43 protein-coding genes, 1 pseudogene and 1 riboswitch (1 of these 45 only partly in view) are annotated in these 55,180 nt (G+C 70.2%); of the genes and pseudogenes, 28 read left to right on the top strand and 16 right to left on the bottom strand.

The genetic code is table 11. From position 1 onward, the window contains the following. Window positions 1–547, bottom strand: partial view of a phosphomethylpyrimidine synthase ThiC gene (gene thiC / locus VMD91_19750; protein HTW86316.1) — the 5' portion only. 1,175 nt of this gene lie to the left of the window's left edge; 547 of the gene's 1,722 nt are visible here — the first part of the coding sequence; it begins with the start codon at window positions 545–547; its stop codon lies beyond the left edge, outside the window. Further along, a riboswitch (TPP riboswitch) is annotated at window positions 541–652 on the bottom strand. It overlaps the preceding gene by 7 nt. Before the next feature lie 58 nt (window positions 653–710). Between thiC and VMD91_19755 the strand changes: the two genes are divergently transcribed. From VMD91_19755 to VMD91_19780, 6 genes and pseudogenes are all read left to right on the top strand, one after another. Continuing rightward, window positions 711–1,940, top strand: a complete 1,230-nt coding sequence (locus VMD91_19755; GenBank protein HTW86317.1) for an AAA family ATPase — start codon at window positions 711–713, stop codon at window positions 1,938–1,940. Between the two features lie 595 nt (window positions 1,941–2,535). Then, window positions 2,536–3,420 carry a DMT family transporter gene (locus VMD91_19760; protein HTW86318.1) on the top strand — a complete coding sequence of 295 codons (885 nt, stop codon included), beginning with the start codon at window positions 2,536–2,538 and terminating at the stop codon, window positions 3,418–3,420. Window positions 3,421–3,517: 97 nt separating this feature from the next. Continuing rightward, window positions 3,518–3,856, top strand: a pseudogene (locus tag VMD91_19765) (DUF296 domain-containing protein). 55 nt (window positions 3,857–3,911) lie between these two features. After that, a complete protein-coding gene (locus VMD91_19770; protein ID HTW86319.1) occupies window positions 3,912–5,426 on the top strand; it encodes an MDR family MFS transporter in 1,515 nt (504 codons plus the stop codon). 92 nt (window positions 5,427–5,518) lie between these two features. Beyond that, window positions 5,519–6,286: an extracellular solute-binding protein gene (locus VMD91_19775; protein HTW86320.1), complete on the top strand. Its 768-nt coding sequence runs from the start codon at window positions 5,519–5,521 to the stop codon at window positions 6,284–6,286. A gap of 57 nt (window positions 6,287–6,343) precedes the next feature. After that, entirely contained in the window at window positions 6,344–7,294 is a 951-nt protein-coding gene (locus VMD91_19780; protein HTW86321.1) for an alpha/beta hydrolase, read from the top strand. Here the strand turns inward: VMD91_19780 and VMD91_19785 are convergent. After that, a complete protein-coding gene (locus VMD91_19785) occupies window positions 7,291–9,234 on the bottom strand; it encodes an amylo-alpha-1,6-glucosidase (protein ID HTW86322.1) in 1,944 nt (647 codons plus the stop codon). The two genes, VMD91_19780 and VMD91_19785, sit on opposite strands and share 4 nt — an antisense overlap. Before the next feature lie 90 nt (window positions 9,235–9,324). Here VMD91_19785 and VMD91_19790 point away from each other — a divergent pair, with 90 nt between their 5' ends. Beyond that, complete coding sequence (locus tag VMD91_19790; protein HTW86323.1) at window positions 9,325–12,000, top strand: hypothetical protein; 2,676 nt, start codon at window positions 9,325–9,327, stop codon at window positions 11,998–12,000. Window positions 12,001–12,025: 25 nt separating this feature from the next. On the opposite strand, the gene VMD91_19795 is transcribed toward VMD91_19790, so the two are convergent. After that, entirely contained in the window at window positions 12,026–13,621 is a 1,596-nt protein-coding gene (locus tag VMD91_19795) for a hypothetical protein (GenBank protein HTW86324.1), read from the bottom strand. A gap of 253 nt (window positions 13,622–13,874) precedes the next feature. Between VMD91_19795 and VMD91_19800 the strand changes: the two genes are divergently transcribed. From VMD91_19800 to VMD91_19820, 5 genes are all read left to right on the top strand, one after another. Continuing rightward, window positions 13,875–15,221, top strand: coding sequence for an FAD-dependent oxidoreductase (locus VMD91_19800; protein ID HTW86325.1), 1,347 nt, complete (start codon window positions 13,875–13,877; stop codon window positions 15,219–15,221). Next, entirely contained in the window at window positions 15,218–17,389 is a 2,172-nt protein-coding gene (gene glgB / locus VMD91_19805; protein ID HTW86326.1) for a 1,4-alpha-glucan branching protein GlgB, read from the top strand. Before VMD91_19800 ends, glgB begins: the two co-directional genes overlap by 4 nt. Further along, on the top strand, window positions 17,386–19,470 hold the full coding sequence (glgX, locus tag VMD91_19810) for a glycogen debranching protein GlgX (GenBank protein ID HTW86327.1): 2,085 nt from the start codon (window positions 17,386–17,388) through the stop codon (window positions 19,468–19,470). Before glgB ends, glgX begins: the two co-directional genes overlap by 4 nt. Further along, complete coding sequence (gene malQ / locus VMD91_19815) at window positions 19,467–21,500, top strand: 4-alpha-glucanotransferase (GenBank protein HTW86328.1); 2,034 nt, start codon at window positions 19,467–19,469, stop codon at window positions 21,498–21,500. Before glgX ends, malQ begins: the two co-directional genes overlap by 4 nt. Window positions 21,501–21,632: 132 nt before the next feature. Next, a complete protein-coding gene (locus tag VMD91_19820; GenBank protein ID HTW86329.1) occupies window positions 21,633–24,143 on the top strand; it encodes a sugar phosphate nucleotidyltransferase in 2,511 nt (836 codons plus the stop codon). Here the strand turns inward: VMD91_19820 and VMD91_19825 are convergent. Next, entirely contained in the window at window positions 24,135–25,475 is a 1,341-nt protein-coding gene (locus VMD91_19825) for a retropepsin-like aspartic protease (protein ID HTW86330.1), read from the bottom strand. The two genes, VMD91_19820 and VMD91_19825, sit on opposite strands and share 9 nt — an antisense overlap. A 27-nt stretch (window positions 25,476–25,502) precedes the next feature. Then, window positions 25,503–26,639, bottom strand: a complete 1,137-nt coding sequence (locus VMD91_19830) for a DEAD/DEAH box helicase (GenBank protein HTW86331.1) — start codon at window positions 26,637–26,639, stop codon at window positions 25,503–25,505. 186 nt (window positions 26,640–26,825) lie between these two features. Between VMD91_19830 and VMD91_19835 the strand changes: the two genes are divergently transcribed. Continuing rightward, window positions 26,826–27,686, top strand: a complete 861-nt coding sequence (locus VMD91_19835; protein HTW86332.1) for a hypothetical protein — start codon at window positions 26,826–26,828, stop codon at window positions 27,684–27,686. A 70-nt stretch (window positions 27,687–27,756) separates the two neighbouring features. Continuing rightward, window positions 27,757–28,617, top strand: a complete 861-nt coding sequence (locus VMD91_19840; GenBank protein HTW86333.1) for a hypothetical protein — start codon at window positions 27,757–27,759, stop codon at window positions 28,615–28,617. An 8-nt stretch (window positions 28,618–28,625) separates the two neighbouring features. Here the strand turns inward: VMD91_19840 and VMD91_19845 are convergent, their stop codons facing one another. Genes VMD91_19845 through acnA form a run of 6 tightly spaced genes read right to left on the bottom strand, consistent with a single transcriptional unit; the run spans window position 28,626 to window position 36,143 of the window. Continuing rightward, complete coding sequence (locus tag VMD91_19845; GenBank protein ID HTW86334.1) at window positions 28,626–29,885, bottom strand: RNA polymerase sigma factor; 1,260 nt, start codon at window positions 29,883–29,885, stop codon at window positions 28,626–28,628. 1 nt (window position 29,886) lies between these two features. Next, on the bottom strand, window positions 29,887–30,399 hold the full coding sequence (locus VMD91_19850) for an OsmC family protein (GenBank protein HTW86335.1): 513 nt from the start codon (window positions 30,397–30,399) through the stop codon (window positions 29,887–29,889). After that, complete coding sequence (locus VMD91_19855; protein HTW86336.1) at window positions 30,399–31,145, bottom strand: SDR family oxidoreductase; 747 nt, start codon at window positions 31,143–31,145, stop codon at window positions 30,399–30,401. Before VMD91_19855 ends, VMD91_19850 begins: the two co-directional genes overlap by 1 nt. Next, the gene (locus VMD91_19860; protein HTW86337.1) at window positions 31,145–32,401 is read right to left on the bottom strand and encodes a glycosyltransferase family 4 protein; all 1,257 of its coding nucleotides are present in this window, start codon (window positions 32,399–32,401) and stop codon (window positions 31,145–31,147) included. The genes VMD91_19855 and VMD91_19860 overlap by 1 nt, the downstream gene beginning before the upstream one ends. A gap of 12 nt (window positions 32,402–32,413) precedes the next feature. Further along, window positions 32,414–33,394, bottom strand: coding sequence for a threonine dehydratase (locus tag VMD91_19865; protein HTW86338.1), 981 nt, complete (start codon window positions 33,392–33,394; stop codon window positions 32,414–32,416). Between the two features lie 4 nt (window positions 33,395–33,398). Then, window positions 33,399–36,143, bottom strand: a complete 2,745-nt coding sequence (gene acnA, locus VMD91_19870) for an aconitate hydratase AcnA (GenBank protein HTW86339.1) — start codon at window positions 36,141–36,143, stop codon at window positions 33,399–33,401. Window positions 36,144–36,235: 92 nt separating this feature from the next. Here acnA and VMD91_19875 point away from each other — a divergent pair, with 92 nt between their 5' ends. The 4 genes from VMD91_19875 (at window position 36,236) to VMD91_19890 (ending at window position 38,874) form a co-directional block, all read left to right on the top strand. Further along, window positions 36,236–36,577 carry a hypothetical protein gene (locus VMD91_19875; protein ID HTW86340.1) on the top strand — a complete coding sequence of 114 codons (342 nt, stop codon included), beginning with the start codon at window positions 36,236–36,238 and terminating at the stop codon, window positions 36,575–36,577. Continuing rightward, window positions 36,577–37,134 carry a hypothetical protein gene (locus tag VMD91_19880; GenBank protein HTW86341.1) on the top strand — a complete coding sequence of 186 codons (558 nt, stop codon included), beginning with the start codon at window positions 36,577–36,579 and terminating at the stop codon, window positions 37,132–37,134. The genes VMD91_19875 and VMD91_19880 overlap by 1 nt, the downstream gene beginning before the upstream one ends. A gap of 39 nt (window positions 37,135–37,173) precedes the next feature. Then, entirely contained in the window at window positions 37,174–38,082 is a 909-nt protein-coding gene (cdd, locus tag VMD91_19885; GenBank protein HTW86342.1) for a cytidine deaminase, read from the top strand. A gap of 72 nt (window positions 38,083–38,154) precedes the next feature. After that, the gene (locus VMD91_19890; protein ID HTW86343.1) at window positions 38,155–38,874 is read left to right on the top strand and encodes a hypothetical protein; all 720 of its coding nucleotides are present in this window, start codon (window positions 38,155–38,157) and stop codon (window positions 38,872–38,874) included. On the opposite strand, the gene VMD91_19895 is transcribed toward VMD91_19890, so the two are convergent. From VMD91_19895 to VMD91_19910, 4 genes are all read right to left on the bottom strand, one after another. Continuing rightward, the gene (locus tag VMD91_19895) at window positions 38,871–41,717 is read right to left on the bottom strand and encodes a BTAD domain-containing putative transcriptional regulator (protein HTW86344.1); all 2,847 of its coding nucleotides are present in this window, start codon (window positions 41,715–41,717) and stop codon (window positions 38,871–38,873) included. The genes VMD91_19890 and VMD91_19895 overlap by 4 nt on opposite strands. A gap of 18 nt (window positions 41,718–41,735) precedes the next feature. Next, window positions 41,736–42,926: an HRDC domain-containing protein gene (locus tag VMD91_19900; protein HTW86345.1), complete on the bottom strand. Its 1,191-nt coding sequence runs from the start codon at window positions 42,924–42,926 to the stop codon at window positions 41,736–41,738. Then, window positions 42,923–43,540 (bottom strand): VTT domain-containing protein, encoded by a 618-nt coding sequence (locus VMD91_19905; GenBank protein ID HTW86346.1) that lies wholly within the window; start codon window positions 43,538–43,540, stop codon window positions 42,923–42,925. Before VMD91_19905 ends, VMD91_19900 begins: the two co-directional genes overlap by 4 nt. 450 nt (window positions 43,541–43,990) lie before the next feature. Continuing rightward, complete coding sequence (locus VMD91_19910) at window positions 43,991–44,416, bottom strand: RpiB/LacA/LacB family sugar-phosphate isomerase (protein HTW86347.1); 426 nt, start codon at window positions 44,414–44,416, stop codon at window positions 43,991–43,993. A 75-nt stretch (window positions 44,417–44,491) separates the two neighbouring features. Here VMD91_19910 and VMD91_19915 point away from each other — a divergent pair, with 75 nt between their 5' ends. The 3 genes from VMD91_19915 to VMD91_19925 are packed head-to-tail and all read left to right on the top strand — an operon-like array spanning window position 44,492 to window position 46,996. Continuing rightward, on the top strand, window positions 44,492–45,220 hold the full coding sequence (locus VMD91_19915; protein ID HTW86348.1) for a hypothetical protein: 729 nt from the start codon (window positions 44,492–44,494) through the stop codon (window positions 45,218–45,220). Further along, window positions 45,214–46,143: an MBL fold metallo-hydrolase gene (locus VMD91_19920; protein HTW86349.1), complete on the top strand. Its 930-nt coding sequence runs from the start codon at window positions 45,214–45,216 to the stop codon at window positions 46,141–46,143. The genes VMD91_19915 and VMD91_19920 overlap by 7 nt, the downstream gene beginning before the upstream one ends. Before the next feature lie 16 nt (window positions 46,144–46,159). Beyond that, the gene (locus tag VMD91_19925) at window positions 46,160–46,996 is read left to right on the top strand and encodes a hypothetical protein (protein ID HTW86350.1); all 837 of its coding nucleotides are present in this window, start codon (window positions 46,160–46,162) and stop codon (window positions 46,994–46,996) included. Here VMD91_19925 and VMD91_19930 read toward each other — a convergent pair. Further along, complete coding sequence (locus VMD91_19930; protein HTW86351.1) at window positions 46,993–48,003, bottom strand: zinc-binding dehydrogenase; 1,011 nt, start codon at window positions 48,001–48,003, stop codon at window positions 46,993–46,995. The genes VMD91_19925 and VMD91_19930 overlap by 4 nt on opposite strands. 87 nt (window positions 48,004–48,090) lie before the next feature. Here VMD91_19930 and VMD91_19935 point away from each other — a divergent pair, with 87 nt between their 5' ends. The 7 genes from VMD91_19935 to VMD91_19965 form a co-directional block, all read left to right on the top strand. After that, on the top strand, window positions 48,091–49,398 hold the full coding sequence (locus VMD91_19935; GenBank protein HTW86352.1) for an NAD(P)-dependent oxidoreductase: 1,308 nt from the start codon (window positions 48,091–48,093) through the stop codon (window positions 49,396–49,398). Beyond that, window positions 49,398–50,648, top strand: coding sequence for an NAD-dependent dihydropyrimidine dehydrogenase subunit PreA (gene preA, locus VMD91_19940; protein HTW86353.1), 1,251 nt, complete (start codon window positions 49,398–49,400; stop codon window positions 50,646–50,648). The genes VMD91_19935 and preA overlap by 1 nt, the downstream gene beginning before the upstream one ends. Further along, the gene (gene hydA / locus VMD91_19945) at window positions 50,558–52,024 is read left to right on the top strand and encodes a dihydropyrimidinase (protein ID HTW86354.1); all 1,467 of its coding nucleotides are present in this window, start codon (window positions 50,558–50,560) and stop codon (window positions 52,022–52,024) included. Before preA ends, hydA begins: the two co-directional genes overlap by 91 nt. Before the next feature lie 19 nt (window positions 52,025–52,043). Further along, window positions 52,044–52,928, top strand: a complete 885-nt coding sequence (locus VMD91_19950; protein ID HTW86355.1) for a nitrilase-related carbon-nitrogen hydrolase — start codon at window positions 52,044–52,046, stop codon at window positions 52,926–52,928. Window positions 52,929–53,005: 77 nt separating this feature from the next. Next, a complete protein-coding gene (locus VMD91_19955) occupies window positions 53,006–53,722 on the top strand; it encodes an ABC transporter ATP-binding protein (GenBank protein HTW86356.1) in 717 nt (238 codons plus the stop codon). A gap of 4 nt (window positions 53,723–53,726) precedes the next feature. Continuing rightward, on the top strand, window positions 53,727–54,578 hold the full coding sequence (locus VMD91_19960; GenBank protein HTW86357.1) for an ABC transporter permease: 852 nt from the start codon (window positions 53,727–53,729) through the stop codon (window positions 54,576–54,578). A 1-nt stretch (window position 54,579) separates the two neighbouring features. Next, the coding region (locus VMD91_19965) for an ABC transporter permease (protein ID HTW86358.1) at window positions 54,580–55,180 on the top strand (601 nt) is incomplete at its 3' end.

The raw sequence follows: 55,180 nt of genomic DNA on the forward strand, positions 1-55,180 counted from the left end.
CCAGGAAGTTGCGGCCGATGATCGTCGGCTCGAGCTCGAGGTGATTGACGTTGGCCGGCAGCACGGCGCGGCCGCGCGCGATCTCGCTGCGCACCAGCTCGGGCTCGACGCCCTCGCGGATGGCGACGAACTCCATCTCCGGCGTGATCTCACCGCGCCGCGCGTAGTGCATCTGCGAGACGTTGCCGCCGTTGCGCGCGCGGCGGATCGGCCGCGGCGAGGGGAAGCGGATCGCGTCCAGCTCGGGCATCGCCTCGCGGCCCAGCCGATAGATCGAGGAAGCCTTGGCGAGCACGTCGGTGTCGTCGCGGCGTGCGATCCACGGCTCGCGGATCGGGGCGATGCCGGCCCGCACGTCGATGCCGACGTCGGGATCGGTGAACGGCCCCGAGGTGTCGTGCACGGTGTGAATCGTGCCGTCGGTCAGCGTGATGGCCCGGAACGGCACCTGGATCGACGGATCGCTCCCCTGCGCGTAGCCTTTGCGCGAGTTCGGGAACGGCTCGCGGGAGAGCACGTCGTTGGACGGGGGCAGCATGGTCGCCATGAGCAGCACTCCTCTTCGCCGGTATGACCCGGATCAGGTGGTAACGGTCGGCGGCCTGGCGCGCGCCCTCTCAGTCCGGCCTTTCGGACTCCCGTAGCGTGCCTCTCAGGTTATGCTTAGCCCATTCGTATGTCAAGAAAGGCAGGGCGGAGCTTGAGATTGGGTGGCCAATATTGTCCCGATGGTTAGCGTCCCGTCGACTAGTGAGCGCTCGGGCCGAAGAGCTGCGGGCCAGGTTCTGCGGCTCACACGAATAGAGCTGGAGAACTGGCGTAATTTTCAACGCGCCGCAGTCGATCTTTCACGCCGCGCTTTTATCGTTGGCCCCAATGCATCGGGGAAATCCAACTTCCTGGACGCCTTCAGATTCCTGAACGAGATCGTGAGCGTCGGCGGAGGCCTTCAGGCTGCGATCAGTCAACGCGGGGGCATTTCGCGGCTCAGAAGTTTATTGGCGCGACAAAACTCCGACATTGTTCTGCGAACAACGCTGGGCACCGATGAGGATCCTCGTCGGTGGCAATACGAGTTGGTGTTTAACTTGTCGAGTCGGGCGGCGCGAGCAGTACCCGTGGTAAAAATGGAGCGCGCGTGGCGAGATGGTGAACTAGTACTAGACCGTCCCGATGATTCAGATAAGATCGACCGAATTCGGCTAAGGCAAACAGCTCTAGAGCAAATTGCCGCGAATGTGGAATTCCGTCCAATTGCGGACCTTTTTCAATCGATCCGATACTTGCACATTGTCCCACAGCTAGTTCGGGACCCCGATCGCTCGGTTGGGAGATTGGACGACCCGTACGGCGGCGACTTTCTTGAGACGATCGCCCGAACCCCCAAGCGTGAACAGGAAACGCGGCTGAAGCGCATCACGGATGCTCTCAAGATCGCCGTGCCTCAGCTTGCTGACCTTAAACTTGAACGCGATAAAGCGAGCGGCAAGCCACACCTTATCGGAAAATATGCGCACTGGCGCCCCCAAGGAGCCTGGCAGCGCGAAGACCAGTTTTCTGATGGGACGTTGAGGCTGATTGGGCTGCTCTGGGCGATTCTTGATGTCCGCGGCCCGCTTCTACTAGAAGAGCCCGAATTATCGTTGAACGAGGCGATCGTTCGCCAAATTCCGAGCTTTATCTATCGGATGCAGCAGCGCAGCGGCAGGCAAGTTCTTCTCTCGACGCACGCTGACGAAATGTTTATAGACTCGGGGATTGGAGCAGATGAAGTCCTCCTCATCAGGCCGACACCCGATGGATCTACAATTGTGTCGGGTGCGACAGTCGACAAGGTTCGCGCCGTTCTCCAAGCCGGCGACACGCTGGCAGAGGCTCTGCGGCCGCTCGTAAAGCCACCGAAACTGGATCAACTGTCACTATTTGCTCCTCTCGAATAAACGCGATGTTATTCGCGGTGGTTGAAGGCCGGGTAGATGCGGCCGTAGCAGAGCGCGTTGCACGACACACAAACGTGTTAATCGACCAGATCCTGATCAAGAACGGTCGCGCGAACATCGCGTCAAAGGTGCGCGGGTATGCCGGGTCCGCGGTCCAGGAGCAGAAATGGTTCGTGCTCGCCGATCTAGATTCGGACCCGTGCCCGAGCGATTTGCTAGGCAGATGGGGAGTGCCGGCACGCTCAGCGCATTTTACCTGTCGGTTCGCGGTGCGCGAAGTTGAGGCGTGGCTCCTCTCGGACGCGGAAACGCTCGCGCAGGAGTTGCATGTCAGTCAATCAGCCCTTCCGCCCCGTCCGGAAGAACTAAGAGACGCCAAATTAGCGCTAGTGAACGCAGCGAGAAGATCGAGAAGGCGCTCTGTGCGAGAAGCACTGACGCCTCCTCCTACGAGTTTGCTACAAACCGGTCCTGACTATACGCCTTGGATAATCGACTATGTGCAGAGAAATTGGCGCCCCGGGCAAGCCGCGCTAATTTCGCCGAGCCTCCGGAAGTGCATGACTTCCCTAACTTCGCTCTTCGATCGACTTGTTTGACAAGGACACAGCGGGCGGTCCTCTTGGTCGCGCTGGCGCAGCTTGCGATCGGTGCGGCCGCGATCTTCGCGCGCTTCGCGCTGGTCACGGGGGGCCCGCTGGCCGTCTCGGCGGCGCGCTTGGCTCTCGCCGCGGTCCCAATCGTCGCGCTGGCGGCCTGGCGCGGCCGGTTGCGGCGGATCGACGACCGCACCGAGTGGCGCTTGGTCCTCGCGGGACTCGTGCTCGCGCTGCACTTCGCGACCTGGATCTCCTCGCTGCGCTTCGCCTCGGTCGCGATCTCGACGCTGCTGGTGTGCTCGGTCCCGGTGTGGACGGAGATCATCGAGGCCGTGCGCCGCCGGCGCATCGATCCGGTCGCGAGCGCGAGCATCGTCGGCGCGCTGCTCGGCGTGGCGATCGTCGTCGGCGCGCCCGATCGCGCCAACACGCCGCTCGGCATCGCGCTCGCACTGGTCGGCGCGCTCGCGTTCGCCGCGTATCTGCTGGTCGTACGCGGCACCGATCCGCGGTACGACACGCTGGCCGTCATCTCGCGCACCTATCCGGTCGCCGCTATCGCGCTCGCGCTCGCGGCGTCGGCGCTGCGCGATCCGCTGCCGGCGGCGGGGGATTGGCGCGGCTGGGCTGGTATTCTCGCGATGGCCCTGCTCTCGCAGCTGTTCGGCCACACCGCGCTGAACGCGGCCGTGCGCGTCCTCTCGGCGACCTTCGTCGCCACCATGACGCTGCTCGAGCCGGTCATCGCCGCCGTGCTGGCAGCCTGGCTGTTCGCCGAGCGGCTCGGCCCGCTGACGGCGCTCGGCGCGATCGTCATCTTGGGCGCGATCGCGCTGGCGATTCGCGACCTGCCCGGGATCGGGGAAACACCGGCACCATGAAGTACAAGCAGATCGCCGACGACGGACTGGCCACCTACGCGCTGATCTTCGACGAGGGCGACGAGGCCGTCGCCGAGCTGCGCCGCGCGAGACGAACGTCGACGGCGCCTCCTTCACCGCCGTCGGCGCCGGTTCGCGCGCGGTCGTCGGCTGGTTCGACTTCGACCGCAACGCCTACGATCCGATCCCGGTGAACGAACAGGTCGAGCTGTGCTCGATGATCGGCGACGTCGCGAGCTTGCCGAGCGGCGAAGGCCAGGTCCATGCGCACGTCGTCCTGGCCCGGCGGGACGGCTCGACTCGGGGCGGCCACCTGTTGGAATTCCACGTGAAGCCGACGCTCGAGCTGATCCTGACGGAGACCCCGACCCATTTGCGCAAGCGAGCCCAGCCCGGCTCGGCGGTGGCGACCATCCGTCTCGACGAGTCGGGTTGACCGATCACGATATATCGCGTACTATCGACCAGATGATTTTCCCCGCGGTGCGCCGGTGACCGAGCGCAAGACGTCGCCATTCCTGATCAGCCTGACCGTCATGCTCGGGATGATCATGGCCATCATCGACGCGACGATCGTCAACGTCGCGCTGGCGACGATCGCGGGGAACCTGGGCGCTTCGATCGACGACGCGGCGTGGGTTGCGACCGGCTACATCCTGGCCAGCGTCATCACCATGCCGCTCAACGGCTGGCTGACGGCGTACTTCGGCCGCAAGAAGTTCTACGCCGGCTGCATCCTGATCTTCACCGTCGCCTCGTTCTTGTGCGGCACGGCGACGAACATCTGGCAGCTGGTCGTCTACCGCGTGATCCAAGGCTTCGGCGGCGGCGCGCTGCAGCCGACGGCGCAGGCGATCATGTTCGAGACGTTCCCGCCCGCGCAGCGCGGCAGCGCGATGGCGATCTTCGGCTTGGGCGCGATGGTCGGCCCGGCGCTCGGCCCGATCCTGGGCGGCTACATCGTCGACAACGCGAGCTGGCAGCTGATCTTCTACATCAACTTGCCGATCGGCTTGATCGCGTTCCTGATGACCAACGCCTTCATCCCCAACCCGCACTACTTGAGCAAACCGAAGGGCGGTCTGGATTGGCTGGGCCTGGGCCTGCTCTCGAGCGGCTTGGCATCACTGCAGTACGTCCTCGAGCGCGGTCAGCACGACGACTGGTGGAGCTCCGGCACCATCACGCTGCTGGCCGTCGTCTCGGCCGTCACGCTGACCTGGTTCGTCGTCAAGACGGTTCGCGACAAGCACCCGTTGGTCGACCTGAAGGTCTTCCGCTATCGCACCTTCACGGTCGGCAACATCTTGATGACGATCGTCGGCTTCGGGTTGTTCGGGACCAGCTTGATCATGCCGCTGTTCTTCCAGACCGTGATGGGGATGACGGCCTTCGACACCGGGATGGCGCTCTTGCCGGGCGCAGTCGCGACCGCGATCTGCATGATCATCGTCGGCCGGCTGATGAACTTCATCGATCCGCGAGTCCTGGGCGGGCTCGGCATGGTGCTGTTCGCGTGGTCGTGTTGGGCGCTGGGCGGTCTCAACGAGCAGGCCGGGGTGGGTGACGTCTTCATGCCGCGGCTCGTGCAAGGCTTTGCGATGGGCTTGCTGTTCGTGCCCCTCACGACCGTCATGCTGGGCGCCATTCCGCGCGAGGAAATGGCCGGCGCGACCGGCGTCTCGCTGCTGCTGCGCCAGCTCGGCGGCAGCCTGGGCATCGCGGCCCTGACGACGCTGCTGGCGCGCGAGACCGCGATCGCCTGGAACGTCCTGGCCGGCGGCGTCACCCGGACACACGGTCAGTCGACGATGGTACTCACGCAGCTCGTCGCGCAATCGTCGTCGGTGATCGCCTACGACTACCTGTTCCGCGTCTCGGCGATCGTCTTCATCGTCGCGTTGCCGCTGGTGTACTTCATGCGCGCCCCGCGCGCGGTTCGCGACGCCCAAGCCGCCGCCAAGAAATCGGGCGGTGCGATGCCGGCGATGGCGATGGCCGAGTAGCTCGCCTTCACCATGCGCACGGTGATCGAAAAACTTTCGTAAACGCCGTCGGCGCGGGCGTCCGTCGTGCGGCTTTGGCCGACCATAGTTGCATGAATCGAATCTGGCTCGCCGGTCTCGGCGCTCTCGCGCTCACTGCTGCCGGCGCCGCCCCGGGACGGGCGGCCGACCAAACGACGATCATCGCGCTGGTGTCCGCGGTCGGCAACGCGGCGATGCGCGAGGTCGCGGCGATGTACGAACGCGTCCACCCGGACGTGCACGTGCAAATCGTCCCCGGCGGTGCCGCGGTGCTGGTGGCACAAGTGGAGGCGGGCTCCGGCGGCGACCTCATCACCGGCGGCCCGGAGGCGCTCGCGCCGCTCGTGACGCACCACAAGATCGGGTCCGGGGTGGGCATCTTCTCGTTCCACGAGGTCGTCCTCGTGCGCCACGGTTCGACCAAGGTGCACTCCCTGCGCGATCTCGCCAATCCCGGCATGCGACTCGCGCTCGGAACGACGAACTCGACGATCGCGGCCTATTCGAACGAGGTGCTGCGGAAAGCCGCCGAGCAATACGGCGCGGATTTCCCGAAGAAGGTGATGGCGAACGTCATCGTGACCGAGTCGACGTCCACCGAAATCGCCGCGGCCGTGCGGAGCGGTCTGGTCGAGGCCGCGATCGGCTTCAGCTCCGACGCCTCCGACGGGGTCGACGCGATCAACGTGCCGGCCGCGGACGACGTCATCACGGTCGATCAGGTGGCGCCCGTGAACGGCTCGCCGCACGCCGACGCGGTGGCGGCGTTCTCCACGTATCTGCGCGGCCCGGAGGCGCAAGCGGCGTTCCGCAAGCACCACCTCGACGCACCGCACTGAGCTAGCAAAAACACGAACCGGCGCAACCTTCCCCGCCGGCTCCCGGTAGCAGCGCCCATGAATCGTACGAGGTTCATCGGGACGACCGTCGGCGCGCTGGCGGCGAGCGCGATTCCGCTCGCCGCCGACGCGAGCGAAACGGACATCGCGCTGCAGACGCCGACCGGATCGATCGCCGGTACGCTCACGCTGCCATCGGACGGTCCCTGTCCGGTCGTGTTGATCGTCGCCGGCTCGGGACCGGTCGACCGCAACGGGAACAGCGGACCGATTCGCGCCGACACGTACGCCCTGCTGGCGGCCGCGCTCGCGGCGCGCGGCATCGCGTCCGTCCGGTACGACAAGCGCGGCGTCGCCGGCAGCGCCGCGGCGGCGACGAGCGAAGCGGCGCTCCGGTTCGAGACGTACATCGACGACGCCGCGGCGTGGTTGCGTTTGCTGGACGCGGACCATCGGTTCACGCGCGTCGTGCTGGCCGGCCACAGCGAGGGCGCCATGGTCGGCCTGGTGGCCGTTCAACACGCGCCGGCCGCCGCGTACGTGAGCCTGGAGGGTCCCGGCCGCCCGATCCCCACCGTTCTGCGCGAGCAGCTCGAGCCGAAACTGCCGCCCGACCTCTACGCGAAGGCCGACGCGATCACCACGGCGCTCCAAGCGGGCAAGACCGTCGACAACGTGCCGCCCGAACTCTGGTCGCTGTTCCGGACGTCCGTGCAGCCCTATCTCATCTCGTGGTTCCGCTACGTTCCCGCCGACGAGATCGCCAAGGTGCGCATCCCGACGACGATCGTGCAGGGGACGGCCGACGTGCAGGTGTCGATGGTCGACGCGAACGCGCTGGCGAAGGCGCAGCCGGCGGCCAAGCTCGACGTGATCGACGGGATGAACCACATGCTCAAGCACGCCCCCGATACGTCCTCGCAAGCGGCGATCCTCGCCGGCTACACCGACGCGAGCTTGCCGATCGTCCCGCAAGCCGTCGACGCCGTCGCGAGCGCCGCCGGCTAGCCGTCGCCCAACAGCCGCAGCGCGTCGATCAGCGCGGCGACGCTCCAGGCTTGCGCGGGGCAACCGCGCGGCGCGTGCGGGGGGTCGCCGTCGGCGATCTCGCACAGCGTGCCGAGCGCGTCGGTTTCGAGCGCGTCGAGCAGCGGCTGCACGAACGTCCGCGTGCGCGCCGCATCGCCGTAGGCGCGCAGGTGCGCGCGGATGAACGGGCCGGCCAGCCACGGCCACACCGTCCCCTGATGGTAGGCGCCGTCGCGCGCGGCTTGGTCCCCGCCGTAGGTGCCGTGGTACCGCGGATCGTCGGGCGCGAGCGTGCGCAGGCCGAGCGAGGTCCACAGGTGCGCCGCGCAGACGTCGACGATGGCGCGGGCGCGCTCGGCGTCGAACGCGCCGGCCGGCAACGCGACCGCGAACAGTTGGTTGGGCCGCAGTGAGAGATCGTCGCCGTCGGGTCCGTCGAGCACGTCGTAGCACCAGCCGCGTTCGGCGTTCCAATAGCGCTGCATCGCGGCGGCGGCCTTGTCGCCGAGCGCGCGGAACGCGTTCGGCGGGCGGCCGAGGCGGCGCGCGAAGGTCTCGCACGCGCGCAGCGCGTTGTACCAGAGGGCGTTGATCTCGATCGGCTTACCGCGTCGCGGCGTGATCACGCGGTCGCCGACCTTCGCGTCCATCCAGGTCAGCTGCACGCCCGGCGCGCCGCCCCGCACGAGACCGTCGGCGTCGAGGCCGATGCCGAAGCGCGTCCCCTCGCGGTAGCCGTCGATCACCGCCCGCACCGCCGGCATGACGTCGAGCAGGAACGGCACGTCGTCGGTCGCGTCGAGGTAGGCGCGGACCGCTTCGATGAACCACAGCGGCGCATCGATGGTGTTGTACTCGGCCGGCCCGCCGGCATCGGGAAAGCGGTTGGGGATCAGCCCGTCGGCGACGTGCGCCGCAAAGGTGCGCAGCACGTCGGCCGCGTCGGCGGCGCGATTGGTCGCCAGCAGCAGGCCCGGCAGCGCGATCATCGTGTCGCGGCCCCAGTCGGTGAACCACGGGTAGCCGGCGATCACCGTCGTCCCGGCCAGCGGCGGCTCGCCGCGCGCGACGACGAACTGGTCGGCGGCGAGCGCGAGCCGGCCGAGCAGCGGCGTCGACTGGCGGTCGGCGATCGCGCGGTTGGCGTGACGGCGGGTGGCGACGACGTCGGCGGCCACCGCCGGCGCCGCCGGATCGAGGCTGCAGACGACGCCGCCGCTCGCGCCGTCCGCCAGCGTCCACGCCAACGTGAGGACGTGGGCGTAGTCGTCGACGTCCGGCAGGCCGCGCTCGGTCTCGCGCGGCAGCAGAAATCCCGCATAGCGTTCGGACGCCGCGCTCGCGCTCGCGCCGGGAGCGCGCACGTATAGCGTGCGCTGCGCGGCCGGCAGGCGGATCTCGGCGCCGCCGGCGACCAGCGTGGTCGCAAACGACTCGAGCGACGGCAGCGGACCGCCGTGATGGTCGCGGTCGGCGACGACCAAACGGCCGCGTATCGCCAGCGCGGTGCGCGCACGCGTGACGTGCAGCGCGACGGCGATCGCATCCGCTCCCTGTGGCATCGCCAGCGTGAGATCGAGCAGCGCGTCGCCGAGCGCGTACGTCCAGGTCGGCAGCCCGTCCGCGAGCGTGAAGGCTTCGACCAGCCGCCAGCCTTCGGGTGCGATCGCGCCGGACTGCCACCGATCGGTCGCGAGCGCGTACGAACGGCCGTCGTAGTCGACGTCGAGCTCGAGGCGCGCGACGCACAGCCGTCGCGCGACGGGCGGCTCGACGGCGGCGATCAGCAAGCCGTGATAGCGGCGCGTGAGCGTGCCGGCGAGCGTGCCCATCGCGTAGCCGCCGCGTCCGTTCGTCAACAGCCACTCGCGCGACTCGGCCGAGGCGAGATCGCCGCAGAGTCCCCGCCCGTACCGCACGCCGGAGATTGCGTCTCCGCCACGGAGGAAACCTGGCGTCCGATCCACCAGCACCTAGCAGTGCCACGAAACAATCCCGAGCAGGCTCGCTTGGAGGCGGCTGCGTTCCGCGACGAGCCCTGGCGGCATTGGGGACCGTACCTGAGCGCTCGCCAGTGGGGGACCGTCCGCGAGGACTACAGCGCGGACGGCAACGCGTGGGACAGCTTTCCGTTCGAGATGGCGCGGCTGCGCGCGTACCGTTGGGGTGAGGACGGGATCCTCGGCATCTCCGACCAGCACCAGCGGCTGTGCTTCGCGCCCGCGTTCTGGAACGAGCACGACGAGATCATCAAGGAGCGCCTGTACGGGCTCAACGGCCATCAGGGCAATCACGGCGAGGACGTCAAGGAATACTGGTGGCACCTGGACGCCACGCCGACAGCCTCGTACTTGAAAGGCCTCTACCGGTACCCGCACCGCGCCTATCCGTATGCGCTGCTGCGCGAGGAGAACGCGCGCCGCGGCCGCGACGCGCGCGAGTACGAGCTGCTCGACACCGGCGTCCTCGCCGACGACGCGTTCTTCGACATCGTCGTCGAGTACGCCAAACGCGACGTCGAGGACATCTGCATCCGCATCACCGTCACCAACCGCGGTCGCGAGGCCGCGCCGCTGCACCTGCTGCCGCACGTCTGGTTTCGCAACGAGTGGACCTGGAAGACCGGGACGCCGCGGCCGCAGATCTACGACGTCGTCCCGGCCGGCAACGTCCTCGCCATCGAGCACGCGACGCTGGGCAAGCGGTGGCTGTTCACCGACGGTGGCGCGCAGGAACACCTGTTCACCGAGAACGAGACCGACTTCGAGCGCGCCTTCGGCGTGCGCAATCCGGCGCCGTTCGTCAAGAGCGGGATCGACCGCGCCGTGCGCGGCGAAGACTCCACCGCGGTCAACCCGGCCCGCACCGGCTCGAAGTGCGCGCTGCACTACCGGTGGATGATCGAGCCCGGCGCCTCGCAGACCGTTCGGCTGCGGCTGACCGACGACCGCGACGGGGACGGGATCGATCGCGACTTCGACGCGATCTTCGACCTCCGCGAGCAGGAGGCGGACGAGTTCTACGCCGCCGCGTCGCCGGAGCTGGACGCCGAGGCGTCGCTCGTCCAACGGCGCGCCTTCGCCGGTCTGATCTGGTCGGAGCAGTTCTACAACTACGTCATCGTCGATTGGCTCGACGGCGACCCGACCCAGCCGACACCGCCGGCGTCGCGCAAGCACGGCCGCAACGCGGATTGGCGTCACCTCTACAACGACGACGTGCTCTCGATGCCCGACACCTGGGAGTATCCCTGGTACGCGGCCTGGGACCTCGCCTTCCACGTCATCCCGATCGGGTTGATCGACCCCGCCTACGCGAAGAAGCAGCTCGTCACGCTCACGCGCGAGTGGTACATGCACCCGAACGGAGAGCTGCCCGCGTACGAGTGGGCGTTCGACGACGTCAACCCGCCGGTCCATGCGTGGGCCGCGCTGCGTCTGTATCGCATCGAGGCGGCGCGCAACGGCGGCGTCGGCGACTATCGTTTCCTCGAACGCGTCTTCCAGAAGCTGCTGATGAACTTCACCTGGTGGGTGAATCGCAAGGACGTGGCCGGCCGCAACGTCTTCCAGGGCGGCTTCCTCGGCCTGGACAACATCGGGCCGTTCGATCGCAGCGCGAAGCTGCCGGACGGCGCGTACCTCGCGCAGAGCGACGGCACCTCGTGGATGGGCGTCTACGCGCTCAACCTGCTGGCGATCTCGATCGAGCTGGCCAAGGTCGAGAATATCTACGAGGACGTCGCCTCGAAGTTCTTCGCCCACTTTCTCATCATCGCCGACGCGATGAACTCGCAGCGCGAGGACGAGATGGGGCTGTGGGATCCCGAGGACGAGTTCTACTACGATCAGCTCTACTTGCCGGACGGTAGCCGCATCCCGCTCAAGGTGCGCAGCATGGTCGGCGTCATCCCGACCTTCGCGGTCGAGCCGCTCGACTATTCGACGCTCGAGATGCTCCCGCGGCTGCGCACGCGGATCGAGTGGTACCTGCGGAACCGCCCGGAGCTGACCGAGAGCGTGGCCCGCATGGACGTCGGCGGGTTGCACGAACGGCGCCTGCTCGCGATCTGCAATCCGGACCGTCTGCGCAGCGTGCTGCGGCGCCTCTTCGACGAAAACGAGTTCCTCTCACCGCACGGGATCCGCTCGCTCTCGCGTTTCCATCTCGACCACCCGTTCGTGCTCCGGCTCAGCGGCCGCGAGTTTCGCTGCGACTACGAGCCGGCCGAATCGACCAGCGGGCTCTTCGGCGGCAACTCGAACTGGCGCGGTCCGGTGTGGATGCCGACCAACTACTTCTTCATCGAGGCGCTGCAGAAGTTCCACTACTATCTGGGCGACGACTACACGGTCGAGTTCCCAACCGGTTCGGGCCGCATGCTCACGCTCTGGGAGTGCTCGCTCGAGCTGGCGCGGCGGCTGCTCGGCCTCTTTCGCTGCGACGAGCACGGTCGGCGCCCGTTCCTGGGCGCCGACACGCTGGCGCAGACCAGCCCGTACTGGAAAGACCAGATCACGTTCCACGAGTACTTCCACGGCGACACCGGCGAAGGACTCGGTGCCTCGCACCAGACCGGCTGGACCGCGCTCATCGCGAAGCTCGTCGACCAGCTGGCGCGCTACGCCGACCCCGGGGCGCACCGGCTGCTGGCCGCCGAGTTCGGCATCGTCCCGCGGATGTAGTCTGCGCGCACGGACGCCGCCGGCGCTACGGCGTCAAGAGCAGGGCTTGGGGACCGTTCAGGCCGGAGATCGTCGCGAACGGCGACCCGGTGTAGGGCGGTGCGTAGACGGTCACGTTCGCGCGGCCCACGTTGCCGACGATCATGTCGTTCGCGCCGTCGAACGCGAGCGCGACCGGCGAGTTGACGCCGTTCGTCGTCGTGGCCACCGGCGCTCCGGTGTACGGCGGCGCGAACTCGACGATGGTGTCGCCTTCGTCGCTGGCGACGTACGCGTTCCCGACGGCGTCGGTCGCCACGGCTTCGTTGCCCGGCAAGCCGGTGCTCATGGTCGTCGGCGGGCCGGTATACGGCGGGGCATATTCGGTCGCGCCCGGGCCGTTGAAGTCGACGACGAACAGGTCGCCCATCGCGTTGAGCGCCAGCCCGCTCGGCTTCGTCACCCCGTTGGTGATCGTCGTCGGCGTCCCGCTGTACGGCGGCGTGTAGACGGTCATCGTGTTGTTCCCGTAGTTGGCGACGAACAGCGTGTCGCTGGCGTTGACCGCGACGTAGAAGTCCTGGTCGACCCCGGTGGTGATCGTCGTCGGCGCTCCGGTGTACGGGGGCGAGAACTCTTCGACCGAGTTCGCCTTGCTGTTCGCCACGAAGAGGTTGCCCAGCGCGTCGATCGCGAGGCCGGCGGGCCCGTCCAGGCCGCTGGACATCGTCGCGACCGGCGCCCCGGTCCACGGCGGGGCGTACTCGGTGACCGTGTTGTTCCCATAGTTGGACACGAACAAGTCCTCGGCCGCGTCCATCGCCAGCGCGTACGGTTCGTCGACGCTGTTCGAGATCGTCGTCGGCGCGCTGGTATAGGACGGCGCGTACGCGAGGACGTCGTTCGCATCGTAGTTGGCGATGAACAGCGTCTGGATATCGTTCTTCACGGTGAAGTTCGTCGTGCAGACGGCGCCGCTGAGCGAGCACGTGTCGTCGCCGTACGCGGCGGTCAGCGTGAACGACTCGGTCTGCTGGTTGGTGCCCGGCGGCGTCAGCACGACCGTGTTCGGCGTGCTGGCCGTCGGATTCGTCACGGTGAAGCCGCTGCCGCTCGCGCTCGCGAGCGTGAAGGTCGGCGAGCCGGCGCCGACGATGACGTTTCCGTCGGCGTCGAGCGCCTCGACCTGCAGTTTCTGCGCGCTCGTCCCGTAGAGCGTGAAGCCGTCGCTCTGCGTGCCGTGCACCGCCGCCGCGGCGCTGCTGACCTGGAGCGCCGCCGGCACACCGCTCAGGGCGAGGGCGACCGCGTTCGTCTGTCCTTGAACGACCGTGAAGTCGACCAGCTGCCCCTGAGAGAGTTCGTTGCCGGTCGCGTTCGCGCCGTCGTAGGTGGAGACCGCGGCGTCATAGGCGCCGGGATCCAGCGCGATCGTGAGCGTGCACTGCGTCGACGCCAGCGTCGAGGTGCACCCCGTGGCCGTCGGCGTGAGCGCGACGGTTTCGTCGACCACGCTCGTGCCGCCGGGATCGGTCGAGATCGCGAGCGTCATGCTGGCCGTCGCCGGCGAGATGTATTTGGGCGCTCGTCGCTGCGCGGCGGCGGTGCCGGCCGCCTTGGGGACCGAGATCGTGAACTTCACGGCACCGCGGCCGTGCCCCAGCGGCGTCGATCCTCCCCCGGCGGTCCCCGGCGGGAGCGCGCCCGCACGGCTTGCACAACTCGACAGAGCGAGCGCAGCGAGGAGCAGTGTGAACCGATGAAACGGCGGAACGCGACGCACGGGCTGACTCTCCTCCGGAAGCGGCTGGCGGATTTCGATCACTGCGCTGCCCGCGTGCGAGCGCCCTCTCGGGAGCGGAGCCGCCTTCGCTCCAGCGAAAGTGCGGCGGGCGATGCGCTACGATCTCGCGGTCATCGGGTCGGGCCAGGGCGGGAAGCCGCTGGCCCGCGATTTCGCCGAGCGGGGCAAGCGCGTCGTGTTGTTCGAACGCGGTGCGTTCGGCGGGACCTGCGTGAACGTGGGCTGCACGCCCTCGAAGGCGTTCCTCGCCGCCGCCCACGCCACCGGCCGCGCGCGGCGAACGGGTCCGCTCGGCGTGCACTGCACGGTCAGCGTCGACCAGAACGCCGTCATGGAGCGCGTGCGCGGCATCATCCACCGCTGGCGTACCGGCTCCGAGACGCGCACGCAGCAGAGCGGCGTCGAAATCGTTCACGGCGAGGCGTCCTTCGACGCGCCGCACGTCCTGCGCGCGAACGGCATCACCTACGAGGCGGACGTCGTGGTGCTCGACACCGGCTGTACGGCCGCGATCCCGCCGATCCCGGGTCTGGCCGGCACGCCCTTTCTCACCAACGAGAACTTCTTCGCGCAGCGAACGCTGCCCGAACGGCTGCTGGTGATCGGTTCGGGCTACATCGGACTCGAGCTGGGCCAAGGCGCCGCGCGGCTGGGCAGCACGGTCACGGTCGTGACGCCGGACGACCGGCTCGTCGCGCGCGAAGAGTCCGACGTCTGCCACGTCTTGACCGACTCGTTCGTGCGTGACGGAATCGACGTGCTGCTGCAGCGCCACGCGACCCGCGTCGTTCACGACGGCGCGCGCTTCGAGCTCACCCTCGACGACGGCACGCGCCTGGCCGGCGACGGATTGCTGGTGGCGGTGGGACGAAAGCCGGCGGTGCCCGACGGCGCCGTCGCGCGAGCCGGCATCGCGCTCGACGAGCGCGGCTTCGTCGCGTGCGACGAGCACCTGCGCACCACCGTCGCCGGGCACTACGCGATGGGCGACGTGGCGGGACAGCCGCAGTTCACGCACGTCTCGTGGGAAGACTTCCGCCGCCTGCGCGCGATCCTCGGCGGCGACCTCTCTCGCACGCGCGACGATCGCGTCCTCGGGTACGCGATGTTCACCGAGCCGCAGGTGGGCCGGGTCGGGATGACGGCGGACGAGGCGGAGCGGCGCGGCCTGCCGCACCGGGTCGTCACCTACGAGCTGGCCGACGACGCGCGAGGCATCGAGTGGAACCTGCCGGACGGCTTCTTTCGCTTGGTGGTCGATCCGGCCACCGACGCCATCCTCGGCGGGACGTTCGTCGGCTACGAAGCGGGGGAATTGATCCACGTGATCCTCGCCCACATGCAAGCCGGCTCGACCTGGCGCGTGATCGAACAGTCCGTCCACATCCACCCGACGTTCGCCGAAGGGATCCCCTCGCTGGCGCGGTTGCTGCTGTGACCTCGCCCGAGCTGGCCGACGCCCTCGCCGCCGGGAACGAGGGCGATCCGTTCGCGGTCTTGGGCCCCCATCGGCTCGGCACCGGGACCGTCGTGCGCGCCTTCCTCCCGCGCGCGCGCTCGGTCGACGTCGTCGACGCCGACGGCGAGCTGTTGGCCGAAGCGATCGCGGTCGGCGGCCACGGCCTGTTCGAAGCGCTGGTGCTCGAGCTGCCCACGGTGTACCGGCTGCGCGTCGAGGACGAACGCGGCGTGCGCACGATCGACGATCCGTATCGCTTCCCGCCGCTGCTCGGCGAGCTCGACGCGTGGCTGATCGCGCAAGGAAACCACCTCGAGCTGTACCGCGTGCTCGGCGCGCACCCCGACACGATCGACGGCGTCGCCGGGACGCGCTTCGCGGTGTGGGCGCCGAACGCGCGGCGCGTGAGCGTCGTCGGCGATTGGAACGCCTGGGACGGTCGCGTGCACGTCATGCGGCTGCGGCGCGAGTGCGGCGTGTGGGAGCTGTTCATACCCGCCGTCGGCGCGGGCGCGCGCTACAAGTACGAGCTGATCGCGCCCGACGGCCGCCTCTTGCCGCTCAAGGCCGATCCGGTCGCGTTCCGCAGCGAGCTGCGGCCGCACAACGCCTCGATCGTGGCCGCGCCCTCGACGTTCGTCTGGGACGACGCGGCGTGGCTCGCCGGCCGGGAAGCGCGCCAGCGCCGCGACGCGCCGATCCAGATCTACGAAGTGCACCTGGGCTCGTGGAAGCGCGTGCCGCACGAGGGGGACCGGTTTCTCACCTATCGCGAGCTGGCCGATCAGCTGATTCCGTACGTCGCCGATCTCGGTTTCACGCACGTCGAGCTGCTGCCGATCACCGAGCACCCCTTCGATCTGAGCTGGGGATACCAGACGACGGGCTGGTTCGCGCCGACCAGCCGCTTCGGCGAGCCGGACGACCTGCGCGCGTTCGTCGACGCGGCGCACCGTGCCGGCTTGGGCGTCATCCTCGATTGGGTGCCCGGTCATTTTCCGACCGACGCGCACGGTCTGGCGCGTTTCGACGGCACCCCGCTCTACGAACATGCCGACGACCGCGAAGGCTTCCACCGCGAGTGGGGGACCTACGTCTTCAACCTGGGCCGCAACGAGGTGTCGAACTTTCTCATCGCCTCGGCGCTGTACTGGCTGCGCGAGTTCCACGTCGACGGCTTGCGCGTCGACGCGGTCGCCTCGCTGCTCTACCGCGACTACAGCCGCAACGAGGGCGAGTGGATCCCCAACCGCTACGGCGGGCGCGAGAACCTCGAGGCGGTCGCGTTCTTGCGGCGCTTCAACACGACCGTCTACGGCGAGGTGCCCGGCATCGCGACGTTCGCCGAGGAGTCGACCGCGTGGCCCGGCGTCACCACGCCGGCCCACCTGGGCGGCCTGGGCTTCGGCTACAAGTGGAACATGGGCTGGATGCACGACACGCTGGAGTTCATGCAGCGCGATCCGCTCTACCGCGGCCACCACTTGAACGAGATCTCGTTCGGCCTGGTCTACGCGTTCACCGAGAACTTCGTCTTGCCGCTCTCGCACGATGAGGTCGTGCACGGGAAGCGCTCCATCCTCGGCCGCATGCCGGGCGAGGAGCGCAACCAGTTCGCCAACGTTCGGCTGCTCTACGGTCTGATGTGGGCGCACCCCGGCAAGAAGCTGCTCTTCGCGGGCGGCGAGTTCGCCCAGTTGGGCGAGTGGCGGGCGCAGGCGTCGCTCGATTGGCACGTCGTGCACGGCCTGCACCAAGGCGTGCAGCTGCTCGTGCGCGACCTCAACCGCACCGTGCGCGCGCACCCGGCGCTCTACCAGCGCGACGCCGAGCCGAGCGGCTTCGAATGGCTGACCTACGAGGACGTCCGCAACGGCGTCGTCGCCTGGATTCGCTGGGACGCGGGCCACGAGAGCCACGTCGTGTGCGTCGTGAACACCAGCGGCGCTCGCCACGACCGCTACGTGCTGGGCGTGCCGCGCCGCGGCCGCTACCGCGAGCTGCTCAATACCGACGCGGCCGTGTACGGCGGGAGCGACGTGGGTAACGGAGGGTTCGTGGATGCGACCGATCGCCCGTCTCACGGACAGTCGAGCTCTGTGACGCTGACCTTGCCGCCGCTCGCGGTGCTCTGGCTGGCTCCGTGACGTCCAGCGGACGCCGCCGCGTCGGCCCGGGACTCCCATTTCCGCTCGGCGCGACCTGGTACGGCACCGGCGTCAACTTCGCGCTCTTCAGCGCCAACGCCGAGAAGGTCGAGCTGTGCTTGTTCGACGAGCGCGGGCGGCGTGAGCTCGAACGGATCGTGCTGCCCGAATACACCGACGAGGTCTGGCACGGCTATCTGCCCGACCTGCGGCCGGGCACGCTCTACGGCTACCGGGTCTACGGCCCGTACGATCCCGCGCGCGGACACCGCTTCAACCACCACAAGCTGCTGCTCGATCCGTACGCGAAGGCGCTGGTCGGCCAGCTGCGCTGGAGCGACGCGCACTACGGCTACCGCATCGGCTCGCAGCGCGGGGACCTCTCGTTCGACCGGCGCGACAACGCCAGCGGGATGCCCAAGTGCGCGGTCGTCGACACCGCCTTCACCTGGGTGGGCGACAAACGGCCGTTCGTGCCGTGGATGCAGACCGTGTTCTACGAGCTGCACACGCGCGGCTTCACGATGCAGCATCCCGAGGTGCCGCCGGCGCTGCGCGGCACCTTCGCCGGCCTCGCCGCGCCGGCGGTCGTCTCGTACTTGCAAGACCTGGGCGTGACGACCGTCGAGCTGCTGCCGGTACACGCCTTCATCGACGACCGGCGCTTGGTCGAACAGAAGCTGCGCAACTACTGGGGCTACAACTCGATCGGCTTCTTCGCGCCCGAGCCGCGCTATCTGCAAGGCGGCGATCCGAACGAGTTCAAGATGCTGGTCAAGCACCTGCACGAGGCCGGCATCGAAGTCGTGCTGGACGTCGTCTACAACCACACCGCCGAGGGCAACGAGCTGGGCCCGACGCTTTCGTTCAAGGGCATCGACAACGCGTCGTATTACCGGCTGGCCGAGGACAAGCGCTACTACGAGGACGTGACGGGCACCGGCAACACGCTCGACCTGCGCCATCCGCGCGTGCTGCAGATGGTGCTCGACTCGCTGCGCTATTGGGTCGAGGAGATGCACGTCGACGGCTTCCGCTTCGACCTCGCGCCGGCGCTGGCGCGCGAGCACGCCGGCTACGCGCGCGACGCCGCGTTCTTCAAGACCATCGCGCAAGACCCGGTCCTCTCGCGGGTCAAGCTCGTCGCCGAACCGTGGGACGTCGGCATGGGCGGCTACCAGCTGGGTAATTTCCCGCCGGGCTGGTCGGAGTGGAACGGCAAGTACCGCGATACCGTGCGGCGATTCTGGAAGGGCGACCTGGGCGTGCTGCCCGAGCTGGCCTCGCGGGTCGCCGGCTCGGCCGACCTCTTCGAGCATCAGGGGCGCCGGCCGCGCGCGGGGATCAACTTCGTCACCGTGCACGACGGCTTCACGCTGACCGACCTGGTGTCGTACGACCACAAGCACAACGAGGCGAACCACGAGGGCAACCGCGACGGCACCGACGACAACCAGAGCTGGAACTGCGGGGTCGAGGGGCCGACCGACGATCCGGCGATCGTCAGCCTGCGCGAGCGCCAGAAGCGCAACCTGCTGACGACGCTGCTGCTCTCGCTGGGCGTTCCGCTGCTGCTGGCGGGCGACGAGTTCGGGCGCACGCAGCGCGGGAACAACAACGCATATTGCCAGGACAACGAGATCTCGTGGATCGACTGGAACGCGCGCGGGCCGCACGATCTGGCGCTGGCCGACTTCGTCAAGACCCTGTTGCGGCTGCGCAGCCAGCACCCCGCCTTCCGGCGCGACGCGTTCTTCCGCGGCGAGGCCGTCGACGCGAGCGGCCGCAAGGACATCGCCTGGATGAAGCCCGACGGCCTCGAGATGACCGCCGATGATTGGACGCCGGAGCGGCGCACGATCGGCTTGTATTTCGGCGCGCGCCCGATGCTCTTCGTCGCCATGAACGCCTCGCCCGACGACCTGCGCTTCGCGCTGCCCGACGCGACCCGCGTGTCGTGGTCGCTGGTGCTCGACACCGCGATCGAGGGCGGCACGCCGCGCGACGTCCCCGGCGACGGCGTCGAGTCCTACGCGATGATCGGCCGCTCGCTGGCGGTGTTCGCCGGCACGGCGCGATGACGCGCGTCGCGCGCCGCTACGTCGACGCGCTCGGTCAGGAGCGCGAAGCGCCGGCCGAGACGGTCGGCCGATTCGACGAGCTCCTGCGCGAGCCGCCGTACGCCTTCACGCCGCCGACGCTGGTGGTGCGCGAGGACGAGCCGCTGGCCGTCGCGGTGACGCTCCCGGCGGCGCGCTGGCACGACGACCTGCGCTGGACGCTCGACACCGCCGACGGTGAACGCGCGTCGGGAACGTTCGGCCTGCGCGGCGCGACGGTCGTGCGCGTCGGCGAAGACGGCGAGCAGCGGTTCGACACGCGCGTGGCCGAGCTGCGCGGTCCGTTGCCGCTGGGCCGCCACGCGCTGACGTTGGAAGTCGCCGGCTACGCGCGCGAGCGGGTGACGGTGGTGGTCGTGCCGCGGCTGGCCTATCCGCCGCGCGGCCGCACGTGGGGCATCGCCCTGCAGCTCTACACGCTGCGCTCGCAGCGCAACCACGGCATCGGCGACTTCGCGGATCTGCGCGCCGTCTGCACGCTGCTCGGCGCGCGCGGCGCGTCGTACGTCGGCATCAACCCGCTGCACGCGCCGTTCCGCTCCGACCCGGAGGCGGCGAGTCCCTACGCGGCCTCCTCGCGCCGCTGGCTCAACTGGCTCGCGATCGCGCTCGACGACGTGCCGGAGGCGCACGCCGCCGGCGTGCGGGCCGTCCTCGACGATCCCGCCTGGCGCGCGCGGGTCGCGGCCGCGCGTGCCTGCGACGACGTCGACTACGCCGCCGTCTCGGCGCTGAAAGAGCCGGTGCTGCGCGCGTGCTATGCGGCGCTCGCGCACGACCGGGCGCGCGCGGACGCGTTCGCGCGCTGGTGTGCCGAGCAGGGCGATCCGCTGCAGCGCTTCGCCGCCTTCGAGGTGCTGATCGAACGGCACGGGCGCGACCTCACGGCGTGGCCCGCCGGGCTGCGCGCACCGGACTTGCCGGACGTCGCGCTCGCGTTGGGCGACGACGCCGCGGCGCTCGGCTACGCGATGTACCTGCAATGGCTGGCCGACCAGCAGTTGGCGGCGGTCGCCGCCGCCGCGGCGCAGCACGGCGTCGCCTTGTACCGCGATCTCGCCGTCGGGGTGGACGCCGGCGCGGCCGACGTGTGGGCCGACCGCGCGGCGTACGTCGGCGGCGTGCGCGTCGGCGCGCCGCCCGACGTGCTCAACACGTTCGGCCAAGACTGGGGATTGCCGCCGCTCGATCCGCGCACGCTGGCCGACGACGGGTACGCCCAGCTGCTCGCGCTGCTGCAAGCCAACTGCCGGTACGCGGGCGCGCTGCGCATCGACCACGCTTTCTCGCTGGCGCGCCTGTACTGGATCCCGGCCGGCGCCGGTGCGAGCGACGGAACCTACGTCAGCTATCCGCTCGACGACCTGCGCGGCATCGTCGCGCTGGCCAGCGTGCGCGAACGGTGCGTCGTGATCGGGGAAGACCTGGGCACGGTGCCGGACGGTTTTCGCGAGCGCATGGAGGCGACCGGTATCCTTGCATACCGCATCCTGTTCTTCGAGCGTCACGCCGACGGCACGTTCGCAGCCCCCGAGGAGTATCCGGCCGCCGCGCTGGCCGCCTCGGGGACGCACGACCTCGCCACGATCCCGGCGTGGCTGCACGGCGACGACCTGCTGCTGCGCGAGCAGCTGGGGTTGGCCCGGACGCCGCTGACCGACGAGCAAGCGTCCCGCGAGCGCGAACGTACCCTGCTGCTCGACACCCTCCAGCGGCACGGCGATTTGGCGGGGAACGAACGGGACGATGAGACCGCGATCGTCGTCGCCGCGAACCGTTACCTCGCCGCTTCGCCCTGTGCCATCGTGATGGGACAGCTCGACGACGTCCTGGGAGAACGCCGCCCGGTCAACGTCCCGGGAACTTCGCTCGAATATCCGAATTGGCGTCGCAAGCTCTCGACCACCGTCGAAGCCCTCGCGGACGACCTCCGCGTCGCGCGCCTCTGCACCGCCTTCAACGAAATCCGCCCCCGTGAGAACGGACGATGATAGCAGACAGCACCATGATGCCGGCGCGCGCCCGCGGGGAATCGCGCCAAGTCGCCATCGCGAGCGCGCGCACGTCCGGGGGCCCCACGCTCTGCGTGGGGGGCGCGGAGCCAAGGGCGGAGCGCCGTTGAAATGAAAGCCGTTCTGATGGCCGGCGGGGAAGGTTCCCGGCTGCGCCCGCTGACTTCCCGACGGCCGAAGCCGTTGGCGCCGGTGGCCGGCAAGCCGGTGATGGAGCACATCGTCGAGCTGCTGCGCACGCACGGGTTCACCGAGATCGTCTCGACGCTGCACTACCTGGCCGACGAGATCGAGTCGTGGTTCGGTGACGGTTCGGCGCACGACGTCAAGATGCACTACGTCGTCGAGGACACGCCGCTGGGAACCGCGGGCGCGGTCAAGATGGCGCACGAGCTGCTCGGCGACGAACGTTTCCTGATCATCAGCGGCGACGCGCTGACCGCGCTGGACCTCGGGGCGATCGTGCGCCACCACGTCGAGCGCGGGAACGACGCCACGATCGTGCTGCAGCGCGTGACCAACCCGCTCGAGTTCGGCGTCGTCGTGACCGACGAACAGCAGCGCATCGTGCGCTTTCTCGAAAAGCCGTCGTGGGGCGAAGTCTTCTCCGACACGATCAACACCGGCATCTACGTGCTCGAGCCCGGGATCTTGGACCGGATGGAGCGCGGCAAGATCTACGACTGGTCGAAGGACCTCTTCCCCGAGATGCTGCGCGAGGGCGCCAAGCTCGGCGGCTACATCACCGACGACTACTGGACCGACATCGGCAACCTCGAGCAGTATCAGCAGGCCAACTACGACGCGCTCGACCGCAAGGTCGCGATCGCCTTTCCGGGGACGGAGGTCACGCCCGGCGTGTGGGCCGGCGAAGGGACGCGGATCGATCCCGACGCGCAGCTCGACGGCCCGATCGTGCTCGGGCGCGACGTGCGCGTCGCGGCCGGCGCGCACATCGTCGGGCCGACGGTCATCGGCGACCGCAGCCTGGTCGAGCGCGGCGCGACGATCTCGCGCAGCGTGCTGTGGGAGGACTGCTACGTCGGCGAAGAGTCGACGCTCAACGACTGCACCGTCGCCGACCGCAACACGATCGAACGGCGCGCCACCGTCCAGGAAGCCAGCGTCATCGGCCGCGGCTGCACGATCGGACAAGGTGCGACGGTCAACGCGCACCTCAAGCTGTGGCCCGACAAGTGGGTCAACGCCGGCGCGATCGTCTCGATGTCGCTCATCTACGGCCAGAAGTGGCCGGGCTCGCTGTTCGGCTCGGTCGGCATTCGCGGCTTGGCCAACCTCGAGATCACGCCGGAGTTCGCGCTCAAGCTCGGACAGGCGTTCGGGACGTACCTCAAGAGCGGCCAATACGTGATGACCAGCCGCGACACGCACCCCGCCTCGCGGGTGATGAACCGCTGCATCATCTCCGGCTTGCTCAGCGTCGGCGTCAACGTGCTCGACCTGCGCTCGTACCCGCTCCCGCTGGCGCGCTACGCGGTGCGGGTCGGCGGCGACGGCGGCGTGCACGTTCGCGTCGCGCCGGACGACGCCAACGCGATCGTCTTCGAGTTCTTCGACCACACCGGGATCGGGATCGACAAGGGCGCCGAACGCAAGGTCGAAAACCTGTTCTTCCGCGAGGACTTCCGCCGCACGCCGATGGACGCGGTCGGCCGCCTCGACTTCCCCTCGCGCGCGCTCGAGCGCTACACGGCCTCGTTCGTCGACGCGCTCCACGCGCGCGCGCTGGCCGAGGCCAACTTCCGCGTCGTGGTCGACTACGCGTTCGGCAACGCCTCGATCGTGCTGCCGCAGATCCTAGGCGGCCTGGGTGTCGACCAGATCGCGCTCAACGCCTATTTCGACGCGCAGAAGGTGCGCACGTTCCGCAACGATCGCGAGCACCACTTGCGGCAGTTGACCTCGGTCGTCACCTCGCTCGAGGCCGACCTGGGCGTGCTGATCGACGCCGACGGCGAGACGGTGACGCTGGTCGACGACAAGGGCAGCATCGTCGGGCGCAACCGGCTGGTCGCGTTGCTCACGCTGCTGATCGCGCGCGCGCAGCCCGGTGCGCGGATCGCGCTGCCGCTGACGATCCCCTCGGTGGTCGAGAGGATCGCGCACGACAACGGCGCCGAGATCGTGCGCGCGCGCAGCGACCGCCGCTCGGTGATGGCGCTGGCCGAGAAGGACGGCGCGAACTTGGCGTTCGCGGCGGGCGCGGAGTACGAGCTGGTCTTCCCCGAGTTCCAGCCGGCGTTCGACGGCATCTACGCGACCGCGAAGATCATGGAGCTGCTGGCCGCCGAGCGGCGCAAGCTTTCCGAGCTGGTCGCGATGCTGCCGGAGTGGCACATCGCGGGCCGCGTCGTGCCGTGTCCGTGGGAGCGCAAGGGCGCGGTGATGCGCTCGCTGCACGACGAGGCGGCGCACGGCGGCAACGGCAAGGTCGAGACGCTCGACGGCGTGCGGCTGGGCCGTCCGCACGGCTGGGTGCTGGTGCTCCCCGACGCGACCGACGCCTCGGTCAACGTCTGGGCCGAAGGCGACACCGACGACGAGGCGTCGCACTACGCCGACGAGATCGCCGCGCGGGTTACCGCGATCGCTTCAGCGTGAGGGGATGAGCCGCAGCAGCCGCCGCGGGTAGTCGAAGATCACGACGAAGCGCTTCCAGACCGGGTCGCCGATCTGCATCGCGACGCTCGGATCCGACTCCTCGCCGCGCGCCAGCGAGGTCGTCAGGTGCACGGCGACGTCGTCGACGCTGACGCCGCCGATGCGCAGCGAGCGCGCGCGGGCCAGGTAACCGGCGACCGGACCGCCGACGCCGACGTACGAGCTGTCGTCGGGCAGCGCGTGATAGCGATGCACCAAGTCGTGCGCGCGCACGAAGTGCGAGTACACCTCGAGCGGTCCGTCGTTCCCGGTGTCGACGCCGGCGGCGCCGGCGATCCCGTCGAGCGCGCCCTCGACCTGCGGCTGGCGTTCGTCGTAGACGAACGGCACGCGCGCACCGCCGCCGCCGAACGCGCCGGCCGAGCGCGCCAGCGCGAGCTGATGGTGCGCGAGGTCGAGCCGTGCGGCCAAGCGCGCGAGCAGCTCGTAGCCGACGATCCCGTCGACCGGCAACGCCGAGCCCAGATCGAGCACGACGAAGGGCTGGTCGCGCAGCACGGCGGTCCCGATCTGCACCGTGCGTGCGGCCGCGTAACGGACCGGGACGACGTTCGGCCCCACCCCGTCGACCGTGCCCTCGCCGACGACGACTAGGCCGCAGCGCCGCGCCGCGGCCGGCGTGATGACGTTCTGGCCGCCGGTGTCGAGCAGAAACCGCAAGGCGGGTCCCTCGTCCACGCGCACCTGCACGACCGGCAGATCGAAGCTCGGATCGAGCGCCACGCTCGTCGTTCCCGTCAGCACGACGTCGTGCGGCGGGGCGGGCGGCGCGAAGGCGGCGTCGGCGAGCGGTGCGACGCTCACCGCGCGCACGCTCGCGCGCCACTCGCCGTCGACGGAGACGTCGTCGAGCGCGAACGGGACGTTCAGCCCGTCGACGATCCGCCGGTCGGCGAGCGTGGTCGTCTCCGTGGTCGCGCCGGGATGGCGCACGATGCGGGTGGCCGTGCCGCCGCCGAGCACGCGCGCGAACGCCCGCGCGAAGGCGCGAATCGCGTCGCGCTGCGCGCGGTTGCCTTCGATCCGGGCCATCCCGGTCGCGTCGGCGCGCCACGCGTGGGTGCCGTCCCAGCCTTCGCGCTCGGAGACGGGACCGGCGTCGAAGCGCCGCACGAACCGCGCCGTCGCGCGGTCGACGAGCAGCTCGCCGCTGCCGTGCACGCCGTAGGCGACGACGTCGAGCCGCAAGCGCACGTAGCGCGGCGCGCGCGCCGGCGCGAGGACGGGCAAGAGCACCGCCAGCGCGGGCGCGGCGAGCAGCGCGAAGGGCATGGCCGGACGGCTTCGCCGTCCGGCGGGTTAGTTCTGCGAGGGCAGGACCGGCAGCTTCGCGCGGTCGATGCGCTTGCCGACGACCTTCTCGATGTCGCGGAAGAGCGGCTCTTCGTCACGCGAGACGAAGGTGATCGCCTCGCCGGTCGCCTGCGCGCGCGCGGTGCGGCCGACGCGGTGCACGTAGTCCGCGGGCACCATCGGGACGTCGAAGTTGACGACGTGGCCGAGGTCTTGCACGTCGATGCCACGAGCGGCCACGTCGGTCGCCACCAGCACGCGCAGCTTTCCGCGCTTGAACTGATCGAGCGCACGCGTGCGCTGCGCCTGCGAGCGATCGCCGTGGATGCGGTCGGCGGCGATCTTGTGCTTCTCCAGGTGCAGGGCCAGCCGGTTCGCTCGCGCCTTGGTGCGCGTGAACGCGATCGCGCTGTAGATGCCGTTGTCCTCGAGCAGCTTCATGAGCAGCTCGGTCTTGCGGGTCTGGTCGATCGTGTAGGCGCGGTGCGTGATGCCCTCGGCGGTGGTCGCCTTGGGGGGCGCCGTCGCCACGCGCACCGGATCGCGCAGCAGCTCGCGGCTGAGCTTCTCGATCTCCGGCGCGACGGTCGCGCTGAAGAACAGCGTCTGGCGTTTCGCCGGCAGCGCGGCGGCGATGCGCCGCACGTTCGGCAAGAAGCCCATGTCGAGCATGCGGTCCGCCTCGTCGAGGACGAACACGCTGACGTCGCCCAGGCGCGTGACCTTCTGTGCCATCAGGTCGAGCAGCCGGCCCGGACACGCGACGATGATGTCGGTACCGCGCGCGAAGGCCTTGATCTGCGGGCCGAAGCCGACGCCGCCGAAGACGGCCGCGATGCGCACGTCGGTGCCGCGCGCCATGGCCTGCAGGTGCTGGCAGATCTGGGCGGCCAGCTCGCGGGTCGGCGCGAGAACGAGCGCGTGGGTGCGGCCGCGGGGCAGCGTGAGGACGTGTTGGAGCAGCGGCAACCCGAAGGCGGCCGTCTTGCCGGTGCCGGTCTGCGCCGAGGCGAGGACGTCGCGTCCGGCCAGCGCGGGCGGGATCGCCGCGGCCTGGACGGGCGTGGGCACGGTAAAATCGAGGGCGCGCAGCGCGCGCAACAGCACCGGCTGCACGCCGAGTGCTTCAAAGGTCTGCGTCAATTCAGTTCTTTCGGAACGGCGATGCGCAATACGATCGTCGGTTTCCGAAAGATCGCGCCAGGAAGGATGCCACCGGGAGCGGTGACCCACCCACCATACCATACCGGCCGCCGCCCCAGGTACGACCCTTGACGGACGGCTGATCCGGTCCAGGGACGGCCCCGCCGGGCGCCCAATTTCGGCCCCGTGAAACGCTCGCTCGCATTGCTGGCAGCCTCGTGTCTGCTCGCGACGCCCCGTGGGCCTGCCGCCGCCGCGCCGCCGCCGCCGCCCACACATACGCTCTGCCCGGTCTTCGTCGGGCGCATCGACAGGCTGGACGAGGCGGGAACGCGCTATGCGGTCGGGCTGCTGACCTACGGCGAGTCCGGCACCACCTCGGGAACGATCGCGTTCTTCGCCGGCGACGAGCGGTACGAGGTGCCGTTCGCGAACGCGCTGGCCGACGACCCGACCGACGCGGGGGCGTCCCCGGAGCCGATCGTCGTGCAGTTCGCACGGCCCGTCACCCTCACGGCCGCCGTCGTCGCAGCGCTCGGTTCGCCGCCCGCCGCCTGCTCGGCTCCGTATATGCCGTGGACGCAGAACGGGCGCATCGCGCCGGCCCTCGCGCACGAATGGTTCTCGAGCCGCGTAGCGCGGCCGAGCCCAGGTCCGATGCCGGCGGACATGCTCGACGAGAGCAAACTATGGGAAGGCTTCGACGCGGAGGCGCGGACGGCGAGCGCGGTTGAAGCCGGCACGCCGATCGCGGTCGCGCCGTGTGCGCAAAAGGACCACGTTCCCTCGCTCAGCGGGCGCCCGGGGCTGGCGTGGATGCCGCCCCTGGTCACGCACGGACCATCGGCCTACACGACGGACGTCTTGGTCGCCATCGACGCCGACGGTACGCTGCTGAACGCGGCGACGCTCGTTTCGTCATCCAACAAGACGTTCGATCACGTGGCGCTCGTCGCTGCGCAGCAGTCGACGTTCCGCGCCGGGCAGTTCCGATGCGCTCCCGTCGCGGGAAGCTACGTCTTCGAGTTCTCGTACGAACACGGCTAAACGCGACGCGCCCCCGGCGGCGCGCGGCGACGACAGGCGCGATCGGCCGCCGCCGCCAAGACCCGCCGGCGTGAAAGGCGCGCGCGGAACGCTGGCGGTCTTTTGCTTGTTCGCGACGATAACGCCGACGCTCGGTGCCACCGCGTTCGCGCAGCCCAGCTCCGATCTGTGTCCCGTCTTCGTCGGGCGCGTCGATGCGCTCGACGATGCCGGCACGCGCTACGCCTTCGGGCTGCTGACCTACGGCGGCTCGGGCAGCGCGTCGGGGACGCTCGCCGTCTATGCCGCGGACAAGCGCTACAGCGTGCCGTTCACCGACGCGTTCGTCGACGATCCGACGGAGTCGACCTCACGCCCGCGGCCGCTGGTCGTGCGCTTCGCGCGGCCGGTAACGGTCAGCGGCGCCGTCGTCGCATCGCTCGGCGCACCGGCGGCGCCTTGTCCGACTCCGTATCTGCCGTGGACCGCCAACGGTCGGGTCGCGCAATTCGTCGGGCACCAACGGCTCTTCTACGACGCCGAGAGCGATCGTCACCAGGAATCCGACGCCGCCGTGATCGACGAACGGCAGCTCTGGAACGGCTTCGACGCCGCGGCCGCGAACGTCGCGCCGGTCGACGCGGGCGACGGCGTGCCCGCCGCGCGTTGCACACAAGACGATCGCGGCGCGAGCGTAACGCACGTCGAACGCGCGCTGATCCCCGCCATCGTCCCGGCCGGTCCGTTCGCCTACCGGAGCGCCGTCCTGGTCACGCTCGACGCGACGGGAGCGGTCGTCGCCGCCGCGACGGTGGTCTCCGCGAGGGAGGACGTGCCGCTCGACGCGGCCGCACTCACCGTGGCCGAGCACTCGTCCTATCGGCCGGCACGCTTTCGCTGCGCGCCGGCGGCAGGCAGCTACGTGTTCGTGCTCAGCTACTACCGCGACTGAGCGACACGCTACGCTCGCGCACAGCGAGCGGCGCGGGTGAGCAGCAGCTCGCGGTCGCGGGCGTTGTGCGCCAGCGCGGCCGCGCGCTCGAACTCGGCGCGCGCCTCGGCGAAGCGCTCGAGCTTCTCGAGCAGGTCGCCGCGCACGCTCGGCAAGAGATGGTAGGCGCTCAGCGCGGGCTCGGCGAGGAGCGCGTCCACCTGCTCGAGGCCGCTTTGGGGGCCGAACGCCATGCCGACGGCGACGGCACGGTTCAGCTTGACGACCGCGGTGGGATACAGCTCGGCGAGCGCGTCGTAGAGCGCGGCGATGCGCGCCCAGTCGGTCTCCTCCGCCCTGCGCGCTCGCGCGTGGCAGGCGGCGATCGCCGCTTGCAGCGCGTACGGCCCGAGCGGCCCCAACCGCTCAGCACGTTCGAGCGCGCCCAGGCCGCGCCGAATCAGCAGCTGGTCCCAACGTGACCGATCCTGCTCGAGCAGCAGGACGTGCTCGCCGGATGGTCCGACGCGCGCTCGCGCGCGCGACGACTGCAGCTCCATCAGCGCGACCAGCCCGTGCACCTCACCCTCCTCGGGCGCGAGCTGGGCGAGAACGCGCCCCAGCCGCAACGCCTCCTGCGAGAGCGCGGGCCGAAGAATGTCCTCGCCGCTCGAGGCCGAGTAGCCCTCGTTGAAGATGAGGTAGATGACTTCGAGGACCGAGGTCAGGCGTTGCATCCGCTGCGCCGCGTCGGGCACCTCGAACGGCACGCGCGCCTCCGCCAGCGTGCGCTTCGCGCGAACGATTCGCTGCGCGATCGTCGGCTCCGATGAGAGGAACGCTCGCGCGATCTCCGTCGTCGAGAGACCGCCGAGCAAGCGCAGCGTCAAGGCGACGCGTGCTTCGACCGAGAGCACCGGGTGACACGCGACGAACATCAGGCGCAGCAGGTCGTCGGGGATGTAGTCCTCGTCGAGCGTGGCGAAGACGGACTCCTCCGATTCCTGGTCCTGCAGCTCGTGGCCGAGCAGCCGGTACTTGTCCTCAGCCGTCTGCGCTCGCCGGAAGTAGTCGATCGCGCGACGCTTCGCAACCGACATCAGCCACGCTCCCGGATTGCGCGGAATTCCGTCGCTCGACCATTGGGAGAGCGCCGAGACGAACGCGTCCTGCGCGAATTCCTCGGCCAGACCGACGTCGCGAACGACGCGGGTGAGCGCGGCCACGAGTCTGGGGGACTTGATCCCCCAGACGGCTTCGATCGCGCGCACCGACTCCGGCCTCGTCACGTCACGCGTTAGCGGATTCCGGCGAAGTCCTCGGCCTCGAAGATGCCTGGACGATGGTCGGCTCGTGGTCGACCGGGAAGTTGACCGAGTTGGCGATGAAACACTTGGCGTGCGCGTCACGGTGCAGCGCCTGCGCTCTGGCCAGGTCGGACTCGGCGCTGACCACGATGCGCGGGCGGAGCACAATGCGCGTGAAGCGCCCGCCGCCGTCGTCGGTCTCGACCATCTGGCCCTCGGCCTCGTCGACGTAGTCGAGCACGACGACGCCGTTGGTTGCGCACAAGTGCAGGTACCACAGCAGATGGCACGACGACACCGAGGCGACCAGCAGCTCCTCGGGATTGTAGCGCGCGGCGTCACCGCGGAAGAGCGGATCGCTCGAGCCCAGCAGGGCCGGCTTGCCTTCGACGGTGACCGCGAAGGCGCGCTCGTAGGCGCGATAGCTGGCGGTGCCGGCGCCGGTGTTGCCGGTCCAGCGGACGGCGGCGGCGTAGCGGTGCGCGCGCTGCCCCATCAGCGACCGCCGCCGACGTCGATGGTGGCACCCACGCAGTACGAGGACGCCGGCGAGAGCAGCCAGATGACGGCCTCGGCCACCTCGTCGGCCGTCCCCATGCGGTGCATCGGGATCGTCGGCAGCATGCGCGCGGGTCGGTCGGGGTCGCCGGACGCCGCGTGGATCTCGGTGTCGATCATCCCCGGCGAGACGGCGTTGACGCGCACGCCCTCGGCCGCAACCTCGCGCGCGAGGCCGAGCGAGAACACCTCCAGCGCGCCCTTGCTGGCCGCGTAGTGGACGTAGGTGTCGGGCGCGCCGTAGGCGATCGCGCGTGAGGTGATGTTGACGATCGCGCCGCCGCGGCCGCCACGAGCCGTCGACATCCGTCGTACCGCCTCGCGCGCGCACATGACCGCGCCCACGACGTTGATCGCGAAGACGCGCTCGAGCGTGCTGCGCTCGAGATCGACCAGCCGCCCGACGCCGCCGGTGATGCCGGCGTTGTTGACCAATCCGCCGAGCGGCCCGAAGGCGCGTTCGGTCTCGGCGAACGCGTGCTGCATCTCATCCTCGTTCGCGACGTCGGCGCGGACGGCCAGCGCGCGGCCGCCGGCGCCGGTGACCTCGGCCTCGACGGCGCGCGCCGCGTCGGCGTCGGCGGCGTAGGTGAACGCCACGCTCCAGCCCGCCTCGGCCGCACGCCGCACGATCGCCGCGCCGATACCGCGGCTACCGCCGGTGACCAGCAGCGCGCTGGACATCAGCGCGCGACCGCGTCGACGTAGGCGATCTTGCGGTCGAGCGCTTCGATCGCCTGATGCCAGGTATAGCGCGCCGCCGTCTGCGCGCCGTTGGTGCGCAGCTCGGCCGCCAGCGCGTCGTCGCCGAACAGCGCACGCAGATAGGTCGCCAGCTCGCGGCCGTCGGACGTGTCGCAGACGATCGCGTTGACGAACGGCTCGGCGTACTCTTCGCCGGTCGCGCCGCAGACGACGATCCCGCCGGCCGCCATCACTTCGAGACCGACCAACCCGAACGGCTCCTTGCCGCTGTTCGCCAGCACGACGTCGGTAGCGGCGTACATCGCGTACAGCGTCGGCTCGTCGAGGAACGCGCGCACGTGCACGATCGGCGCCTCGACGTACGCCAGCGCCTTGGCCAGCTCGCGCCAATCGCTGCCTTCGTACGCCAGCCGCTCGACGGTCAGCCCGCGCTCGCGCGCGCGCCCGAACACGACGTCGCCGTACGGCTCGCGGCCGCCGCGCACGATCATGCGCGCCGGTATCCCGCCCGCGCGCAGCTCGACGATCGCGTCGACCGCCTGCAGCCAATTCTTGTCGGGGTCGAAACGGCCGACCTTGAAACAGGTCGGCGCCTTGCCGAACGCCTCGCGCAGCGCGGCCGTGCGCTCCGGGTCGGCGCCGTCGAGCAGCGCGGGGTCGAGCCCGTTGGGGATCACCAGCGCCGAGACGTTCCACTGCGCCAGCTCGAACTTCATGTACTTGCTCACGCACGTGACCGCGGCGGCGCGCGCCAGCGTCGGCCAGTGGATGCGATCGAACCCATAGGTGTTGTTCGCGTTCCACATCAGCGTGAGCGCGCCGCGAATGCCGCGCTCGCGCGCCAGCCGGTCGATGGCGATCGCGACGTTGGCGGTCTGCCACTCTTCGCAGATCACCAGCACCCGCTCGCCGCGCGCGGCGGCCGGTGCGACCAGCGTGTCGATGATCCACGGGGGCAGGCTGGTCTCCCAGTCGTGCACCTTGCCGGTCTCGCCGTCGTAGACGTTGCGCGGGTGCTGCGCCGAGATCCACTGCGACCAGCGCCGCAAGGTGACGCCCGGATCGCTCTGTTCGATCGGCTTCGCGTTGGGATCGCCGACGAAGTACAGCTCGACCTCGTGGCCGGCCGCGCCCAGCGCGCGCGCCAGTTGGCTGACGCGGGTGGCCAGGCCACCGATCGACGCGTAGCGATCCGGTCCCTCGAACGAGAGCAGCGCGACCTGACGGGGGATCATGACGGGAACCTCCTACGCGAGAACGGCGGCGAATACCGCCCGGTCGACGTTACCCCCGGAGAGGACCGCCGCGACCCGCTTGCCGCGCAGGCGGTCGCGTTCGGCGGCGACGGCGGCGAGGGCCACGGCGCCCGCCCCTTCCGCCACGTTGTGCGTGTCGCTGAACAGCCAGGCCATCGCCTCGCGGATCGCGTCCTCGGAGACGGTGACGACGCGTGCCGCCCCCGCGCGGATGATCGCGAACGCGTCCGGGTCGCCGACGCGACAGCCGACGCCCTCGGCGAGCGTCGGCACGCCGCCGTCCGTCTCGCGCAGCTCGCCGGCCGCGAAGGAGAGCGCGTAGGCCGGATACGTCTGCGAGCACACGCCGACGATCTCGGTCGGCAGCTCGAGCAGATCGCGCACCGCGATCAGCCCGCTGATCCCCGAGCCCAATCCGATCGGGACGTAGACGACGTCGAACGCGGCGGCGGCGAATAGCTCGCGCGCGTAGGTCGCGACGCCGCACACCAGATCGCGGTGGTACGAGGGCACGAACGCGGTCGCCGGATCGTCGTCGGCGGCCAGCGTGCGCGCGTATCGATACGAGTCCTCGAAGTCGGCGCCGTGCGCCACGATCCGCGCGCCCATCGCGCGCATGGCGGCGGTCTTCTCCGCCGGACAGTCGTTCGGCACGACGATCGTCACCTGGAGTCCCGCGCGGCGGCCGGCCAGCGTCAGCGACTGCCCGTGGTTGCCGGCCGACGCGGCGACGATGTGGCGCACCTGCGGCGCGCGCCGCCGCAGCGCGTCGACGTAGACCAGGCCGCCGCGTATCTTGAACGCGCCCAGCCGGGTGTGGTTCTCGTGCTTGACCCACACGTCGACGCCGAGCCGCTGCGCCAGCAGCGGCCACGCGTACGCCGGCGTCGGCGGCACGATGTCGCGGATCAGCGCGGCGGCGGCGTCGATCTCCCGAAGCGTGAGGTCGAACGCCGCCGCGTGCGCCGCCACGGCGCTAGTTGGCGGCGGCCAGCTGCCGCAGGACGTACTGCAGGATGCCGCCGTTGCGGTAGTAGTCGGCTTCGTCCGGCGTGTCGATGCGCACCAGCGCGTCAAACGTCTTGGCCTTGCCGTCGGCGCCGGTGGCGGTGACCTTCACCGTCATGCCCGGCTCGAGCTTGGCGGCGACGCCCGTGATGTCGAACGTCTCCTCACCGGTGAGGCCGAGCGACTCGCGCGTCTGGCCTTGCGGATACTGCAGCGGCAGAATCCCCATTCCGATCAGATTCGAACGGTGGATGCGCTCGAACGACTCGGCGATGGCGGCCTTGATGCCGAGCAGATACGGGCCCTTCGCCGCCCAGTCGCGCGAGCTGCCCGAGCCGTACTCCTTGCCGGCCAGCACGATCAGCGGCGTGCCGTCGGCGCGGTACTTCTCCGAGGCGTCGAAGATCGACATCTGCTCGCCCGTCGGCAGGTAGCGGGTGACGCCGCCCTCGACGCCCGGCACCAACATGTTGCGCAGCCGAATGTTGGCGAAGGTGCCGCGCACCATCACCTCGTGGTTGCCGCGGCGCGCGCCGTACGAGTTGAAGTCGGCCGGGTCGATGCCCTTGGACTGCAGGTACTTCGCGGCCGGCGAGCTGCGGGCGATGTTGCCGGCCGGCGAGATGTGGTCGGTGGTGACGGAGTCGCCGAGCATCGCCAGCACGCGCGCACCGTTGATGTCCCGCACTGCCGGGGGCGTCTTGGGCATGCCGTCGAAGTACGGCGGACGCTTGACGTACTCGGACTTCTCGTCCCACGCGTAGCGCTCGCCGGCCGGCACCTTCATCCCGGCCCAGCGCGCGTCGCCGGCGAACACGTCGGCGTAGCGCGTGCGGAACATCGCGTCGGTCAGCGAGGTCGAGAGCACGGCCTCGATCTCGGCGCTGGTCGGCCACAGGTCCTTGAGGTAGACGTCCTCGCCGCTCGCGGTGCGGCCGACCGGCTCGGTGGTGAGGTCGACGTCCATCCGGCCGGCGAGCGCGTACGCGACGACCAGCGGCGGCGAGGCGAGATAGTTCGCGCGCACCTGCGGATGGATGCGGCCCTCGAAGTTGCGGTTGCCGCTGAGCACCGCGGCGACGATCATGTCGTGCTCCGCGATCGCGCCGGCGACCTTGTCCGAGAGCGGACCGCTGTTGCCGATGCAGGTCGTGCAGCCGTAGCCGACCAGGTTGAAGCCGAGCTGATCGAGATACGTCGACAGGCCCGACTTGGCGAGATAGTCGGTGACGACTTTCGAGCCCGGCGCGAGCGAGGTCTTCACCCACGGCGCGGGCTTGATGCCCTTCTCGACGGCCTTCTTCGCGACCAGTCCGGCGCCGATCAGCAGCGCCGGGTTGGAGGTGTTGGTGCACGAGGTGATCGCGGCGATCACGACCGCGCCGTCGGAGAGCCGCGTGCGCGGGTGCACGGCGACGGCGGTGCCGCCGCCCTCTTCTTCCCACATCTCGACCGACGCGCTGCCGTTGCCGCGCGCGTTCTGCCACTCTTCTAGCGCCTTGGCGAACTCGGCCTTGACGCTGTGCAGCGGCACGCGGTCCTGCGGACGGCGCGGACCGGCCAGATTCGGTTCGACCTCGGCCAAGTCGAGCGCGAGCGTGTCGGTGAAGCGCGGCTCGGGCGAGTCGTCGGTGCGGAACATGCCCTGCGCCTTGGCGTACGCTTCGACCAGCGCGATCTGCTCGGGCGAACGGCCGGTCAGGCGCAGGTAGTCGAGCGTGAGCGCGTCGATCGGGAAGATCGCGACCGTCGAACCGTACTCCGGCGACATGTTGCCGATGACGGTGCGGTCGGAGACCTGCAGCGAGGAGAGTCCGGCGCCGTAGAACTCGACGAACTTGCCGACGACGCCCTTCTTGCGCAGCATCTGCGTCACTTGCAGCGCGAGGTCGGTCGCGGTGACGCCCTCGCGCAGCTTGCCGGTGACCTTGAAGCCGATGACGTCGGGAATCAGCATCGTGACCGGCTGGCCGAGCATCGCTGCTTCGGCTTCGATGCCGCCCACGCCCCACGCCAGCACGCCCAGCCCGTTGGCCATCGTGGTGTGCGAGTCGGTGCCGACCACGGTGTCCGGGTACGCGAGGGGCGTGCCGTCCGGGTGCGCGGTGCCGCCGCCGCCCGCGCCGAACACGACGCGCGCGAGATACTCGATGTTGACCTGGTGCACGATGCCCGTGTCGGGCGGCACCGCGCGGAACCCGTCGAGCGAGGCCTGGCCCCACTTGAGGAATGCGTACCGCTCGCCGTTGCGGTCGAACTCGAGCTGCGCGTTGCGCTCGAAGGCGTCGGCGTTCGCCCACGCGTCGACCTGGACGGAGTGGTCGATGACCAGCTCGACCGGCTGCAGCGGGTTGATCTTCTTCGGATCGCCGCCCATCGTCGCGATCGCGTCGCGCATCGCCGCCAGGTCGACCACGCACGGCACCCCGGTGAAGTCTTGCAGCAGCACGCGCGCGGGTCGGTAGGCGATCTCTTTGCTGGACGCGGCGCCGGGCTTCCAGCCGGCCAGGGCTTCGACGTCGGCCGCGGTCACCGAGCGCCCGTCCTCGAACCGGAGCAGGTTCTCCAGCAGGATCTTGAGCGAGTACGGCAGCGTCGCGAGGTCGTGCCCGCGCTCGGCCAGGGCGGCCAAGCGGTAGTAGGTGTACTCCTTGCTCCCAACCCGGAGCGTGTCGCGGGCGGAGAAGCTGTTCGGCTGCTGCTGCGTGTTCACGGTGCCGGGTTTCGGCGCCGCGACGGGTTGGTGCTCCCGGAAATCGTTCCGCCTCCGTTGACAATCGTTTCCTAAACCGAAACAATTTGCGCGTGCGCGACGACCTCCGTCCAGCCCTGTTCGGCTCGGCCCTGCGGGACCGGATGCTCACTCGCCTCGCCCTCTCGCAGAACGGGCTGCACGTCCGCGAGCTGGCTCGCCAGATCGACGCCAGCGCGACCGCCGTGCACCGCGCGGTCATCGCCTTCGAGCACAGCGGCGTCGTCGTCTCGCGGCTGGTCGGCAACTCGCGGGTCGTGCTGTTGAACCGGCGCTGGTACGGCGCGGTCGAGCTGCGCGCGCTGCTCGAGCGGCTGGCCGCGGCCTACCCCGAGATCCGCGAGCGCGCGGCGCACTACCGCGAGCGGCCGCGCCGCATCGGCAAGCCGCTCTGATGCTGACCGGCGGCGCGAGCCTGATCGACGTCGAATTCGCCGCGTGCACGGCGCTGGCGCAAGCCGGCGAGACCGCGGTGCTGTGCGGCGGCAGCGCGGCCGCGTTCTACGTCCCCGAGCAGTACCAGTCGCTCGACGTCGACTTCATCCTGCACGTCGGCAAGGCGCGCCACACGCTCGATCGCGCGCTGGGAACGCTCGGCTACGCGCGCGTTGCCGAAGGCTTCTACGAACATCCGGCGTTGCCGTACGCGCTCGAGTTTCCGATCGGGCCGCTGGCGATCGGACGCGAGGAAGTCACCGGGTGGCGCACCGAGCGGCGCGCGCACGAGCTGCTGCACGTCCTCACGCCGACCGACGTCGTACGCGATCGGTTCCTCCACTATTGGGCGTGGAAGGACGAGACGGCGTTCAACGCCGCGGTCGCGGTCGCGAAGGCGAAGCCGCGTGAGGTCGACCTCGACGCGGTTCGCGCCTGGTGCGCCCGCGAGATGGAAGCGGACCGGAGCTACGACCCCGAGGACGTCGACCGGCTCTTTCGCGCGCTGGGCCAGTAGCCGGCAGCACGCCGGACGCGGGCGGCGAATGCGCCGCTCGTGCCCCACAACGGACTCACGCGCGGGGAGCTGATGGCCGGACTCGCCGCCGTCCCCGCCGGATTCGCCCCCGCCCCCGGCCTCTCCGCGCTGCTGGCGCAACTGGCGCCGGAGAACGGGCGCATCGCGCCCGAGCGGGTGCGCGCGAGCGGCATCCCGGTGCGCGAGCTGATGCTGCGGCTCCACCCGTGGGCGCGCGGTTTCGCGCACCCGCCGATCTCGCATTTCTTCGTCGGCGCGATCGTCGAAGGCGCCTCGGGCGCGCTCTACGCCGGGATGAACCTCGAGTTCCCCGGGCAGACGCTCGCGTTCACCGTCCACGGCGAGGGCGCGGCGACGACCAACGCGTGGCTGCACGACGAGACCGGCATCGTCTCGCTGGCGGTCGGCGGCGTTCCGTGCGGATACTGCCGCCAATTTCTCGCCGAGTTCGTCGCACCCGAGAAGCTGACGATCTGGCTCCCGCAGGGCGGATCGATCACCCTCGCCGAGGCGCTGCCGCACGCGTTTCTTCCCACCGTGCTCGGGGTGCGCGTCGATCCGTTTCACAGCCGGCGAACGCTGCGGCTGGCGGCGCCGAACGACGACCCGCTGCTGCGGGCCGCACTCGGCGCCGCCGCCCGCTCGCACGCGCCCTACAGCGGCAGCTACGCCGGGGTGGCGCTGCGGTTGACCGACGGCGTCGTCGTCACCGGACGCCACGCCGAGAACGTCGCCTACAACCCCGGGATGCCGCCGCTGCAGGCGGCCCTGGTCGCACTGCGCCTTCGCGGCCGGACGGAGCGCGAGATCGTCGGCGCCGCGCTCGTCGAGACGGCGGGTCACGCCAGCCAACGCGATGCGACCCGCGCCGTGCTGGCGACCCTGACCGGTGTCCCGCTCGCCTACGCGCGCGCGCTCGCGGCCTGACCCGCGGCCCCGCCGTGCCGGCGGCCTTCCCCTTAGGGCAACCGCCCGCTTTCGCCGATAACAGAAACTGGTATGCTGAGCAGCTTCTGGCGCGGCGTGCGCCGCTTTTTCGGTTTCGACCAAGTCCCGGTGGCCAAGGCGAAGGCCAAGGGGACCGCCGTGCCGTCCGACGCCGAGCTCGAGGCTGCCGCGGCCAGTTTGGCTCCCGAGTGGTGGATCCCCAAGGACCGCAAGGCCAAGGAGGCCGTCCAGCTCGAGGCACGGCGCAAAGCCTTGATCGAGAAGCTCGAGGAGGGGAAAGCGCGTCAAGCCGCGGCCGGCGTGAACGTGGATACGCCGGCCACCACGACGCGCAGCATCAACGTCGCGGCGATGACCGAGGTCCACGCCGCCGCGGAGCCCGCCGACGCCGAGCCCGTCGCCGCTCGCGACGATGAGATGATGGACGTCGACCTCGATCAGTTCACCAGCATCGACGAGGTCGCGGCGATGCTCGAGGAGCGCCGCCGCGCGCGCACCGAGGAAGAGCGCCGCATCGAATCGGTCGAGATCCCGCAAGCGCTGATGATGACCGACGAGGAGTACGCGCTCGCGCGGGACTGGATGCTCGACCACCGCACGATGCACCCGTTGCCCCGCACCGAGATCTACGGGCAGTATTGGGTGCACTTCGCGCGCACCTCGATCGGCGACACGGCCAGCATCGGCTGCGTCACCTGCGGGCGCAGCAAGATCCTCACCGACCACTCGCAGCTCGGCGAGCCGGCCGCGCAGGAAGGCTCGGCCGGCTAACTCGGCGCGCCGCGCACCGACCGCATGACCAGCTCGTGCGGATCGCTGGCGGCACCGTCCGCGCACAGCGCGTCGAGCCGTTCCGGCAGCTCGGCGCGCAGCTCGACCTCGAGCCGTTCGAGCATCAGCGCCTCGGTGTGATCGAGCGTATAGTCGCCCTCGCGGTAGAGCCGGCGCGCGCAGCCGTACAGCCGCGCCGACGCCTCGTGATCGCCTTGCTGCGCGGCCAGCGCGGCGAAGATCGCGACGAACACCGCCGACTCCATCGGGAGCGCGCACTCGCGCGCGATCTCGTAACCTTCGAACGCGTGGGCGCGCGCCTGCGCGATCTCCGTTCCGGCCGCCAGGTCGTACATCGCCGCGTTGGCCAGCAGCAGCGCGGCGAAGCGCCGCTCGCCGAGGCGACGCATCGCCTCGAGCGCTTCGGCCGCCAGCGCCCGCGCCCGCGGCAGATCGTCCATCATGACCGCCCCTTCGGCCAGGTTCGCGAGCATGAACGCGACGCCGCGCTCGTCGCCGATCGCGCGGTAGCGTTCGATGGCGTCGGTATAGAGCGCGACCGCGCCGGCGTAGTCGCCGCCGCGCTGCAGCGTGTCGCCGCGGTAGTGGACGATGCTGGCCAGCGTGTAGGCGTCGCCGACCGGACCGGCCAACGCGTCGGCGCGTTCGAGCACGGCCGCGTTCTCGACGCGCCGCTCGGCGAAGTACTGCGCGCTCTGCGCGAAGGCCACGTAGGCGCGCGCCTGCGAGCCCGGATCGGGCAGATCGGCGACCGCCTCGACCGCGCGCTCCGCGGCCTCGAGCTTGACCGGACCGTCCGGGAAGAGCCACGCCGCCGCCAGCCAGCAGCGCGCGCGCAGTGCCGGCGGCGCGTCGTGCGGCAACAGCTCGAGCGCGCGCTCGATCCAGCGCGCGCCTTCCGGCGTGCGCGAGGCGTCCCACCAGATGACGTCCATGTCGGCGGCCAGCTCGATCCCGCGCAGCCGTGCGGCTTGCGTCTCGAACGCCCAGCTCAGCGCCGCGCGAACGCTGTCGAGCTCGGCCTGATACGCCGGCCGCCACGTCGCCCGCGCTTCGACCTGGAACGCGCGCTGGCCGGCGCGCGCGATGGCGCGCGCGCGCTCGAGCAGCCGTTCGCGCACGGCGCTCTCCGCGCCGAACTCCGCCAGTCGCTCGAGCGCGTAGGCACCGATCGTCTCGAGCAGCCGGAAACCGTCGTTCTCGGCGCGCACCAGCGACTTCGCGACCAAGGCGTCGAGGGGCGCCGTCCCGTCGCACACCGCGTTGGCGGTGGCGCGGGTGAAGTGACCGGGCAGCACGCCGAGCGCCAGGAACGCCGGCCGTTCGTCGTCGGTCAGACGATCGAAGCTCCAATCGAGCGCGGCGCGCAGCGTCTGCGCGCGCGGCGGAGCGGTCCGCCAGCCACCGCGCAGCAACCCGAAGCGGTCGTCGATGCCGGCCGCGATCTCCTCGAGCCGCAGCGTGTGGGCTTGCGCGGCCGCCAGCTCGATGGCCAGCGGCAAGTTGTCCAGGCGGCCGCAGATGCGCGCGATCGTCTCGGCGTCGCGCTCGGCCGGCGTCTCGAGCGGTCCGGCGGCCCGCGCGCGATCGGCGAACAGCGTGGCGGCGTCCGACGCCTCGAGCGGATCGAGCCGGAAGACGTGCTCGCCCTCGATGCGCAGCGGTTCGCGGCTCGTCGCCAGCACGCGCAGCCGCGCGACCGCGATCGCGAATCCCGCCAACAAGCCGGCGGTCGCATCGAGCGCCGACTCGCAGTTGTCGACGATCAGTAGCGTGTCGCGCCTCCGCAGCGCGGCGGCCACCGCGTCGAACAGATCCAGGCCGTGCTCTTCGCGCACGCCGACGGCGTTGGCGATCGCCGCGAGGACGTGGGTCGCGTTGGTCGCCGTCGAGAGGTCGACGAACGCCGCGCCGCCGGCGAAGTGGCCGGCGCCGGCGCGTGCGACCTCCTGCGCCAAGCGCGTCTTGCCGACGCCGCCCGGTCCGGTCACGGTGACGATCGGCTCGGCGTCGAGGAGCGCGGTCACCGCGTTGCGTTCTTCGAGCCGGCCGATGAAGCTGGTCAGCCGCGCCGGGACCTCGGCGCGGTCGCGCGCCGGCGCCGAGCCGACCGCGAGCTCGTAGGCCTGCTGGGTCTCGGGCATCGGCGCGACGCCCAGCTCGTCCTCGAGCCGGCGCACGAAGCTGCGGTAGGCGCCGGCGGCGCCCGCGCGGTCGCCCTGCGCCACCCGCGCGCGCACGACCGCGCGGATCGCGCCTTCGTTCCACGGATCGATCGCCAACAGGCGATTCGCGAGCGTCAGCAGCGCGTCGAAGTTCCGCTGCGAGTCCGCGTCGGCGAGCCGTTCGTCGACCGCGCGCACGATCCGGTCGCGCAAACCGTCGCGATACGGGATCAACCACTCGGCGTCGACGCGCGGCAAGAGATGGTCGCGGTAGAGCGCGATCGCGTCGGCCTGCGTCGCCGGCGAGACCAACGCGGCGTCGATCGCGGCGACATCGATCCAGGTCGGCGTGGCGGGGTTCCAGCCGATGCTGCGCTTGTCGCCGACGAACCACGGCACGCCGGCCGGCAACAGGCGCGTCGTCAGATAGTAGAGGTGGCGCCGCAGGTCGGCGCGCGCTTCGTCGGCCGGCGAGTCGGGCCAGACCGCGAACGCCACCCGCTCGCGCGCGACCGGCGTGGCGCGGTTGAGCAAGACGAACGCCAACACCTCGAGCGCGCGCGGCGGCGCGCCGAAGCGCAGCGGCTGCCCGCCGTAGCGGAACTCCGGCTCACCGAGAAGATGGATTTCGAGTGAGTTCGGAACCCCGGATGACATGCGCGGCCTCTGGGAACCTCAGGTCGTCGCGGACTCGATCGCTTCGAAGGCCGTGCGCGGATCGCTCTCGCGATAGCCGCGCACGCGGAGCACCGCCTCGCCGGCGAGCAGCGACCACAGCGGCGCGACGACCAGCTCGCGCCGCCAGGGCGTGAGGTCGACCGCGTCGCCGAGCGCGGCGGGCGTCTGCGGCGCCTCGCGCGCGATGCGCTCGAGCGCCGCGCGCGGCAACAGCAGCGTCGTCGGCAGCTCGGCCTCGGCGGCCAGCGCGCTGACCAGCACCGCCATCGTCGCGACCAGCGCCTCACGCTGCGGACCGAGCGGTTTGGGCGCGCGCGGCGGCAGCTGATCTTCGGGAATCGCTTCGCCCTTCGCGACGGCCTCGACGATCCGCTCGCCCAGGTTGCGCCGCATCCCGGCGTCGACCCGCCGCAGCTGCGCGAGCTCGTCGACGCCACGCGGGCGCAGCTGGACCAGCCCGATCATCACGTCGTCGGGCAGCACGTACTTGAGCGGGATGTTGCGCTCGCGCGCGTAGCGATCGCGCAGCAGCGCCAGCTCGTTGAGGATGCCCAGCTCGCGCCGGTTCAGGCGCGCGTTGCCGGAGACGCGCAGATACAGCCGCCGCGGATCGGCGCGATAGGTCGCCAGGCGAACCAGCGCCGGCATCTCCTCGTCGGCCCACGCTTCGCGGCCGCGCTGGCGCAAGCGCTCGCGCAGGCCGTCCTCGAGATCGAACAGATAACGCACGTCGTCCACCAGGTACTCGACCTGCTTGGGCGTGAACGGACGCGTGCTCCAGTCGCTGACGGTCTGCGACTTGCGCAGCGTGACCCCGCACAGCTCGCGCACCAGGTCGAGCAGCGAGATCGATAGGCCGTAGCCGGCGAACGCGGCGGCGACCTGCGTATCGTACGCGGCGCGCGGCAGCACCTCGTACGCGTCGGCCAGGATGCGCAGGTCCGACGAGAGCGCGTGGCCCACCACGCGCGCTCGGCTGAGCGCCTCGATCAGCGGCCGCAGGTCGCGCAGCGCCAGCGGATCGACGATCGCGACGCCGTCGTCGAAGAGCAGCTGCACGACCATCAGGTGCGGCGTGTACGTCTTCTCGGTGTGGAACTCGGTGTCCAGACCCACGCGCGGCGCCTGCACGACGCGCGCGCAGGTCCGCGCCAACGCGTCGGGCGTGTCGACCACCTCGACGTTCACGGCACCGGGCTCGGAAGGATCGTCACCGGCGGCCGGTGGCGGTGCGGGAAGTGGATGTGATGCCTCTCGATCTGATTGCGCACGGGTGTGACGACGTGCTGCTGGATCGTGTCCGAGAGCCAATTCCCGCCGACTGCGAGGACCGTACAAACGGGAACGGCGATCGCACACATGGTGTAGACCTGCCGGAAGATCGGCACGCGCAGCGCGGCGGCGGTTTGCGTCGCCAGCGTGCCGCCCAGACCGGGGATGATGCGCACACAGATCAAGAACATCGGCGAGCCGATCTGGAAGTGGCGCGCCCACGGCGGCAGCGTCTCGACGCGGCGCCGCACGTCGAAGGCCGCCGACGTGCGCAGGGCGACCCAGTAGCCGATCATCGCCGCCAGCACGAGCCCGATCGCATTGACGACCGAACCCCAGACCGGCCCGAACAGCACGCCGTTCATGATCGCCAGCGCATCGGTCACCGAGAACGGCGCCGACGCGACGATCGCGAACACCAGGATCGCGATCGGCATCGCCCACGGTCCGAACGTGTACAGGATGTGCTCGACGAGCGGGCGGTGCGAAACGACGAGGGCGGCGAGCGCGAACGATGCGACCAGAATCACCACCGCTTCCAAGCGACGCAACACTCGGGCTGAACGGGAGGTCACCGCGTGCTCTCTTTGCGGGAACCGGCCGTTCGCCTTTGCGCTCTCCACCGCCGTCCACCGCAGTTGCAAGCGCCTCGCAGCTGGACATTTCGGGGGTTGACCGCAGCGATGGCGAGGTGTACGATGCTCGAACCTCGAGGCACTGTTCGCATCACGGACACGGGAGGGCGGCTTGACGTCGCAAGATCCACCCGGGAACGAGGCACCGTCCGGCTGATTGCGCGCCGGCGCGGTGCCGAGACAACGCGACACCGAAACTCTTTGCGCAGACATTCGTCCGAAAGGCAGGAGGGCGGCATCATCTCGATGACCGGAGATCCACCGAAGAAGACGCGGTCGCAGCGAGCATAGTTTCCCTGCGACACTCGAAACAGGAAAGGGTCACGCCGAGCGGCGTGGCCCTTTCTATTCGAGCGCGGCGATCTCACGGCGATCGGACGGCGCTTCGCTGGCGGGGGTGCGCAAGAACGCATCGAGGATCTCGATGCCGACCGCGGGGCTGGTCGCGCGCAAGCTCAACGCCAGCACGTTGGCGTCGTTCCAGCGGCGCGCTCCCTCGGCCGTGACCGCGTCGCCGCACAGCGCGGCGCGCGCCCCGGGCACTTTGTTGGCGGCGATCGAGATGCCGGTCCCCGTCCAGCAGCAGACGATCCCCACCTCGGCGTCGCCGGCCGCGACGGTCGCGGCCACCGCGCGGCCGATGTGCGCCCACCGCGTCGAGCCGTCGAGCAAGGCACCAAAGCGAACGACGTCCGCACCACGCCGTTCCAGGTCGGCGAGGAGAGCGTCCGTCAACGGGCCCGCGTCGTCGGCTCCGATCGCGCAGCGCATCGCCGCTACTCCGGGATCGCCGCGCCGACGGCCTGCCGCGAGTGTCACGGGACGGCGAGGGCGAACGGGACACGGGTGGCCAGCACGAACGACGAGATTCGCGACGCGGCGACGGTGATCGTGGCCCGCGAGGGGCTCGACGGACCGTCGGTGTTCATGGTCCGGCGGCACGGCAAAGCGACGTTCTTGCCCGACCGCTACGTCTTTCCGGGCGGCGCCGTCGATCCGGGCGACCGCGCCTTGGCGGCGAGCGGCCTCGACGGCTCCGCCGGCCAGGTCGATCCCGCCTACGTCGTGACCGCCGCGCGCGAGACGTTCGAGGAAGTCGGGCTGTTGTTCGCCGACCGGCCCGTCGCGGCGGAACCGCTGGTCGCCGCGCGCCGCGCGCTGCTGGCCGGCGAGCTCGACTTCGCCGCGGTCCTGACCCGGCTGGGCGTGAAGCTCGACGCCGCGCTGCTGCGCTACTTCTCGCGCTGGATCACGCCGAAGGACGAGTTGGCTCCGCGCCGGTTCGACGCGCGCTTCTTCGTCGCGCGAATGCCGGAGGGGCAAACCGCCGAAGCGGACGCGGCCGAAGTCTACGACGGCGCCTGGTACCGCCCGCAGGACGCGCTCGACGCACACGCGCGCGGCGAGATCGACTTGATCTTTCCGACCATCAAGCACCTCGAGCGCATCGCGCCGTATCGATCGGTCGACGAGCTGCTGGCCTTCGCCGAGGTGAAGACGGTCACCGCGATCATGCCGGCCGTCGGCGCCGACCGCGAGTTCACGATCCCGCGCGAGCTGGAGAACGCATGGTGAAGCTGAGCCCGCGCGTGACGCGCCTGCGCTGCAATAATCCCTCGCCGATGACGCTCGACGGCACCAACGGCTACGCCGTGCAGGTCGGACCGCGCACGCTGATCGCGATCGATCCCGGGCCGGTCGACGACGCGCAGCGTGACGCGTTTCTCGCGCTCGCGCGCGAGCGCGACGCCGCCTACGCCGCCATCCTGGTCACCCACGGCCACCCCGACCACTTCCCCGGTGCCGCGCCGCTGGCGGCCGCGACCGGCGCACCGGTTTGGGCGCATGCCGCCGCGCGCTTCCCGCACGACCGCGCGATCGCCGACGGCGAGACGCTGACCGTCGCGGACGCGCGCTTGCAGGCCGTCGACGCGCCCGGACACGCGCGCGACCACCTCGTCTTCTACCTCGAGGACGAGCGCGCGCTGTTCACCGGCGACGTCGTGATCGGCACCGGGACGGTCGTGGTCGCGCCGCCCGGCGGCGACATGCGCGCCTACCAGCAGACGCTGCGCATGCTGCGCGACCGCTACGGCGACGCCGCCGCGCTGTACGGCGGCCACGGACCCGAGGTGCGCGACGTGCGCGCCAAGCTCGAGGAGTACATCGCGCACCGGGCGCTGCGCGAAGAGCAGATCCGCGGCGCGTTGCGCGAGGGGCCCGCGACGATCCCGGCGCTGGTCGCGCGCATCTACGCCGACGTCGATCGCCGGTTGTGGCCGGCCGCCGGCCGCCAAGTGTTGGCGTACCTGATCGCGCTCGAGCGCGAAGGCGCGGTCGTCGCGCAGCCGGTGACGCGGCCGCCGACGCCCGAGGAGCATGCGCTGCTCGATCCCGATCTCTCCAAGCTGGACACGAACCTGGGCGCCGACGTGATCCGCGCCGAGTTGGGCTACGGCACCCCGCAGAAACTCGAGACCTACGCTTTGGCGAGCTGACCGGCGAGCTTCCCAGGTGTCGTACAGCCATCGCCTTTGGAATGGAGGCGTGATGCGTACTTCCCGCCTTGCGGTCGCGCTGACGCTCGGGCTTCTCGCGAGCTCGGCCGCCGCTTCCGCCCAAACCCTGCCCCCGCCGACGACCCGGGCGGCGGTTCGTGTCCCCGACGCGCGCCTGCCGCTGACGATGGCATACCGCGCGATCGGCCTCGCCGAGGCCTTCGGCGCATCGGGACACTACCTCGACGCCGCCCGCGAGCACTATCGCGGCGCGCTGGCTCGCTACGGCCACGGTGACCAGCCCGGCGCCGGCGCCGAGGCCCGCCTGGCCGGCGACCTCGCGCGCGTCGCGCTGGCCGAACGCCCCCTCCCCACCCCGCACGACCTGCCCGCCCCGCCGGCGCCCGCGGCCGACATGAGCGCGCCCAAAACCATGACCGGCGTGGCCGCGATGGGTCCGGGCGGCGGCTGCGGGCCCTGCGCGATGCGGCGCGGCATGCGTGGTCGCGGTCGCGGCGCCGTCGGCATCGCCGAAGTCGGCCGTCTGCTGAAGATCGAGAACACGCCGGAAGCCCATGCGCTGGCCGACGCGGCGTTTGCCGCCGACCAAGCCGCGGTCAAGGCCGCGTACGGCGGGGATCTGCCCACGGCCCGCCGCCAGAAGCGGATCGCCGACGCGCTCGGCTCCGCCGTCCGCGACCTCGCCATGCTCGATCACCCCGAGCTGCGCCAGCGGCCGCACTTCCCCGGCATGCGCCGCCCGATGGGCCCGGGCGCGGGACCGGGCGGAGCGCATGCCGCCTTCGCGCCGGACCTCGACGACGAAGACGGCGGCGACGATTCGGCGGGCTAGCTGATCGCCAGCACCACCTTGCCGAACTGATCGCCCGAATCGACCTTCCGCGCTGCGGCGACCACGTCGTCCAGCGCGAAGGTCGAGTCGACGACGGGCTTGAGCGAACCGTCGAAGCACGCCAGCATCGCCGCGAAGTCGGCCGGCGAGCCCATCGACGAGCCCATGATGTCGAGCTGCTTCCAGAAGATCGAGAACGGGCGCACTTTCGCATCGCCGGTCGTCCCGCCGTACACGACGGCCCGCGCGCCGTAGCGCGCGACGTTGAGCGCCTTCGCGAACGTGTCGCCGCCGACGGAGTCGACGATCAGCGAGGGACCGCCGTCGATGGCGGCCACGTCCTTGTCCCAGCGCTCCGAGGTCTTGTAGTTGATGCAGACGTCGGCGCCCAGCCGCGCGGCGCGGTCGAGCTTCGCGTCGCTCGACGAGGTCACGATCGTCTTCGCGCCGATCCGCTTGGCGAACAGCAGCACGAAGCTCTGCACGCCGCTCCCGATGCCCGGGATCAGCACGACGTCGTCCTTGGTGCAGCCGCCGCGCGAGACGAGCGCGCGATAGGCGGTCACGCCGCCCAGCGGTACCGCGGCGGCTTCGTCGTCCGTCAACGACGGTGGCGCGGGATGCACGTTGGCCGCGGGCACGGCGATGTACTCGGCCATCGTGCCGGGCTCGGGCATCCCGAGCACGTGCCCGTCGCGGCGCCAGACGCGCTCGCTGGGGCCCCAATTGAGGGTCGGATCGATGACGACGCGCGTGCCGGGCGGCGGACCGCTCGCGTCGCTGCCGTACGAGACGACGGTGCCCACGCCGTCGGAGCCGACGATGCACGGCAGTTGGATATTTGGATAGAGGCCTTGGCTGATGAAGACGTCGCGCCGGTTGAAGGCCGCGCGGCGGATCTCCACCAGCGCCTGGCCCGGGCCGGGCTTCGGATCGGCGACCTGGTCGACGCGGAACTGCTCGGGACCCGCCTCGCGGGAGATCTCGTGGATTCGGACGGCTCGCATGGTGTGGCCGTACGGGGTCGCAACGGGGAGCGCCTACCTAGGACCGTGAATGAACGTCGACCGCGAAACGTCGCGGACGGAGGTCACGTGGCTTTCCCCTCGGTGCGGCTCGGGCCGCCAATCGCCAAACACCTTTCCGCCCTCGAAGTATCGATCGAGGCGAACCGGTGTTTGCGCTGCCATGACGCGCCCTGCATCCGCGCCTGCCCCACCGGGATCGACATTCCGCGCTTCATCGGCCGGATCGCGACCGGCGATCTGCTGGGCAGCGCGCGCACGATCATGGAAGCGAACCCGGTCGGCGCCAGCTGCGCGCGCGTTTGCCCGACCAGTCAGCTCTGCGAGGGAGCCTGCGTCTACAACGCCGACGAGACGCCGATTCGCATCGGCGACTTGCAGCGCTACGCGACCGACTGGGCCATCGGCGAAAACGTCGCGCTGTTCCAACCCGGCGCCGCGACCGGCAAGCGGGTCGCGATCGTCGGCGCCGGACCGGCCGGCTTGTCGGCGGCACGCGACCTGGCTCGCTTCGGCCACGCGGTGACCATCTTCGAACGCGACGAGGCGCCGGGCGGGCTGGACACCTACGGCATCGTGCCGTTCCGGCTGCCGGCCGAGATCCCGCTGTGGGAGGCCGAGCAGGTGCGCGCGCTGGGGGTCGAGATTCGCACCGGCGTCGCGGTCGGCGAAGGGATCGCCGCCGACGCGCTGCTGCGCGACTTCGATGCGGTCGTGCTGGCCTGCGGGATGGGGCTCGTGCCGAGCTTGGGGATCGAAGGCGAGGACAGCGAGGGCGTGTGGGACGCGCTCGAGTTCATCCGTTTGGCGAAGCTCGGCGAGACCGTCTCGCCGTTCGGCGACCGGATCGCGATCATCGGCGGCGGCAACACCGCGATCGACGCGGCGACGTGCTCGACGCGCCTGGGCGCTTCGTCGGTGACGATGTACTACCGGCGCGGCCCCGCCCGCATGACGGCGTACGACTTCGAGATCGAGTTCGCCAAGCTCGAAGGCGTCGAGTTCCGCACCCGCACGCTGCCCACGCGCATCGTGACCGAGAACGGCCGCGTGAGCGGGCTGGAGCTGATCGACACCGCGCCCGACGACTCGGCGCGGCCGCTGCCCGGCACCGAGCGCGTCGTGCCGGTCGACACGGTCGTGCTGGCGATCGGGCAGACGCGGCTGACCGCGCTGCTCGACGCGCTGGGCGTCGTGCACGAGCACGGCGTGGCCGCCGTCGACGCCGGCTTGCGTACCAGCAACCCGAAGGTGTGGGCGGCGGGCGACGTGATGTTCCGCCCGGGCGGAACCGACGCGATGGTCGTCGAGGCCGCCCAGCGCGGCAAAGACGCCGCGCGCACCGTGGACCTGACCTTGCGCGAGGGCCTTTCCTGATGGCAGACCTCTCCTCGAATCTGGCCGGCATTCGCAGCCCCAACCCGTTCTGGCTCGCGTCGGCGCCGCCGACGAACTCCGGCTATCAAGTGCTGCGCGCGTTCGCGGCCGGCTGGGGCGGCGCCGTCTGGAAGACGCTCGCGCTCGAGCCGATCGTCAACGTCACCTCGCGCTTCGGCGGCTACGACATCGGCACGTACAAGATGGCGGCGATGAACAACATCGAGCTCATCACGGACCGTCCGCTCGACGTCAACCTGCGCGAGATCGCCGAGTGCAAGGCGGCCTACCCCGATCGCGCGATCGTCGTCTCGCTGATGACCGACTGCACGCGCGAGAGCTGGCACGAGCTGATCCGGCGCTGCGAAGAGGTGCCGGTCGACGGGTTCGAGCTCAACTTCGGCTGCCCGCACGGGATGTCGGAGCGCGGCCAGGGCGCGGCGGTGGGGCAAGATCCCGAGCTGATCGAGATGGTGACCCGCTGGGCCAAAGAGGCCGCGCACGTCCCGGTCATCGTCAAGCTGACGCCGAACATCACCGACGTGCGCTACGCCGCGCGCGCCGCGGTGCGCGGCGGCGCCGACGCGGTCAGCATGATCAACACGATCAACAGCATCATCGGGGTCGACCTCGACAACTGGCTGCCGATCCCGCACGTCGACGGGCTGTCCTCGCACGGCGGCTACTGCGGGCCGGCGGTCAAACCGATCGCGCTCAACATGGTCGCTTCGTGCGCGGACGATCCGCAGGTCCGCATCCCGATCTCGGGGATCGGCGGCGTCTCGACCTGGCGCGACGCGGTCGAGTTCTTGCTGCTGGGCGCGAGCAACGTCCAGGTCTGCACCGCCGCCATGCACCACGGCTTCGGCATCGTCGCCGACATGATCGACGGGCTGTCCAACTACCTGGACGCCAAGGGGCTGGGCTCCGTGCAGGAGCTGATCGGCAAGACCGCGCCGCGGATCGTCGCCTGGAACGACCTCAACCTCGACTACCAGGTCGTGGCGCGGATCGATCCCGAGACCTGCATCCGCTGCAACAAGTGCTACATCGCCTGCGAGGACGCGGCGCACCAATGCATCGATCGCCCCGAGGACCCGCGCCTGGCGCCGGTCGTCGACGAAGAGCACTGCGTCGGCTGCAACCTGTGCAGCATGGTTTGCCCCGTCGTCGACTGCATCGAGATGGTGCGCGTCGACGCGGGTACCACCACCCACACCTGGAGAGAACGGCTATCGGTACCATCGTAAGAGGCGGAACGGTCGTCACCGCGACCGACAAGTTTCCCGCCGACGTCCTCATCGAGAACGGGGTCATCACGGCCATCGCGCGCCAGCTCACGGCGAGCGGCCACGAGACGGTCGACGCCACGGGATGTTACGTCTTCCCGGGCTTCATCGATCCCCACACCCACCTGGACATGCCGTTCGGCGGGACCACCACCGCCGACGATTTCGCGACGGGAACCGTCGGCGCGGCGATGGGCGGGACGACGACGATCGTCGACTTCGCGCTGCACACCAAAGGCGACTCGCTGGCCAACGCCGTCAAGACCTGGCACGGCAAGGCCGACGGCAAGGCGGCCATCGACTACGCCTTCCACCTCACGATCGCCGACGGCCGCCCCGAGACGATCGACGAGATCCCCAAGATGATCGAGCGCGAGGGCGTCAACTCGTTCAAGGTCTTCATGGCCTACAAGCACGTCCTCCAGGTCGACGACGAGACGATCTACAAGGTGCTGCGCGCGGCCGCCAAGTTCGGCGGGCTGGTGCAGGTGCACGCCGAGAACGGCGACGTCATCGAGGTCACCGTCAAGGAAGCGCTGGCGAAAGGCGAGACCGCGCCCAAGTACCACGCGCTGACCCGTCCCGTCGAGCTCGAAGGCGAGGCCACCTCGCGCGCGATCCGCTTGGCCGAGGTGGCCGGCGCGCCGCTGTACGTCGTGCACGTGTCGAGCGCGATGGCCGCCGACGCGATCAGCGACGGCCGCAAGCGCGGCTTGCCGATCTACGGCGAAACCTGCCCGCAGTATCTCGTCTGCGACGTGAGCGACTACGACCGGCCCGACTTCGCCGGTGCCAACTACGTCATGTCGCCGCCGCTGCGCGAGAAGCACGATCAGCAAGTGCTGATCAAGAAGCTCAAGAACGGCGAGCTGCACGCGTTCGGCTCCGACCACTGCTCGTTCAACAACTGTGGCCAGAAGGAGTTGGGGAAGAACGACTTCTCCAAGATTCCCAACGGCGCGCCGACGATCGAAGACCGCGTCTCGATCCTGTTCGAGCACGGCGTCAACAAGGGCGTCATCGGGCTCAACCAGTTCGTCGCGCTCGCCTCGACGAATCCGGCCAAGCTGTTCGGCCTGTTCCCGCGCAAGGGGACGGTGGCGGTCGGCAGCGACGCGGACCTGGTGATCTGGGATCCCAACGCCGAGCGGACGATCTCGGCCAAGACGCATCACATGCGCGTCGACAACAACATCTTCGAGGGGATGCACGTCACGGGCGGCCCGCGCCAGGTGTTCTTGCGCGGCCGCAAGATCGTCGACGACGGCAAGTTCCTGGGCGAAGCCGGCTACGGCGCGCACCAGAAGTCGGCGCCCTTCCGCCCCGTCCAGCTGTGAGACGAGAGAGAAGCACACCGTGAGCGACATCGTTCGAATCGGGTTGATCCAGGCGCACCACGACACCGACGGCGATCAGCCGGTCGAGGTCCACAAACGGGCTTCGATCGACAAGCACGTCCGCATGATCCGCGAGGCCGCCGGGCGCGGCGCGCAGATCGTCTGCCTGCAAGAGCTGTTCTACGGGCCGTACTTCTGCACCGAGCAGAACCCCAAGTGGTACGACGCGACCGAGCACGTCCCCGACGGGCCGACGACGCGGCTGATGCAGGACCTCGCGCGCGAGCTGAACATCGCGCTGGTCGTGCCGCTCTACGAGCGCACGATCAGCGGCGTCTACTACAACACCGCGGTCGTCATCGACGCCGACGGGACGGTGCTCGGCATCTACCGCAAGCATCACATCCCGCAGGTCGCCGCGGGCCCCTCGCCGTGCGGCTTCTGGGAGAAGTACTACTTCCGCCCCGGCAACAGCGGCTACCCGACCTTCCAGACGAAGTACGCGCGGATCGGCGTCTACATCTGCTACGACCGTCACTTCCCCGAAGGCGCGCGCCTGCTCGGGCTCAACGGCGCCGAGATCGTTTTCAACCCGTCGGCGACGGTGGCCGGGCTCTCCGAGTATCTCTGGAAGCTCGAGCAACCCGCGCACGCGGTCGCCAACGGCTACTACGTCGGCGCCATCAACCGCGTCGGCTGGGAGACGCCCTGGAACATGGGCGAGTTCTACGGCCAGTCGTACCTGGTCGATCCGCGCGGCCAGTTCGTCGCGGTCGGGAGCCGCGACAAGGACGAGGTCGTCATCGGCGACATGGATCGCCGCATGATCGACGAGGTCCGCAACACCTGGCAGTTCTATCGCGACCGCCGTCCGGAGACGTACGACGGGTTGGTGGAAGCCTGACCGACCCGCACACGCCGAGTCCGCCCGCCGTCGTCGCGAGCGGACTCTCGCTCACCTTCGGTTCCGGCACGGACGCCGTGGCCGCGCTCGCCGACGTCGACCTGACGATCGCGCGCGGCGAGTTCGTCTCGCTCATCGGTCCGTCGGGCTGCGGGAAGACGACGCTGCTGCGGGCGATCGCCGATTTGGAGCGCCCGACCAGCGGGACGCTGCTGGTGAACGGCCTGACGCCGGAGGTCGCGCGGCGGGAGCGCACCTACGGGTACGTCTTTCAAGCGCCGGCGCTCTATCCGTGGCGCAACGTCGAGCACAACGTCATGCTGCCGCTCGAGATCATGGGCGTTCCGCGCGCGGAGCGGCGCGAACGCGCGCGGCGCAACCTGCAGCTGGTGGGCTTGAGCGACGCCGCGCGGCGCTTCCCCTGGCAGCTCTCGGGCGGCATGCAGCAGCGCGTGTCGATCGCGCGCGCCCTGAGCTTCGCCCCCTCGCTGCTGCTGATGGACGAACCGTTCGGCGCGCTCGACGAGATCACGCGGGACGGCCTGAACCTGTACCTGCACGAGCTGTGGCGCAGCACCGGGATGACGACCGTCTTCGTGACGCACTCCATCCCCGAGGCCGTCTATCTCTCGACGCGCATCGTCGTCATGTCGCCGCGCCCCGGCCGCATCGTCGAGGTGATCGACAGCGATCTGGGCGACGTGCGCCCGCTGGACATCCGCGACACGGCCGCGTTCACCGCGATCGGCAGCCGGGTGCGTCATGCGCTCCACGCCGGCTCGCCGCACGGGTAGCGCGGTGCGCCGAACGCTGCCGGTACTGGTCGTCGTGCTGGCGCTGCTGGCCGTGTGGTACGCGGCCGCGCTCATCGTCGGGCTGCCGACCGCGCGGGCGCTCGCGCCCCCGCACACCGCGCCGCTCGGCCTGGTCGGCGCAGCGCTGACACTGGACCGTCCGCTGGTTCCGGCCCCGCAGCAAGTCGCGGCGACGCTCGTGGCGGGCATCGCGCAGCCGATCACCTCGCCGCGCAGCCTGATCTACCACGCCGGCGTGACGGCATCGACCGCGGTGGTCGGCTTCCTGCTGGCGTTCGCGGTGGGCATCGCGCTTGCCATCGGCATCGTCAACCTGCGCGTGCTGGATCGCTCGATCATGCCGTGGATCATCGCCAGCCAAACCGTCCCGGCGCTCGCGGTCGCACCGATGGTCGTCGTCGTGCTCGGGAACATGGGCCTGACCGGACTGATTCCCAAGGCGCTGATCGCCGCGTGGCTGAGCTTCTTCCCGATCGTGACCTCGATGGTGGCCGGCCTGCGTTCGCCGGACCGCATCCAGCTCGACTTGCTTCGCACCTACTCCGCCGGCGGCTGGGACGTGTTCCGGCGGCTGCGCTGGCCGGCATCGATGGGGTTCTTGTTTCCCGGCATGAAGGTGGCGGCGACGCTGGCGGTCGTCGGCGCCATCGTGGCCGAGCTGCCGACCGGGGCACAGGCGGGCCTGGGCGCGCGTTTGCTCGGCGCGTCGTACTACGGCCAGACGCTGCAGCTGTGGGCGACGCTGGTGATGGCGTCGCTGCTCGCGGTCGTGGCCGTCGCGATGACCGATGCCGCGCGCGCAATCCTGGTCCGTGCGCGCGGCGGGCGGCTCTAGCGTGGGCGCCGAGAGCCGGTTCGCGCGCGTCGCGACGCCGCTGGCGTTCGGCCTCGCCGTCCTGGCGATCTGGCAGGCCGCCTGCGTGGTTTTCCACGTGCCGCGCATCTTGCTCCCGGCACCGACCGCGATCGGTGCCGCGTTCGTGCAGAATCTGCCGATGCTCGGCGCCGACTTCGTGCAGACGGTCGTGCGTTCGATGCTGCCCGGCTTCGCGATCGGCTCCGCCGCCGGCTTCGCCGTCGCCCTGATCGTCGACGCCTCGCCGTTCCTGCGCCGCGGGGTCTTGCCCGTCGCGTCGCTGGCCGGCGCGCTCCCGATCGTCGGCATCGCGCCGATCATGGTGATGTGGTTCGGCTTCGACTGGCAGTCCAAGGCCGCGGTTGCGGCGGTCATGACGTTCTTCCCGATGCTGGTCAACACGGTCGCCGGGCTCGAGGCGGCCGGCCCGATGGAACGGGATCTCCTGCGGTCCTATAGCGCGAGCCCGCTGCAAACGTTGGAGAAGCTCCGCTTTCCGGCGGCCTTGCCGTACATCTTCACCGCGCTCAAATTGAACACGACCCTGGCGCTGATCGGCGCGATCGTGGCCGAGTTCTTCG

Origin of the sequence: Candidatus Sulfotelmatobacter sp., from assembly GCA_035504415.1 — a bacterium.
GTDB lineage: Bacteria > Vulcanimicrobiota > Vulcanimicrobiia > Vulcanimicrobiales > Vulcanimicrobiaceae > Vulcanimicrobium.

Coding starts and splice junctions, on each gene's coding strand:
- VMD91_19775 (HTW86320.1), top strand. CDS start 5,519: ATGAATCGAATCTGGCTCGCCGGTCTCGGCGCTCTCGCGCTCACTGCT.
- VMD91_19780 (HTW86321.1), top strand. CDS start 6,344: ATGAATCGTACGAGGTTCATCGGGACGACCGTCGGCGCGCTGGCGGCG.
- VMD91_19800 (HTW86325.1), top strand. CDS start 13,875: ATGCGCTACGATCTCGCGGTCATCGGGTCGGGCCAGGGCGGGAAGCCG.
- malQ (HTW86328.1), top strand. CDS start 19,467: ATGACGCGCGTCGCGCGCCGCTACGTCGACGCGCTCGGTCAGGAGCGC.
- VMD91_19820 (HTW86329.1), top strand. CDS start 21,633: ATGAAAGCCGTTCTGATGGCCGGCGGGGAAGGTTCCCGGCTGCGCCCG.
- VMD91_19825 (HTW86330.1), bottom strand. CDS start 25,475: ATGCCCTTCGCGCTGCTCGCCGCGCCCGCGCTGGCGGTGCTCTTGCCC.
- VMD91_19850 (HTW86335.1), bottom strand. CDS start 30,399: ATGGGGCAGCGCGCGCACCGCTACGCCGCCGCCGTCCGCTGGACCGGC.
- VMD91_19855 (HTW86336.1), bottom strand. CDS start 31,145: ATGTCCAGCGCGCTGCTGGTCACCGGCGGTAGCCGCGGTATCGGCGCG.
- VMD91_19860 (HTW86337.1), bottom strand. CDS start 32,401: ATGATCCCCCGTCAGGTCGCGCTGCTCTCGTTCGAGGGACCGGATCGC.
- VMD91_19880 (HTW86341.1), top strand. CDS start 36,577: ATGCTGACCGGCGGCGCGAGCCTGATCGACGTCGAATTCGCCGCGTGC.
- VMD91_19890 (HTW86343.1), top strand. CDS start 38,155: ATGCTGAGCAGCTTCTGGCGCGGCGTGCGCCGCTTTTTCGGTTTCGAC.
- VMD91_19895 (HTW86344.1), bottom strand. CDS start 41,717: ATGTCATCCGGGGTTCCGAACTCACTCGAAATCCATCTTCTCGGTGAG.
- VMD91_19910 (HTW86347.1), bottom strand. CDS start 44,416: ATGCGCTGCGCGATCGGAGCCGACGACGCGGGCCCGTTGACGGACGCT.
- VMD91_19920 (HTW86349.1), top strand. CDS start 45,214: ATGGTGAAGCTGAGCCCGCGCGTGACGCGCCTGCGCTGCAATAATCCC.
- VMD91_19930 (HTW86351.1), bottom strand. CDS start 48,003: ATGCGAGCCGTCCGAATCCACGAGATCTCCCGCGAGGCGGGTCCCGAG.
- preA (HTW86353.1), top strand. CDS start 49,398: ATGGCAGACCTCTCCTCGAATCTGGCCGGCATTCGCAGCCCCAACCCG.